55 protein-coding genes and 1 other RNA gene (1 of these 56 only partly in view) are annotated in these 57,671 nt (G+C 56.0%); 27 read left to right on the forward strand and 29 right to left on the reverse strand.

Features of this window, described 5'->3' with window-relative positions; all coding sequences use genetic code 11:
• The 3 genes from SPV1_RS14490 to SPV1_RS04985 all read right to left on the reverse strand — a co-directional run.
• Positions 1–665, reverse strand: a 665-nt coding sequence (locus SPV1_RS14490) for a hypothetical protein (RefSeq protein ID WP_009850030.1), incomplete at its 3' end; no start/stop codon positions are given.
• Positions 666–671: 6 nt separating this feature from the next.
• Complete coding sequence (hemB, locus tag SPV1_RS04980) at positions 672–1,655, reverse strand: porphobilinogen synthase (RefSeq protein WP_009850031.1); 984 nt, start codon at positions 1,653–1,655, stop codon at positions 672–674.
• Between the two features lie 12 nt (positions 1,656–1,667).
• Positions 1,668–2,459, reverse strand: coding sequence for a uroporphyrinogen-III synthase (locus SPV1_RS04985; RefSeq protein ID WP_009850032.1), 792 nt, complete (start codon positions 2,457–2,459; stop codon positions 1,668–1,670).
• A gap of 310 nt (positions 2,460–2,769) precedes the next feature.
• Between SPV1_RS04985 and SPV1_RS04990 the strand changes: the two genes are divergently transcribed.
• The 5 genes from SPV1_RS04990 (at position 2,770) to SPV1_RS05010 (ending at position 7,639) form a co-directional block, all read left to right on the forward strand.
• Positions 2,770–3,099: a hypothetical protein gene (locus SPV1_RS04990; RefSeq protein ID WP_009850033.1), complete on the forward strand. Its 330-nt coding sequence runs from the start codon at positions 2,770–2,772 to the stop codon at positions 3,097–3,099.
• A 275-nt stretch (positions 3,100–3,374) separates the two neighbouring features.
• Positions 3,375–5,540 (forward strand): ATP-binding protein, encoded by a 2,166-nt coding sequence (locus tag SPV1_RS04995; protein ID WP_009850034.1) that lies wholly within the window; start codon positions 3,375–3,377, stop codon positions 5,538–5,540.
• A 63-nt stretch (positions 5,541–5,603) separates the two neighbouring features.
• Positions 5,604–5,984: a response regulator transcription factor gene (locus SPV1_RS05000; RefSeq protein WP_009850035.1), complete on the forward strand. Its 381-nt coding sequence runs from the start codon at positions 5,604–5,606 to the stop codon at positions 5,982–5,984.
• A 220-nt stretch (positions 5,985–6,204) separates the two neighbouring features.
• A complete protein-coding gene (locus SPV1_RS14140) occupies positions 6,205–6,645 on the forward strand; it encodes a hypothetical protein (RefSeq protein WP_009850036.1) in 441 nt (146 codons plus the stop codon).
• A 223-nt stretch (positions 6,646–6,868) separates the two neighbouring features.
• Complete coding sequence (locus SPV1_RS05010) at positions 6,869–7,639, forward strand: cache domain-containing protein (RefSeq protein WP_040881488.1); 771 nt, start codon at positions 6,869–6,871, stop codon at positions 7,637–7,639.
• Between the two features lie 103 nt (positions 7,640–7,742).
• On the opposite strand, the gene SPV1_RS05015 is transcribed toward SPV1_RS05010, so the two are convergent.
• The 7 genes from SPV1_RS05015 to SPV1_RS05045 all read right to left on the reverse strand — a co-directional run bounded on the left by SPV1_RS05015 (position 7,743) and on the right by SPV1_RS05045 (position 15,004).
• The gene (locus tag SPV1_RS05015; RefSeq protein WP_040881490.1) at positions 7,743–8,567 is read right to left on the reverse strand and encodes a hypothetical protein; all 825 of its coding nucleotides are present in this window, start codon (positions 8,565–8,567) and stop codon (positions 7,743–7,745) included.
• Positions 8,568–8,690: 123 nt separating this feature from the next.
• Positions 8,691–9,425, reverse strand: coding sequence for an SIMPL domain-containing protein (locus tag SPV1_RS05020; protein WP_009850039.1), 735 nt, complete (start codon positions 9,423–9,425; stop codon positions 8,691–8,693).
• A gap of 80 nt (positions 9,426–9,505) precedes the next feature.
• Positions 9,506–9,802 (reverse strand): hypothetical protein, encoded by a 297-nt coding sequence (locus SPV1_RS05025; RefSeq protein WP_009850040.1) that lies wholly within the window; start codon positions 9,800–9,802, stop codon positions 9,506–9,508.
• A gap of 10 nt (positions 9,803–9,812) precedes the next feature.
• Positions 9,813–12,149 carry a nitric oxide reductase activation protein NorD gene (locus SPV1_RS05030; protein ID WP_009850041.1) on the reverse strand — a complete coding sequence of 779 codons (2,337 nt, stop codon included), beginning with the start codon at positions 12,147–12,149 and terminating at the stop codon, positions 9,813–9,815.
• A 9-nt stretch (positions 12,150–12,158) separates the two neighbouring features.
• A complete protein-coding gene (locus SPV1_RS05035; protein ID WP_009850042.1) occupies positions 12,159–12,971 on the reverse strand; it encodes a CbbQ/NirQ/NorQ/GpvN family protein in 813 nt (270 codons plus the stop codon).
• A gap of 130 nt (positions 12,972–13,101) precedes the next feature.
• Entirely contained in the window at positions 13,102–13,458 is a 357-nt protein-coding gene (locus SPV1_RS05040; protein ID WP_009850043.1) for a ribulose bisphosphate carboxylase small subunit, read from the reverse strand.
• 124 nt (positions 13,459–13,582) lie between these two features.
• Positions 13,583–15,004: a form I ribulose bisphosphate carboxylase large subunit gene (locus SPV1_RS05045; RefSeq protein ID WP_009850044.1), complete on the reverse strand. Its 1,422-nt coding sequence runs from the start codon at positions 15,002–15,004 to the stop codon at positions 13,583–13,585.
• A gap of 175 nt (positions 15,005–15,179) precedes the next feature.
• On the opposite strand from SPV1_RS05045, the gene SPV1_RS05050 reads away from it, so the two are divergent.
• The 5 genes from SPV1_RS05050 (at position 15,180) to SPV1_RS05070 (ending at position 18,449) form a co-directional block, all read left to right on the forward strand.
• Positions 15,180–16,091, forward strand: a complete 912-nt coding sequence (locus SPV1_RS05050; RefSeq protein ID WP_009850045.1) for a LysR family transcriptional regulator — start codon at positions 15,180–15,182, stop codon at positions 16,089–16,091.
• Positions 16,092–16,187: 96 nt separating this feature from the next.
• Positions 16,188–16,730 (forward strand): DUF4136 domain-containing protein, encoded by a 543-nt coding sequence (locus SPV1_RS05055; protein ID WP_009850046.1) that lies wholly within the window; start codon positions 16,188–16,190, stop codon positions 16,728–16,730.
• Positions 16,730–17,344 carry a DUF2238 domain-containing protein gene (locus SPV1_RS05060; RefSeq protein ID WP_009850047.1) on the forward strand — a complete coding sequence of 205 codons (615 nt, stop codon included), beginning with the start codon at positions 16,730–16,732 and terminating at the stop codon, positions 17,342–17,344. The genes SPV1_RS05055 and SPV1_RS05060 overlap by 1 nt, the downstream gene beginning before the upstream one ends.
• Before the next feature lie 96 nt (positions 17,345–17,440).
• Positions 17,441–17,773 carry a DUF190 domain-containing protein gene (locus tag SPV1_RS05065; protein WP_009850048.1) on the forward strand — a complete coding sequence of 111 codons (333 nt, stop codon included), beginning with the start codon at positions 17,441–17,443 and terminating at the stop codon, positions 17,771–17,773.
• A complete protein-coding gene (locus SPV1_RS05070; protein WP_009850049.1) occupies positions 17,766–18,449 on the forward strand; it encodes a Crp/Fnr family transcriptional regulator in 684 nt (227 codons plus the stop codon). Before SPV1_RS05065 ends, SPV1_RS05070 begins: the two co-directional genes overlap by 8 nt.
• Before the next feature lie 48 nt (positions 18,450–18,497).
• On the opposite strand, the gene SPV1_RS05075 is transcribed toward SPV1_RS05070, so the two are convergent.
• The 7 genes from SPV1_RS05075 to SPV1_RS05105 form a co-directional block, all read right to left on the reverse strand.
• Positions 18,498–19,343 carry a radical SAM protein gene (locus SPV1_RS05075; protein WP_009850050.1) on the reverse strand — a complete coding sequence of 282 codons (846 nt, stop codon included), beginning with the start codon at positions 19,341–19,343 and terminating at the stop codon, positions 18,498–18,500.
• 1 nt (position 19,344) lies between these two features.
• Complete coding sequence (locus tag SPV1_RS05080) at positions 19,345–19,644, reverse strand: hypothetical protein (protein ID WP_009850051.1); 300 nt, start codon at positions 19,642–19,644, stop codon at positions 19,345–19,347.
• 43 nt (positions 19,645–19,687) lie between these two features.
• A complete protein-coding gene (gene bioA / locus SPV1_RS05085; RefSeq protein WP_009850052.1) occupies positions 19,688–20,965 on the reverse strand; it encodes an adenosylmethionine--8-amino-7-oxononanoate transaminase in 1,278 nt (425 codons plus the stop codon).
• Complete coding sequence (gene holA, locus SPV1_RS05090) at positions 20,962–21,951, reverse strand: DNA polymerase III subunit delta (RefSeq protein ID WP_009850053.1); 990 nt, start codon at positions 21,949–21,951, stop codon at positions 20,962–20,964. The genes bioA and holA overlap by 4 nt, the downstream gene beginning before the upstream one ends.
• Positions 21,952–21,967: 16 nt before the next feature.
• The gene (locus SPV1_RS05095; RefSeq protein WP_009850054.1) at positions 21,968–22,471 is read right to left on the reverse strand and encodes an LPS-assembly lipoprotein LptE; all 504 of its coding nucleotides are present in this window, start codon (positions 22,469–22,471) and stop codon (positions 21,968–21,970) included.
• Positions 22,468–24,924 carry a leucine--tRNA ligase gene (gene leuS / locus SPV1_RS05100; RefSeq protein WP_009850055.1) on the reverse strand — a complete coding sequence of 819 codons (2,457 nt, stop codon included), beginning with the start codon at positions 24,922–24,924 and terminating at the stop codon, positions 22,468–22,470. The genes SPV1_RS05095 and leuS overlap by 4 nt, the downstream gene beginning before the upstream one ends.
• Before the next feature lie 145 nt (positions 24,925–25,069).
• Positions 25,070–27,889 carry a hypothetical protein gene (locus SPV1_RS05105; protein WP_040881493.1) on the reverse strand — a complete coding sequence of 940 codons (2,820 nt, stop codon included), beginning with the start codon at positions 27,887–27,889 and terminating at the stop codon, positions 25,070–25,072.
• A gap of 150 nt (positions 27,890–28,039) precedes the next feature.
• Between SPV1_RS05105 and SPV1_RS05110 the strand changes: the two genes are divergently transcribed.
• From SPV1_RS05110 to SPV1_RS05125, 4 genes are all read left to right on the forward strand, one after another.
• The gene (locus SPV1_RS05110; RefSeq protein ID WP_009850057.1) at positions 28,040–28,780 is read left to right on the forward strand and encodes a hypothetical protein; all 741 of its coding nucleotides are present in this window, start codon (positions 28,040–28,042) and stop codon (positions 28,778–28,780) included.
• 144 nt (positions 28,781–28,924) lie between these two features.
• Positions 28,925–29,164, forward strand: a complete 240-nt coding sequence (locus SPV1_RS05115; protein WP_009850058.1) for a GlsB/YeaQ/YmgE family stress response membrane protein — start codon at positions 28,925–28,927, stop codon at positions 29,162–29,164.
• A 112-nt stretch (positions 29,165–29,276) separates the two neighbouring features.
• Positions 29,277–29,870 (forward strand): hypothetical protein, encoded by a 594-nt coding sequence (locus SPV1_RS05120; protein WP_009850059.1) that lies wholly within the window; start codon positions 29,277–29,279, stop codon positions 29,868–29,870.
• A gap of 358 nt (positions 29,871–30,228) precedes the next feature.
• Positions 30,229–31,965 (forward strand): putative bifunctional diguanylate cyclase/phosphodiesterase, encoded by a 1,737-nt coding sequence (locus SPV1_RS05125; protein ID WP_009850060.1) that lies wholly within the window; start codon positions 30,229–30,231, stop codon positions 31,963–31,965.
• Between the two features lie 31 nt (positions 31,966–31,996).
• Here SPV1_RS05125 and SPV1_RS05130 read toward each other — a convergent pair whose 3' ends face one another.
• Entirely contained in the window at positions 31,997–32,998 is a 1,002-nt protein-coding gene (locus SPV1_RS05130; protein WP_009850061.1) for an alpha/beta hydrolase, read from the reverse strand.
• 196 nt (positions 32,999–33,194) lie between these two features.
• Between SPV1_RS05130 and SPV1_RS05135 the strand changes: the two genes are divergently transcribed.
• From SPV1_RS05135 to SPV1_RS05145, 3 genes are all read left to right on the forward strand, one after another.
• On the forward strand, positions 33,195–33,860 hold the full coding sequence (locus tag SPV1_RS05135; protein WP_009850062.1) for a nitroreductase: 666 nt from the start codon (positions 33,195–33,197) through the stop codon (positions 33,858–33,860).
• Positions 33,861–33,895: 35 nt separating this feature from the next.
• Positions 33,896–34,489: a phosphoribosylglycinamide formyltransferase gene (gene purN / locus SPV1_RS05140; RefSeq protein WP_009850063.1), complete on the forward strand. Its 594-nt coding sequence runs from the start codon at positions 33,896–33,898 to the stop codon at positions 34,487–34,489.
• Between the two features lie 124 nt (positions 34,490–34,613).
• Positions 34,614–35,417, forward strand: a complete 804-nt coding sequence (locus SPV1_RS05145) for a hypothetical protein (protein WP_040881494.1) — start codon at positions 34,614–34,616, stop codon at positions 35,415–35,417.
• Between the two features lie 24 nt (positions 35,418–35,441).
• Here the strand turns inward: SPV1_RS05145 and SPV1_RS05150 are convergent, their stop codons facing one another.
• Together SPV1_RS05150 and SPV1_RS05155 are read right to left on the reverse strand one after the other, a co-directional pair.
• Positions 35,442–36,905: a sensor histidine kinase gene (locus tag SPV1_RS05150; protein ID WP_231288290.1), complete on the reverse strand. Its 1,464-nt coding sequence runs from the start codon at positions 36,903–36,905 to the stop codon at positions 35,442–35,444.
• Positions 36,906–36,949: 44 nt separating this feature from the next.
• A complete protein-coding gene (locus SPV1_RS05155) occupies positions 36,950–37,633 on the reverse strand; it encodes a heavy metal response regulator transcription factor (RefSeq protein WP_009850066.1) in 684 nt (227 codons plus the stop codon).
• A gap of 62 nt (positions 37,634–37,695) precedes the next feature.
• On the opposite strand from SPV1_RS05155, the gene SPV1_RS05160 reads away from it, so the two are divergent.
• The gene (locus tag SPV1_RS05160; RefSeq protein WP_009850067.1) at positions 37,696–38,274 is read left to right on the forward strand and encodes an NUDIX domain-containing protein; all 579 of its coding nucleotides are present in this window, start codon (positions 37,696–37,698) and stop codon (positions 38,272–38,274) included.
• A 91-nt stretch (positions 38,275–38,365) separates the two neighbouring features.
• Positions 38,366–39,712: a methylenetetrahydrofolate--tRNA-(uracil(54)-C(5))-methyltransferase (FADH(2)-oxidizing) TrmFO gene (trmFO, locus tag SPV1_RS05165; protein WP_009850068.1), complete on the forward strand. Its 1,347-nt coding sequence runs from the start codon at positions 38,366–38,368 to the stop codon at positions 39,710–39,712.
• A 35-nt stretch (positions 39,713–39,747) separates the two neighbouring features.
• Here trmFO and SPV1_RS05170 read toward each other — a convergent pair whose 3' ends face one another.
• From SPV1_RS05170 to rnpB, 5 genes are all read right to left on the reverse strand, one after another.
• A complete protein-coding gene (locus tag SPV1_RS05170) occupies positions 39,748–40,467 on the reverse strand; it encodes a hypothetical protein (RefSeq protein WP_009850069.1) in 720 nt (239 codons plus the stop codon).
• Positions 40,467–41,033: a CDP-alcohol phosphatidyltransferase family protein gene (locus tag SPV1_RS05175; protein ID WP_009850070.1), complete on the reverse strand. Its 567-nt coding sequence runs from the start codon at positions 41,031–41,033 to the stop codon at positions 40,467–40,469. The genes SPV1_RS05170 and SPV1_RS05175 overlap by 1 nt, the downstream gene beginning before the upstream one ends.
• Positions 41,030–42,031 (reverse strand): hypothetical protein, encoded by a 1,002-nt coding sequence (locus SPV1_RS05180; protein WP_009850071.1) that lies wholly within the window; start codon positions 42,029–42,031, stop codon positions 41,030–41,032. The genes SPV1_RS05175 and SPV1_RS05180 overlap by 4 nt, the downstream gene beginning before the upstream one ends.
• Positions 42,031–42,546: a ClpXP protease specificity-enhancing factor SspB gene (locus tag SPV1_RS05185; RefSeq protein ID WP_009850072.1), complete on the reverse strand. Its 516-nt coding sequence runs from the start codon at positions 42,544–42,546 to the stop codon at positions 42,031–42,033. Before SPV1_RS05185 ends, SPV1_RS05180 begins: the two co-directional genes overlap by 1 nt.
• 108 nt (positions 42,547–42,654) lie before the next feature.
• Positions 42,655–43,014, reverse strand: an RNA gene (rnpB, locus tag SPV1_RS13925) — RNase P RNA component class A.
• Positions 43,015–43,158: 144 nt separating this feature from the next.
• Here rnpB and SPV1_RS05190 point away from each other — a divergent pair.
• The 6 genes from SPV1_RS05190 (at position 43,159) to SPV1_RS05210 (ending at position 51,133) form a co-directional block, all read left to right on the forward strand.
• Positions 43,159–45,225, forward strand: a complete 2,067-nt coding sequence (locus tag SPV1_RS05190) for a M3 family metallopeptidase (protein ID WP_009850073.1) — start codon at positions 43,159–43,161, stop codon at positions 45,223–45,225.
• Entirely contained in the window at positions 45,218–45,385 is a 168-nt protein-coding gene (locus SPV1_RS14495) for a hypothetical protein (RefSeq protein ID WP_009850074.1), read from the forward strand. The genes SPV1_RS05190 and SPV1_RS14495 overlap by 8 nt, the downstream gene beginning before the upstream one ends.
• 89 nt (positions 45,386–45,474) lie before the next feature.
• On the forward strand, positions 45,475–47,295 hold the full coding sequence (gene recQ / locus SPV1_RS05195) for a DNA helicase RecQ (protein ID WP_009850076.1): 1,821 nt from the start codon (positions 45,475–45,477) through the stop codon (positions 47,293–47,295).
• 352 nt (positions 47,296–47,647) lie between these two features.
• Positions 47,648–49,054, forward strand: coding sequence for a sodium:proton antiporter NhaD (nhaD, locus tag SPV1_RS05200; protein ID WP_018294971.1), 1,407 nt, complete (start codon positions 47,648–47,650; stop codon positions 49,052–49,054).
• 111 nt (positions 49,055–49,165) lie between these two features.
• Positions 49,166–49,966 carry an RMD1 family protein gene (locus tag SPV1_RS05205; protein WP_009850078.1) on the forward strand — a complete coding sequence of 267 codons (801 nt, stop codon included), beginning with the start codon at positions 49,166–49,168 and terminating at the stop codon, positions 49,964–49,966.
• A 69-nt stretch (positions 49,967–50,035) separates the two neighbouring features.
• Positions 50,036–51,133: a M14 family metallopeptidase gene (locus tag SPV1_RS05210; protein ID WP_009850079.1), complete on the forward strand. Its 1,098-nt coding sequence runs from the start codon at positions 50,036–50,038 to the stop codon at positions 51,131–51,133.
• Here SPV1_RS05210 and SPV1_RS05215 read toward each other — a convergent pair whose 3' ends face one another.
• The 4 genes from SPV1_RS05215 to lipB all read right to left on the reverse strand — a co-directional run bounded on the left by SPV1_RS05215 (position 51,134) and on the right by lipB (position 54,787).
• Positions 51,134–52,627 (reverse strand): RimK family protein, encoded by a 1,494-nt coding sequence (locus tag SPV1_RS05215; RefSeq protein ID WP_009850080.1) that lies wholly within the window; start codon positions 52,625–52,627, stop codon positions 51,134–51,136.
• Positions 52,627–53,724: a GNAT family N-acetyltransferase/peptidase C39 family protein gene (locus tag SPV1_RS05220; protein ID WP_009850081.1), complete on the reverse strand. Its 1,098-nt coding sequence runs from the start codon at positions 53,722–53,724 to the stop codon at positions 52,627–52,629. Before SPV1_RS05220 ends, SPV1_RS05215 begins: the two co-directional genes overlap by 1 nt.
• Positions 53,725–53,875: 151 nt before the next feature.
• Entirely contained in the window at positions 53,876–54,058 is a 183-nt protein-coding gene (locus SPV1_RS05225) for a hypothetical protein (RefSeq protein ID WP_009850082.1), read from the reverse strand.
• Between the two features lie 102 nt (positions 54,059–54,160).
• On the reverse strand, positions 54,161–54,787 hold the full coding sequence (gene lipB, locus SPV1_RS05230) for a lipoyl(octanoyl) transferase LipB (protein ID WP_009850083.1): 627 nt from the start codon (positions 54,785–54,787) through the stop codon (positions 54,161–54,163).
• Between the two features lie 348 nt (positions 54,788–55,135).
• Here lipB and SPV1_RS05235 point away from each other — a divergent pair, with 348 nt between their 5' ends.
• Together SPV1_RS05235 and SPV1_RS05240 are read left to right on the forward strand one after the other, a co-directional pair.
• Entirely contained in the window at positions 55,136–56,461 is a 1,326-nt protein-coding gene (locus tag SPV1_RS05235) for a M16 family metallopeptidase (RefSeq protein WP_009850084.1), read from the forward strand.
• A protein-coding gene (locus SPV1_RS05240) for a M16 family metallopeptidase (RefSeq protein WP_009850085.1) crosses the window boundary here: on the forward strand, positions 56,458–57,671 show its 5' portion. The gene runs 127 nt beyond the window's last position; the window shows 1,214 of its 1,341 coding nt (coding positions 1–1,214); it begins with the start codon at positions 56,458–56,460; its stop codon lies off the right edge, out of view. The genes SPV1_RS05235 and SPV1_RS05240 overlap by 4 nt, the downstream gene beginning before the upstream one ends.

Consider the following 57,671-nt stretch of genomic DNA (forward strand, 5'->3'; position numbering starts at 1 on the left):
TGTACCTGTTGCAGGCTGATAGCCGGATCAACCAGCCAGCCGGTACGCACCTGCAGATCCATCTGCTGCTGCTGCTCCCGGTTAGTTTTCAGCTCATTCTGCGCCTTGCGCATCAGCGCCAGCTCATTGCTGAGCGCATCAATGGTGGTCATCAGGCGATCGATTTCAGCCTTGCCTACACTGCTGCTTTCAACAGCAGGCGGCGGCGTCACTTCCGCAGCAGGTTCAACCGGTTGACTCTGCGCCTGCTCCACTTGCTGATCGGCAGCAGACTGATCCGAAGTTGAGCCATCGGAGGGGGTTACGGGCAACACAAAGGAACCGGACTCATGCGTGATTGCCGTTGCCGATTCATCCGGCACAACGGCAGACGATTCCGCCTGTGGCTCAGTAACAGAATGAGAATCAACCGATGCCGGATGCAAAGTGCTCAACGACGCCTTCACCTTATCAAACAGCGGTTGCAACTTGCCGCCCGCCGCCAGAGAAGCGAAGACCAGCGCAATCACAACAAACAGCAACACCAGTATGCGGGTGGCCAGGCCTGTTTTACGCTGCGCGCCCTCTTCAGCCTCAGGCTGCGGCTCATTCCCGCCAGCACTGTCGGCGATGACAGCCTCTATCGCTGCATCATTCGTTTCGGATACCGGTTTGTTCTCGCTCATGATTGCTTAACTATCGTTCAGCCAGCGTGCCACGTCCAGTGCGTGATATGAAAGAATCAGATCCGCACCTGCACGCTTGAAGCTGAGCATGGTTTCCAGCACCACGCGCTTTTCATCAATCCAGCCCTTTTCGGCAGCCGCCTTCACCATCGCATATTCACCCGACACATTATAGACAGCCATCGGCAACAGCGTGGCATCTTTCACTTCGCGGATAATATCCATATAGGCCAGCGCCGGCTTAACCATCAGGAAGTCGGCCCCCTCTTCGGCATCCAGGAGCGCCTCCTTGATCGCTTCGCGCCGGTTACCCGGGTCCATCTGATAGGTAGCACGATCGCCGAATGCGGGCGTGGAGTCGGCGGCATCACGGAACGGGCCGAAGTAACCGGAGGCATATTTCACGGCATAGGACATGATAGGTACATTGGTAAACCCGGCCTCATCCAGCGCCTGACGAATGGCAGCGATCATACCGTCCATCATGCCGGATGGGGCAATGATATCGATACCGGCTTCGGCGTAGGAGACCGCCTCCTTCTGCAGGTTGGCCAGCGTGGCATCATTATCCACATCCTGGCCGTGCAATACACCGCAGTGGCCGTGATCGGTATATTCACAGCAACAGGTATCGGCAATCACGCACATATCCGGGCAGGCCGCCTTGGCCGCGCGAATTGCCTGCTGCACGATGCCATTGGCATCCCAGCCCGATGAGCCGATCGCATCTTTTGTCGCCGGAATACCGAACAGGATCACACCCGGAATACCCAGCGCCTCAACCTCACGTACGGCATCGCCCACCATTGATACCGGAATGCGCGATACGCCCGGCATGCTGCCGACGGCGACCGGTGCATCGATGGTTTCATCGACAAACAGCGGGTAAATAAAATCCGAAGGCGACAGCGTGGTTTCACGCACCATCCGCCGTATCACCGGCGTACTGCGCAAGCGGCGAGGGCGGATAATCAGATCGGGCAAGGACATGGGTTTCTCCTGTCATTCATGGGTATAAGATGATCTATCTGTAGCAAAATGGTCGCTCAAAACATCGAGCATTGCCTCAAAACTAGCGCTTTTGGCAACAAGCTGCACGTGCAGCCCTCCGCACATCGCCGCCGCCGCCATTTTCTGGCTGATGGCAACACTCACCGGGCGCGCCGCAAGTGTTGCATCGCCGACACGCTGAAGATAGTGCAGGCAGGCTCTGGCACTGCCGAGCAATACGGCATCCACCTCTCCGTCGCGCAGCATGGCAATCACATCCGAGGCATCGTCATGCGGACAGATCGTACGGTAGGCAGCCACCGTCTCCACCTCAATACCGCGCTCCGTCAGCGCCTCTGCCAATGCCTCGCGTCCCTCTTCGGCGCGAAAGAACAGCAGCCTCTCGGGCAAACCCGATTGCAGATATGCATCCACAAGCCCGTCCTGCGAGGCCGTTTCCGGTACGATATCCGTGCGGATGCCATGCTGGTTCAGGCAGTCGGCTGTTTGGTTCCCCACCGCCGCCACGCGCATCGGTGCAAACAATGCTGCTGCATCCATGCCGTGGCTCCCCAGTGCATCCACCACGCTGCTGACGCCATTACAGCTGGTAAACAGCACATCGCTAAAGCGCTCCAGCTTCGCGATCGCCTGCATAATCGTATCCGGCATCGATTCAACCGCCAGACAGGGGAAAGCTACGGGAACCGCACCGCGACGACGCACCATTTCGGCAAGCGCCGGAAGCTGGGCGGCCGCGCGCGTGAGCAGGATACGCCGACCGGCGAGTGGCTGTGAAGACATGAGCCAATCATGCAACAAGAGGCAATAAACAGCCAGATCCCGATATGCAAACGCAGGAACGACCCGCACCCATCTGACCCACAGTCAGGCGGCTGGCCAGAGTCAAAAAGCCTCTCATTTCAACGCCTACTATCGGTCATGGGCCTAAAGCTGTAGCATGTCCGGAATTAGTGACTCACGTTCCTTGTTTTTCCTTTCTGATATCCAACACCATTTTTAATAAATGCACGCGGGTATTTGCAGAAACGCTATCAATCGAAAAGCAGAGCACGCGCAGCCGGGTTAGCCGTTGGCACTCAAGGAGCGACAAATGCAACAAACTGTATATTCAAAAGATCTGCTTGTATTAAGGGATGGTCAGGCGCTATCCGGCAAGGTGATTAAAAACGAGTTTAAAATGAGGACGGCATTTGGCGATGTCACTGTAAAAAAAGATAATATCATCCACATCCACTTCATGCGTCCCGACGGCACAGGCTTCCCGCCTACCGATGAAATCCGAACCAATACCGGCGACGACATAAGAGGCCAGTTGATACAGGCACAAACCATCTCATTTGTATTAGCCGAGGATAATCAGACAGAACGGGTTCCCAAAGACAACATCAACACCCTGCTGTTTCTGGGCTCCCAGGACTAAAACAACGCCCCGCCACCACCGGCCGGTAAATACCGCTTGCGCCGGCGGCAACAGGCTCAGCCTACCCACTCTGTCAAAGCCCTCTGCGAAAGCAGGGGGCTTTTTCTTTTTTCATCATGGTTGTAAGCTGTGTAGGTCAATTCCGGTAAGGATCTGTGACGCATGAAGGTGGATTCCCGGAGGGAAGTCGATAAAGTCCTGTCTCTGACGCTCTTCGGAGGGCATACCATGGCACAGATTGAAATCGCTACCTCGCATAGCCCCGTGGCCGTTCCGTGAGCATACCGGAGACAGGGTTAATCAGACGTTTTGCCCTGATTTACCTCGGCTGTGCAATCGTGCTGAGTGTCATCCTGTTCACCGTTGCCCGATACGATGATCATGCACGCCTGGCACAGCTTGCGGCAAGCGAATTGCGTTATGTCGGTGTGGCCCGCGTGCGAGCTGAAAAGGACTTCGAGCCGGCCGAGGGCGATATTCACATCATCGCGAATATGGACGATCTGCGTCAATATGTGGAAAACGGCGATCCGCTACACCGGGAGAAGGTGGAGCAGTATTTCATGCTGCTTGCCCAGGGCAGGCAGCACTACTATCAGATACGTTATCTCGATGCCGACGGGCGGGAAAAGATCCGCATCAATTTCAAGGATGGCAAAGGCGTTGTTGTCCCGCGCGAAGAGTTGCAGGACAAGTCGGCATACTACTATTTTCATGATGCGAAGCAGCTTGTGCGCAACAAAATCTATGTTTCCCCGCTGGATCTGAATGTCGAGCATGATCGGGTGGAGATTCCCTACAGGCCGGTAGTCCGCTTTGCAGCCCCGGTGTTCGACAGTGCGGGCCACAAGCGAGGCCTGGTGGTGCTGAATTATATCGCCGATGAAATGTTGAAACATTTCCACGAGGCAATGCTGAGCAGTGAAGCCGGAAGCGGCATGCTGCTCAATAGCGAGGGCTACTGGCTGAGCAGTCCGAATCCCCGGGATGAATGGGGCTTTATGCTCGGCAAGCCGGATCGGACCTTCGGGCATGATTATCCCGAGGCGTGGCGCCGTATCTCAACGACCGATACGGGCACGCTGCTGACCGCCAGAGGCCTGTTTACATTCGCCACTGCTCACCCCTTGCTGGATGATGCCCATGCATTCCCGGGCTCTCCGGGATGGACCGTGACCGGAGGAGAGTCTCACAGCGGGCTCGGATACAACTGGAAGATCGTATCGTTTATACCCACGGCTGCGCTCTCGGCCGGGGCTTTCTACAACAAACCCGTTGGCAGGGTGCTGATCGTCTCCGCCTATCTGCTGCTGGCTCTGGTCATCCTGGGCATCGTGCTTGTCGCAGCAAAACAAAAAAAGGCCGAAGAAGCGATCAGGCTGATGGCCTTGTTGCTGGAGTTGGCTCCCGGACCTGTGATGCGGATTGATCGCAGTGGAACCATTTGCCTGGCGAACACGGCAAGCAAACACCTTTATGGCATCGATGAGGTTGAGGGGATGTCCATCTTCTCGGCCATTCCCGCTCTGGCGCGCGAGGAGTTCGAAGATATGTTTGGCGCCGCCGAGAAGATCGTCCAGGTGGAGGAAAAACTGGGCGATGCAAACTACTTCTTTGTGCTGAAAAGCGGCCCAAAGCGGAAATATGTGTTCGCCTACGGGACGGATATCTCACTGATCAAGCTGCTTGAGGAGCAGGTGCGGCATGCCCAGAAGATGGAGGTGGTGGGACAGCTTGCCAGCGGTGTCGCACATGATTTTAACACCCTGCTCGGCGTGATTCTGGGGTATAGCGAAATGCTCAGGGAGACGTTGCCGGAAGACAGTGTCAACCGCGCCAATATCGAGGCGATCATGAATGCCGGCGGACGTGCCAAGGCCCTGGTGATCCAGTTGATGGATTTCAGCAGGCTGGGTACGACCGAGCAGGAGACGATATCACTTGCATCGCTGCTACAAGATAGCATCAGTCTGCTCAAACCCTCCCTGCCGGAATGGATCTCCATCCGGCAGGATATCCAGGAAAATACCGGCATGATTGAGGCTAATGCCATGCAAATCGGCCAGGTCATCATGAATCTTTGCATGAACGCTGCCGACGCCATCGGCGATACTGCGGGCGAGCTGCGGATCAGTTTGATGGAGACCGAGGTGGATGACAGCATGGCATCTGCCCATATGGTCGAACCGGGCACCTACCTGCAGTTAAGCATCGCGGATAATGGCAGCGGGATGGATGAGGCAACGATGCAACACCTGTTCGAGCCCTTTTTCACCACCAAGGATATCGGCAGCGGGACAGGTTTGGGCCTTGCAGTGGTCCACGGTATCATCAAGAGTCACGGCGGGTTTGTCACCGTGGAAAGCGAGCCGGGAACAGGTAGCAGCTTTCATGTTTACCTGCCGAAGGTGATGGAATCACAGGTAAGAAACGGGGATTAGTAGTTGTATGATGTTTTGCCGTTTCTGCCGATCAATATATCAAGATTGAACGGGGCGAATTGAATGGCACGCATACTGATCATTGATGACGAAGCACTGTTCCGAAAAATGCTGCGACAGATGCTGGAAATGGCCGGCTATGAGGTATTGGAGGCGGCCAATGGTGAGCATGGAATAGCCATGTTCACGGCACAGCCGACGGATCTGGTCATTACTGATATTTTTATGCCGGAGAAAGAGGGTATTTCGACCATTCAGGATCTAAGGCGGGATTACCCGAACCTGAAAATCATGGCTGTCACCGGCGGCGGCTACAAGCGCCGCGGTTTCGAATACCTGCAGTTCGCGGACAAGGTCGGTGCCGATTGCGTCCTCAGAAAACCCTTCGAGCGTCAGGAGTTGCTCGACGCAGTTCAGCAGCTACTAACACCAGGAGCCCATTAAGCAGCATAGAAATGCGGTCATCAGGGCCTGCAGAGCTACAGTCACACCCACCGGATACTGATACAAGCCTTCACAGATCGCCTGCCTGGTGCGATAGCGCACAGACTTAGATGGGGTGAGTCACTAACATAGAGCGGGTCAAAGCGAGTCCTCACGTCACGCCGTCGTATTCAAGCGCGGTCACAGCAATCAGGGCTCCGGGCAAAAGGATGGTTCAAACATGAAACGATTTCTTATCGCATCGGCTCTCGCCGTTGCAACCGCAGCCACTCCGGCACTGGCTGCCGACGTCGGCGTCTCGGTCAGTATCGGCCAGCCCGGCTTCTATGGCCAACTCGATATAGGCGGTTTTCCGCCGCCACGCGTGATCTATCGTCAACCGATCATTGTCGAGCGGGCTCCCGCAAACCGCCCTCCCGTCTATCTGCGCGTACCTCGGAATCAAATCAAACATTGGAGCAAGTACTGCCACAGATACAACGCCTGCGGCGAACGGGTCTATTTTGTGCACGACGACTGGTACGAGCGCGACTATGTCCCGCGCTATCAGGAAAAGCACCACAGGAAAGAGAGAGACCATGACAATCGCCGGGATGATCGCCGCGGCGATCATGACAACGGCCACCATGACAAGGACCGTGGCCACGGCCGCGATCACTAAGAGCAAGGTTAGCCTGCCAGCAACCTGCTCTCACAGAAGAAGCCGCCTCTAACCGGGGCGACTTTTTTAATGTGAAACATGGACCCGCTTTGGCAGCCACTCCCGTGGTTTTCGGCTCAGCTATCTGGCAGTTCAATGGAAATTCAACTATAAACATCTACCCATGCAATGAGCTTCCCAGGGGCATGATGAGTTTGAGGCTGATCGGGAAAAGGAGCGCACAATGTTCAGAACATATATATTCGGCTTTATCGCTTCACTCATGCTCCTCGCTCCCCAAATGAGCATGGCCGAGATCGCCGATGCACACAGTCCGGCTGAGGAAAACGCGCAAAGCCTGTTGGCCGCCTTTGCATCCTACACAGACTTGCGCCTGCTCTCGATCCGGCAAAGTCTGGAGATTCTGGCATCCACAACCGAGGCGAAATCGTTAAAGTGGAAAACAATGGAGCCGCTGTTGCGCGGATATCAAGAATCGGATGATGGCCTGATTGTCTGGTTTGTCCGCCCCGACGGCACATACTTCACCGTCGATAAGGGAAAGGTTGCGAAGACGCTGAGCGACCGCAGCTATTTCCCTCCCCTCATGTCCGGACAGATAATTGACGGAGAACTGGTTGTCAGCAAAAGCACCGGGAAACGCTCCACCGTAATCGCGGTACCTGTGATGAAAGGAGGCAAGGTAGTCGGTGCGATCGGCGCTTCGGTTTTCCTCGAAAAGCTTGCCGATCAAGTGAGTACCACGCTGGCGTTGCCGGCTAACATCTCCTTTTTTGCCCTCGCCCCGAGTGGCCTGACCGCCCTGCACAAAAAGACCAACCGGGAATTTCTCGATCCGCGCGATCTGGGAAGCCCAACGCTCAAGAAGGCCGCGAGCGAGATGCTGACGCATCAAGCAGGCGTCACCTCCTACATGTTTGACAATGTCACCAAGAAAGCAGTTTACCGGAGTTCTCCGCTGACCCAATGGAAGTTTGCCATCGTCTTCCAGTAAATATAGGGGGCTCCTCTGGAGGTCTTGGAAAACTAAAAAGTATAGGCATGAGACCCTATTGGTGCATTTCTAGAATTGGCTCCGAACATACAAACTAGTACTGTCAAAATATAGTCCTCTTCTTTGCGCTCTCAGTTGCCCCCATCGACCCATTCCCATAACAGATTATGCTTGAACCAGTTGGCTGCTCTGGCCAACATTCTGGGGGCAATTTCTTTAAATCTAGTGGTAATTCGACAACGTCATCAATTGATGCATTTCTATATCGAGAGAGCTTCTGCAAATTTGGGAATGTATAATTAATGGGATTGTCCCAGACGACAAAGAAGGCAATTGGATAGAATTTCATAAGCCAAAAATATGCCTGTCCCTCACAACCTAAATCTTTCAGTACAGCATCACGAATTAATATCTGCCTTTTATAGGGGTAGACCCAATAATAAATATTTATGAATGAAGGTAGGTTGAGTTTTGGGTCAAGAATATAGCTCTTAATTTCTTCTGTATGCGGGCCTTTTTGATATCGATTTACCCCTACGCTGCATAGGTGGCCAATTATTGCCCGCATGACTCGTTGTGGTTTAACGGCGATGCTAAGGGTTGATGGAAGGGCAAGTAGAGTAAGGCTATTTAGGATTTTGTGAGTTTGATCTGTAAACTTTTTAAAGTCCTTGTCATAACTTTCTCCAAGAACCCTGCCATTACAGCGTTTACAAATAGTCCTGTACTTAACTCCGCCCTGAGATGAGCGCCCCCTTTGTTTCTTTTGAGGGTGCTCTACAGCCAGCAAGTCAATTAAGTTAAACATATCAACCTGTTTAATCCTTACAGAGCCTTTAGGTGGAATATGGTCTTGCGTTAATTCACCAATTTCACCACAAATATTGCACTGCCCATGACGGTTTCCATATGTTCGAATCAATCCCATGTAAAATCACCTTACTCTAATCTGCACCTAGAAGAATAGAGAACGTGGAAGCAATTAAGTCTAAGCGAGTTTGGTCGAATCGCGTCACTAACTGCAAAATTAGTGCAGCGGTTGCGCAGGCTACTACTGCGCAGGGTAATCAATGAACGGGACCTCGATTTCACCGCTGACGATGACGGTGATTTTGTTCTCGCCGGCGGAGAGGGCCGGCTGCGCGTTATCGGCCGAGGCCTTGGCCATCATCGCCATTTCGGCGCGGTAGATACGCGGTTGCGGAGCCTGGCCGCTGGTATTGAGACGGATGATACGGAAACTCTCCGCGTCCAGCCCTTTGGCCATACCGGCTGCCTTGCTGCGGAAGTTGGCAATGGCCTGTCGGCGCAGTGACTCCATCGCCTGTTTGGATATGGCATCGCTGACACGGAAGTTGAGGTTTGAGAGGTGCGCGCCGGCAGATTCAATCGCATCCAACCACTTCGGCACCGCTTTCAGGTTCGTCGTGCTGATCTGACCGCTCTGGGTCATCTGCCAGCCGACACGTACGCGCGGACTGTTCTTCACATACTTCCAGACCGGCTGCATGTTGCGGCTCAGCGTTTTCAGCTTCACATCTGTTTCCTGCTTCAAACGCTGTTCGATCGCACCACTGACCTTGTTGACGTAGCTGCGCACAGCATCCGCATCCTTGCCCTGCTTCTCCACCCTGAAAGAAACAATCACTTCATCATTGGGCAGCACCATCTCCGCGCTGGCCGAGAGATTGATACGCGTACCTTCCGGAAAATATTCAGCATCATCCTGAGCCCGTGCCAACATAGGCGTTAACAGCAGGAGAACGGACATCAATAAATAACGCATGACGCCATTATGGATGTGATTGTGCCGGCCCGCAAGTTGGCGGTCAGATCACTGCTGTCGATAATATGATTAAGAGAGGCTCAGCAGTCGGCTTCCCAGCCGGCTGCCTTTGCCTTCTCCACAGCCTCGCCGTGAATGCGCATGAAGCGCTGGCGGATATCCTCCGGCAGATTGCCGACAAGAAAGCCGTATTTTTCCCACTCGGCATCCACCTTAATCCAAAGGCTTTCGATTCCCTGTCCCAGCCAGCCTTCGCAGGTTTCGCTCTCGGGGATCAGGCCGAATACGCGGGCATCGCGGATAATCTTGCCGATATCCGTCATGCCGCCATTTAGATCATTATCCATACCGACGTACTTTTTCGATGGTTCTGACATCCCTATCTCCTTAGCTCGTCAGACTGGCGAACAGAGTCGGCAGCTTTTCGGGCAAGCGGTCGACATGGTCGACAACCGTGTAATTGTTGGCACCGAAGATACGTTTCACGTAGGCATCGGCATTCGCATCCAGCGTGAGACAGTAGCTCATCACCCCTCTGGTGTGCAGCTCCTCGACAGCCTTGCGCGTATCATGGCGCAGATGTTGCGGATCACGCTCATCAATATCCGCAGGTTCACCGTCGGTAACGATCAGCAGCAGCTTGCGCCGCTCAGGCTGCCTGAGCAGATGCTCGCCTGCATGGCGCATCGCTGCTCCCATGCGGGTGGAGAGTCCGCCCTTCATGCCGGCTAACCGCGCTTTTGCCTCATCGCCGAAGGTCTGGTTAAAGTCCTTGAAGCGGAAATACTGAACATCATGACGCCCATCGGAGGCAAAGCCGTGGATAGCAAACGGATCACCAATACCGTTGATCGCTGTAGCGACCAGCGTGGCTGCCTCTCTGGTCAACTCCAGCACGGTTTTCTCGGAGCCCTCCACCATCTCATTGGTGGACTCCGACAAATCAAGCAGCACCGTGACCGCCAGATCGCGGTTTTTGATCACATTGCGCATCGTGATGCGCGGGTTGGGCTGCTCACCCATGCGGATGGCGATCATCGCATCGACTGCTGCATTCAGATCAATCTCGTCGCCGTCTTCCATATTGCGTACCCGCTGCACACCCTCGGGTGAGAGCAGATCGATAATCTGCTTGATGCGGTGCGCTACAGGCTTGTATTCGACAAGGATCTTCTCCACCGTTTCCGGGTCACCCTTGGTCGGTCGACGCTCATATACCGTGGCCCAGTCGGGGCGAAACAGCTGCACCTGATAGTCCCACTCCTGATAATGGAACGGATCGGAGACAGGCTCCCTGCCCCACATCCGGTTAAAACTGGTAGTTGCCTCACCGGCATCCTCGTAAGGGAAGAACTCGGTCGCGCAGATCCACACCTCCTGGGCATCGTCGCCGGCCAACTCGCAATCGACCTCATTGGCCATCTCGACGGCCGAAACATAGCGACGCACCTGACGTTGACTGGCCGGAATATACTCCAGCCCGTGCTCGGCAAAATTAAATGCCTCAAACTCCCAGACAAAACGGTTATCGTCACGGTAGGGAATGCGGATCGACTGCAGTATGCGCAGGCTCGGCACCTGTTTGCGCTGCACAAACAGATGGTAGAGATCCATGCCCAGGTGCCAGGAAAAACTATTATCGAGTTTTTTCAGCTCGATACCATCATGAAATTTTGAAGCCAGAAACTCCAGCTCCTCGTCGTCGCAACTGATGCTGCTGTCGAGCAGCATGTGGGCAAAGTGCTCCAGAGTCACAATACTCTCATGCTCCACCGCAGCACTGTATTCAGCGGCAAACAGGCGGCCCCATAACTGTTTCAGGCCGGGAAAGTCCTGCATGGCGCAATACTCGACGCGTGCATCCTCAATCAGGGCGATAAAAAACATCTGCGCCTGTGAGAGCTCCTCTGCGGAGATTGCCGAACGGGTATAGTGCATATGTGCGGCCAGATGTGCCGCCTGAGCACGATAAAGCTCCACGCCGGAAACATCACCAACATCATCCAGCGCATCGGGCAGGTGCATGACATGGTGTTCGATATAGGGTTTGAAACCTTCATGATCGGCAGCTGCAGGACGCAGAAAGAAGTCACGTCCCCACAGCGCACGCAGGTAGAAATTCAGCTTGCGCTGGGTATCGATAAACAGCGTGCCGCGCCGCTCCTGTTGCAGCATCTTTTTACTGTCGGATGTCTCCAGCGCGAAATATTTCACCAGGTTCTGCAGATCGCGCCGGTAGGCCTCGGCGCCGAAGTTGGCCCAGCGCCTGAGACCGGAAAGCGTCAGCTTGGAGAGCAGCTCATCAATATTGGCCAGCATCGGGCGCAGACCGCGCGATGCCTTGGCCGAGATCTGATGCACCAGCGTCAGATAGCCGCGCAACAATTCCGGATCCCCGAGGCGTCTGGCGGCAGCAGGCAGAGAGGAGAACATCAGTGAGATCACCTCACCCGATGTCATTGAGGAGAGCTTCATCGCTGCATGGATACAGTCGCCAATCACATCCTCGCCGCACTCCTTCACAACCTGCGGCATCTCCTGCAGATAGGAGGCAACCAGATCCGTACCACGGCCGAGCTTGTATAGCCCGCTACCGCCTTCCAGATACTCCTGCAGGCCGGCCGGCGACATGATGCGCGCCGCATCCTGAAGGCTCGATTCGAGTACCTCCTTCAGCTGCGGTGAGGCTTCGGCAAACTGCTCTCTGTAATCATCCAGATTCATGACAGATGCTTATTCAACAAAAAATGTCTGCACTGCAGCTTCAAGTGTCTCGTACATATCCGGATCGTCGGTCAGCGGCGTCACCAGCGTCATCATGCAGGCAGCCATCGGTTCAACGCCTTCGGCGATCATATTGCCCGCATAGACCAGCAGACGGGTGGAGATACCCTCGTCCAGACCGTGTCCCTTGAGATTTCTGGCGCGTTGGGCGATCTGCACCAGCTTGACCGCAATTTCACTCTCCACGCCGGCTTCTCTGGCGACAATATCGGCCTCTGTCTCCGCTTGCGGGTAATCGAAATTGAGCGCACCGAAGCGCTGCTTGGTGGACTGCTTCAGATCCTTCATCAGGCTCTGATAACCGGGATTATAGGAGATCACCAACTGGAAATCGGGATGCGCTTCAATCAGCTCGCCCTTCTTGTCCAAAGGCAATGTGCGACGATGATCGGTCAGAGGATGAATCACCACGGTCGTGTCCTGACGCGCCTCAACCACCTCATCGAGGTAGCAGATCGCACCGATACGGGCCGCCGTGGTCAGCGGGCCGTCCTGCCATTTGGTACCATCCTTATCGAGCAGGAAACGCCCGACAAGGTCGGAGGCGGTCATATCTTCATTACAGGCTACGGTAATCAGCGGCCGGCCGAGCTTCCAGGCCATGTACTCTACAAAACGGGACTTACCGCAACCGGTCGGCCCCTTGAGCATCATAGGCAGACGACGGGCGTATGCCGCATTATAGAGTTCCACCTCATTGCCAACCGGCCGGTAGAAAGGCTCGGCTTTTACCCTGTATTGATCGGTATTCATCTCGCTCATCTCATCTTTCCTCTGCTGTTCGCATTGTGGTCATATTAATTACTTCTCACTCCGGCCAGGGGCCGCAGCGATAGCAGCGGAGCGGGCACCAGAAACCGTGTTCTGCCACCCGCTCCTGCCACCTTGTGTGTTACACCGGCTTGCCGCGGAAAATGACCATCTCGGCCCCTTTCGACTGGGCAAAGTTGTCGTAGCCAACCAGACGCACATGGTTGTTCGGATGCGCCTTATGGCAGGCCTCGGCTTCGCCGAGAATCCGATCCACGTCGGTCTCACCGAATAACGGCAGCTTCCACATATACCAGTAGTGGTCGAAGGCGCTTTCCGGTTCGGTGTGCTCGACAGCCGGGTTCCAGCCGCGGCTGACGATATACTCCACCTGCTTACGAATGCGATCGGCATCCATCTCCGGCAGGTAGGAGAAGGTTTCGAATTTACGGCTTGAGACATCGCTCAGGCTGGATGGGTAATCTTGCATTTCACTCATGATTCAGTTCCTCATCTTGGGTATTGGTTTTTTGTTCACTATTCAATAAATCGCAAAACAGGGGCAGGACCATATCGGCCTTGGAGGGGCGCCCTACAGTCCCGCCCCATTCGCGACAAAGGGGTTACTTGTGGGCCACGTCGAGCTTGTCCACGGTGTCGAATTCGAACTTGATCTCTTTCCATGTTTCCATCGCAATCTTCAGCTCCGGACTGCTCTCGGCGGCTGTGGTCAGAATATCCTTGCCCTCTTTTTCCAGAGCACGGCCCTGATTTCGCGCTTCCACACATGCCTCAACCGCTACACGGTTGGCTGCAGCACCTGCAGCATTGCCCCATGGGTGACCCAGAGTACCGCCGCCGAACTGAAGGACAGAATCATCGCCGAAAATGTTGACCAGTGCCGGCATATGCCAAACATGGATACCACCGGAAGCCACCGGCAATACGCCTGGCATCGAGCCCCAATCCTGATCAAACATGATACCGCGTGAGCGATCTTCCTTAACGAAGGAGTCGCGCATCAGGTCGATCCAGCCCAGTGTTGCATCGCGATCGCCCTCAAGCTTGCCCACCACAGTACCGGAGTGCAGGTGGTCGCCGCCGGAGAGGCGCAGCATCTTGGTCAACACGCGGAAGTGAATACCATGGCGCGGGTTGCGGTCGAGTACGGCATGCATGGCACGGTGAATATGCAGCAACATACCATTATCACGACACCACTGAGCCAGGCCGGTATTCGCCGTGAAGCCGCCGGTCAGATAATCGTGCATGATAATCGGTGCGCCCAGTTCCTTGGCGTATTCCGCACGCTTGTACATCTCTTCCGGAGTCGGAGCGGTCACGTTCAGGTAGTGCCCCTTGCGCTCGCCGGTCTCAGCTTCCGCCTTGTGGATAGCCTCCATTACAAAGTCGAAACGCTGACGCCAGCGCATGAACGGCTGTGAGTTGACGTTTTCGTCATCCTTGGTGAAGTCCAGACCGCCGCGCAGACCTTCATAACAGGCACGGCCATAGTTTTTCGCCGAGAGGCCCAACTTGGGCTTGATGGTACAGCCAAGCAGCGGCCGTCCGTATTTGTTCATCTTGTCGCGCTCAACCTGGATACCGTGTGGCGGGCCATTACATGTCATAACATAGGCCAGCGGAATACGGACATCTTCCAGTCGCAGCGCACGTACAGCCTTAAAGCCGAACACGTTACCGACCAGCGAAGTAAGCACGTTTACCACCGAGCCCTCTTCAAACAGGTCGATCGGGTAAGCGATAAAGGCATAGAATGCTTCATCATCGCCAGGCACGTCCTCAATGGCATAGGCACGACCCTTGTAGTAATCCAGATCTGTCAACAGATCAGTCCATACAGTCGTCCATGTGCCGGTAGAAGATTCGGCTGCCACAGCTGCCGCCGCCTCCTCTCGCGGCACACCCGCCTGCGGGGTAATCTTGAAGCAGGCGAGAAAATCGGTATCTTTGAGCTTGTACTCAGGCATCCAGTATGTTTCGCGATAATCCTTCACACCCGCCTGATAAGTTTTTACTGCCATAATTTATCTCCTGTTGGGATAGTAACCCGGTGGGGGTTGGCCTGATTCCGCTCATCTCCGCCGCATTACCTTGATGGGTGAATTCTAGGTCGCACTTGATATAAATAATAATTAATAGATATAATGATATCCATTTACTATTGTTAATGCATAAAAACACGACAGGATGTGACATATGATTAAAGCCACCCTGCAACAACTGCGTCTGTTTGAAGCTGTCGCCCGTTTCGGCAGCTTCACCCGCGCTGCCGAAGCCATTCACCTGACCCAGCCGGCGATCTCCATCCAGGTTAAAAGACTGGAGGAGACACTCGGAGCGCCCCTGTTCGAGCAGATGGGCAAGAAGATCTATCTCACCGCCGCCGGCAAGGAGCTTTATGCAACATGTCGGCATGTATTCGACAGTCTGGGTACATTCGAGGGTAAACTGGATGAACTGCGTGGCGAAGTTGCCGGTCCGCTCAATCTGGCTGCTGTAACCACCGCCAAATATTTTCTACCCCACTATCTGGGCGCCTTCCTGCGCCGCTACCCGAAAGTACTGCCTCAACTCAAGGTGAGTAACCGGGCACGCATTACCGAACGGATGGAAGCAAATGAGGATGATATCTATATCCTGGCCACACTGCCGGAACGCATTGATATTGAAGTCCACCCCTTCCTCAAGGATGAACTGGTTGTCTTTGCCCATCCGAAACACCCGCTGGCGAATAAAAAGAAGATCCCGCCGGAGCTGTTACTCGGTGAGCGTATTATTTCACGGGAAGCCGGCTCGGGTATCCGCATGACGTTTGAACGACTACTGGCTGAGAGGGGTGTAACGCTGGAGCCCTATATGGAGCTGGGCAGCGGTGAGGCCATCAAACAGGCAGTGATGTCCGGCATCGGCATTGCCACACTCTCCACATTCAGCCTGAAACTGGAGCTGGAAACCGGACGTCTGGTGGTGCTGGATGTGGAGGGCATGCCGATCAGACGCAACTGGTACGCGGTACACAGGCGCGGCAAGCACCTGACCCCCTCGGCTTTGAAATTTATCGAGTTTTTGCAAACTGCGGACATATCCGTGCTGAGCGAACATCTGTGATACAGCGCCGGCCCACAACGTGGGGCCTGCCTTTTCAGCATGATTTCATCTTGATGATGAGAATAAACCACGCTGTATAACGATGGAGAGGTAAACATGAGAAAGCTATCAACATATATCGGCATATTGATGATCATGAGCCTTGCCAGCGGCTGCGCACCGAAGGTACGCAGCGAATTTGACAAGACATTTAATTTTGCCGGATTGAAACACTACGCCCTGATGCCAAGCGTTTCCTCGCAAACAGGCAAGCTGCCGACCGGTCCGAAAGTCGATCAGCGCATGCAGCAGATCCTGCATGATACTCTGGCGGCAAAAGGCTACAGCCGGTCAGACACGCCGGATTTTTATCTGCGTTACCGACTGATCTCAAAACTGCGGATCAGCCGTGGTCCCGGTTTCAACCTGGGCTACCTCGGCGGTAATATGGGAATGGGCATGTACCGCAGCCGGTTCCCGGAAAAATATGAAACGGCCGGCCTGACGATCAGCATCTATGATGACAAGGATAATCTGCTATGGCGCGGCGCTGCTGAAAAAGAGTGGAATACGCATAACAAGGACCCCCTCTATACCGACGGGTTGATGGTAAAGCTGGTGACGGCAGTGTTGGATAAATTTCCGCCGAAAAACAAATAATGCGCTACCCCAGCACACATCAAACCATCTACCCGCAACTGCTGGGCGGAATATTTGTCCTGTTTTTCATCTGGATGGCCATCGCACCGGTTTCCCGCGATGTATGGCTGGCTGAAGCGATACCGGTCATGCTCGTCTTTGCAGCCTTAACCGCAGGCTTTCGCAGCTTCCGTTTCAGCTCCACAGCCTACACGCTGATGGCCGTATGGCTGTTCTGGCACACCGTTGGCGGCCACTATACGTTTGCCCATGTTCCCTTCGGCTGGGTTACCGACCATTTCGGTTTCCAGCGCAATAATTTTGATCGCATCGGTCACTTCAGCGTCGGCTTCTATGCCTATGCCATGGCCGAGTGGTTGCTGAGAAAGCGTTATTGCGGTCCGGTTCTGGCCACGATTTTCAGTATCCTGCTCATCATGAGTGTGGCGGCCGGCTATGAAATCGTCGAGTGGTGGTATGCCGTAGCCGATGGCGGCGATGCCGGTATCGAATTTCTCGGCTCGCAAGGCGACATCTGGGATGCACAGAAGGATATGCTCGCCGATACGCTGGGGGCGATCACAGCCATGCTGCTGTTCTGGATCGTCCGGCCACACCTGCACAGGCAGGCTTAGTATCCCTTCGCACAGCAGGGCCTGTTGCTTGCATGCTGCGACTGCGACGGTAAGCTAAGCGGGCGTCATTCTTATGGCCAACCGGAGGGCAAGCACATGATCGAAGGCTCCTGCCTGCGCATATATCTGACCGAATCGAGTAAAATCGACGGCAAACCGGCGATGGAAGCGATTCTGATCCTCTGTCGTGAAGCAGGGCTGGCCGGTGTCTCGGTCATACGCGGCATCGAAGGAGTGGGCGAAGGCGGCATTCACTCCGCCTCTTTTCTGGCTCTCTCCAACGACCTGCCACTGCTGGTTGAAGCGATCGACACGACCGCACGTATTGAGCAGGCGCTGGAGATGATGCGCCCCCATCTGGCCCACTGCCTGGTCGCTTACTGGCCGGTATCCCTGATGCGTACGGAGTATTTACATAGACATGATTGAACTACTGCGAAAAGTCCCCCTGTTTTCCGAACTCAATGAAGGCGAGCTTGCCTCCATTGCCAAGCTGGCGTCGAGCATTGACGTGCAGAAGAAGAATATCGTCGTGCAGGAGTTCGCCCCGGGCGATTCGATGTATGTCATACTCAGTGGTGAAGTCAAAATATCCACCTACTCGGTTGACGGGCGGGAAGTGGTACTGGCCCTGCTCGGCAAAGGCTCATTCTTCGGTGAAATGTCTCTGCTGGATGAACAACCCCGCTCGGCTACCGTAACCACCATGACCGACGCGAAGCTCGCCCATATCCGCAGACGTGATCTGGTACCGCTGCTGATGGAGCGCCCTGCCATCACACTGAAACTGCTGTCGGAAATCACCTCGCGACTGCGCCGCACCAGTCGCGTGCTCGAGCGCATCAGCAGCATGGATGTGCCACACCGGCTCTATGCCTATATCGTGGACCACTGCCACCGCTTCGGACAGCCGAAAAGCGATGGCCGCTACAGCACCGTACTGCCAACGCACCAGCTGCTGGCAGATCAACTCTCGACCAGCCGTGAAACCATTTCACGCGCCATCAGCACACTGAAAAAAGAGGGTATCCTGCTGCAGGGAGACGGCCGCGGTAAGATGAGCGTGGATGTTGATGCCCTGGAAGAGCGCATCGACGATTTTTAAATCGTCAGGGGCCTGCTCACACTGGTGATGGTGTCGATTCGTTACAGTTTAAAACGAGATCTGCACCGCGTAACCGGTTTGATCGATACGCGCGGCCAGCCGCTCCATCCACTCCTGATCCAGCGCTGAGAGGTGCACCGCCTCCGGCTGCATCGAGGCTCTGGCCAACCCGTAAAGCAACACCCCCTGCACAGGCACGCCGACTATTTTCAGCGCGCGCAGGAAATCAAGATACGCCACCACCTCATGCTCGGATGGTGGCATACCGTCCCAGGCAGCCATACAGGTCTGAATCCAGCTCGGACAGAGCCGGGCCGTTGTTTCCACCTGATGAAACAGTCGCTCAGGCGTCAGCGATACTCCGTTGATACGCTTGATACCGGCAGCGGTGGCACTGTCCACCTTGACCCACACCTCGCCATGATGCGCGGCCATCTGCAACAACCCCTGCTGTACACCCGGCTTGTCGGCATAGGAGCCATTGCTGATCAGTCGCAGCGGTATATCCAGATCCTGCGCCTGCATCATTGCCACAACCACATCAACAACGGCGGCAAAGTCGCGACAGCCGGTCGGCTCGCCATTACCGGATATCGCAATATCGCATAACCGGCGACAATCGGCAGGTACACGCTGCTGCATAAATTCACCGTGCATGACCTCTTTCAGCATCGCTTCGAGTTCCGTTTGCAACAGCGCCAGATCAATGGCGGGCGCCGCACCGCGCACCAGATCCGGCACCTGACAATAAGCGCAGTGCCAGTCACAGGCATTGTTCGGATTCAGGTTAATGCCGATGGATACGCCGCCGGCCCGACGCGAAACGACAGGGTACACATAGGTCATACCGGCAGCATTCCGATCATGGTTGGATGTATTGAGTTGCTGCGTCATCTCAGACAAACAGATCGATCGCGCGACCACCTGTGGCAAGTGCAGATGAGGCATTCTGGCCGCGATGCGTATAGGTCAGAGGAGGCTCTTTCGCCGAATCCTGATAGGCCGCACTACTACTGCGCAACTCATTGCGCAGCCCGGCACCGCCGCCGGCTTCGGAGGACCTACTCACCGGCGTGATATCAATGACCGGATTCGTAAATTGCGTAACGACCTGCTGCGGTGATATCAGCGGCGGTACAGCTACCGCAGGAGGGTAGCTGTCGAAGCGCATGACAAAACCCAACGTTACAGACATTGATCCAATTTAACCGAGAGCGCCTTTTTGTTCAATTCAGTCATCACTGTGCCACGCTGCACATGGCTGAGGTCACCTGCCGCAAATCTGCTTCGGAGATGACAAACGGCGGCATCGTATAGAGCAGGCGCCCGAAAGGCCTGAGCCACACCCCGCGCGCAATCAGCGCCTCCTGCACGCGTCCCATATCCATCGGCTCGCGCATCTCAATCACGCCGATCGCGCCTTTCACGCGCACATCGGCCACGCGAGTGCTCTCCCGACAGGGAGCCAGCTCAAGTTGCAACTGCTGCTCGATCTTTGCCACCCGTTGCTGCCACGGCGTGGCCAGCAACAGATCGAGGCTGGCCAGTGCCACGGCACAGGCCAGCGGATTAGCCATAAAGGTAGGCCCGTGCATCAGCACACCGCTGCCGTCGGCATGAATCCCCTCGCACACCGCTGCCGTGCACAACACCGCCGCCAGTGTCATATAGCCGCCGGTCAGCGCCTTGCCGACGCACATGATATCCGGCGTGACCTGCGCCTGTTCACAGGCAAACATCGTACCGGTACGGCCGAAACCGGTGGCAATCTCATCGACAATCAGCAGTACATTACAGGCATCGCACAAACGGCGCACCTGACGCAGAAACTCCGGCGCATAAAAACGCATGCCGCCGGCCCCCTGCACGATGGGCTCAAGAATCACCGCCGCTATTTCGTTATGGTGTGCCTCAATCAATGAACGAAACGACGCGATCTGCTGCTCATCCCATGCTTCATCGGAGGCCGCACCCGGTGCATCGGCAAAAAAGTGTTGGGGCAGCTGATCGGCAAAGAGATGATGCATGCCGGACACCGGGTCGCAGACAGCCATCGCTCCGAATGTATCACCATGATAGCCGTGCCGTATGGTCAACAGCCTGGATTTACCGCTTCGCCCCTGTGCCTGCCAGTACTGCAGCGCCATCTTGATTGCCACTTCAACCGATACCGAACCGGAATCGGCGAAGAAGACGTGCTGCATGCCGGGCGGTGCAATGCCCAGCAACCGCTCGGCCAGCAGTGCCGCCGGTGCATGCGTCAGGCCACCGAACATCACGTGCGCCATGCTGCCCAGTTGCTGCCCGATCGCGGCATTGAGCTCCGGTACATTGTAGCCGTGAATCGCACACCACCATGAAGCCATGCCATCAATCACCCGGCGTCCGTCCTCGAATGTCAGGCGCACGCCCTCAGCGCTTTTAACCGCATAGACCGGCGCAGGATCAAGCATCGAAGCATAGGGGTGCCAGACATGCGCCTGCTCAAACGCCTGCCAGTCCGGTTGCGTCGTCATACGCCCAGCCTCTTTGCGCCCACCAGATCCAGCGTCAGTCGCTCCATCACCACCGACTTATCTTCCAGCGATGCACCCTTGATCAACTTCTCCGCATCGCTGATGCGCCTGACCGCCGCCGATAACTCCGCCCCGCGCCAGCAGCGGACCTCGCCACCGACTCTGTTGCGCGCATCGCCAAACACCTTGGCCGCCTGCAGCGGATTACGATCATGCTGCGACTGATACCAGCGATACATCAGCAACTGCTGCATACGCGTGCCCAGCCATGATAGCATCTGAACTTCAGCCACCTGCTGCTCGGCAAGCAGCCTGCGAGCCAGGCTCAACGCATGTGGCTCACGCATGGCAACAGCATGACACCACTCCTCCAGCGCACCGGGCGCACGCTCACCCAGCAGCTCGCCGACCACGTCCATGCCCAACAGTGCGCCCTCGCCGCCATCGTAGCAGCCCAGCCGCGCAATCAGCTGGCGCGCCGCCTGACGCATGCCGCACAGTCGCTCGCCCATCCACTGCACCGTCTCCGGTGCCAGTTGCAGGCCCGCCCTGCTCACCTCTTCGCCCAGCCAGCGAGTGAACCCGGCCACATCCGGCAGTGCGAACTCGCACTGGGGCAGTACCGTTTCCGCTTTCATTTTTTTATGCAGTGCCTTGCGCCATTCGATCCCCGGCGCACAGATAATCAGCCGGTTGCCGGGCGCCACCGAGCGGCTCATCTTCAGCAGATGCTCTGTCTGTTTCGGATTGGCCGACTGGGCGTTGCGCACCAGCGCATAGCAGTACGTGGGACCAAACAGGCCTCTGTTGCGCGAGGCAGTTTCAATACGCGCCAGCTCGGTTACATCGACACGCAGGCGTGTAGCTTCCGGATCGCCATCGGCAAGCAGCAACTCGGCCGCTTCCACCAGCGCATCCTGATCTTCGCCATGCAGATAATAACACGAGTGTTCTGCCGGCAGCAGACGTGCCGGATTCAACCGCATGCGGAGTTATCCCGCATCAGAAGCCGGAACGGACGCGCCCCACCGCATCCGACACCCACTGCTTCTGCAAATCATTCAGCAACCGCGTACGCGACGCATCAATACTGGCAGGCCCGCCGGAGATATAGATATCGCCCTGACGCTGAATCAAGCCGCTCTGCCACAACATTTTACCGTCCACCTCAAGCATCAGTGCTCCGGAGAAGGTCATGCGGTACTGTGTGGCAATACCCGTCACGTCATAGGCCAGAGGCACGAAGGCGACCGGCGAAATCCGCACATGCAGTAGCGCATGATGCGCCGCATCATGCACCTGCCCGGCAGCCACCAACTCGTAACGCTCCGATCTCAGCCGCTGACGCAACATGTCGAGCTGCAATTGATCGGCATTGCCGACAATGGAAAGCGTTCGCACATCGGCAGGGATTGCGCCTGTGCCGCCGCCATGACCGACCAGATGATAACCGCAGGAGGTCAGCATCAGCAGTACCGCCATAGTGGCAAAGCCGCGAGCGATCATGCCGGTTTGACCACAATATTCAGCAAACGACCGGGCACCAGAATCACCTTGACGATCTGCATACCGTCCAGCCACTTATGGATCGCAAAATCGGCCTGTGCCGCCGCCAGCGCTTCATCCTGACCTGCATCCTTGGCAATCGTGATCTCTCCACGTTTTTTACCCTGAACCTGCACCACCAGCGTAATCTCATCCTGCTCAAGCGCCGCCTGATCGGCTACCGGCCAGTCAGCCAGCACGGCCACCTGTTTCATGCCCAACATCTCACCCATTTCACAGGCGAAATGGGGTACGAATGGCGCCAGCATGATGGCCAGCACTTCCACACCCTCGCGATAGGCCGCCTTGCCGCCCGGTCCAGCAGGTTTAAAATCCTGCAATGCATTGGCCAGCTCCATCTGGGCCGCAATCGCCACATTAAAGGCAAAACCATGCTCAAAGGCATGCGTCACGCGCTCAATGGTCGTATGTATTGTGCGGCGCATCAGCTTCACGGCTGCCGCATCCTCATCCCCGTCAGCCGCCGCATCGACCCTTTCCAGCAAACGCCAGACGCGCTTGAGAAAACGATGCCCGCCCTCAACGCCGGCATCATGCCACTCCAGCTCTTTCTCGGGTGGCGCAGCAAACAGCGTGAACAAACGGGCGGTATCGGCGCCGAAGCGTTCGATGATCGCCTTTGGATCAACCGTATTGCCCTTGGATTTGGACATTTTGGTACCGTCCTTGAGCACCATGCCTTGCGTCAGCAGATTTTTAAACGGCTCGTCCCCTCCCTGCCCGGAAGTGAACAGGCCGGCATCGCGCATCAACTTGTGATAAAAGCGTGCATAAAGCAGGTGCAGCACGGCATGTTCAACGCCGCCGATATACTGATCCACCGGTGCCCAGCGCTGCATGGCTGCGGCATCCACCATCGCCTCTCCGTTGCGCGGACTGGTGTAGCGGTTCATGTACCACGATGACTCCATGAAGGTATCGAACGTATCGAGCTCACGCACCGCCGCTTTACCGCACTGCGGGCAGTCGGCATGTTTGAAGCTCTCGCATTCAGTCAGCGGCGAAGCCCCGCCTGTCGGCTGCAGGTCGGTCGGTAGCACAACCGGCAACTGATCATCCGGCACCGGCACCGCACCGCAATCTGCGCAGTGAATCACCGGAATCGGCGCGCCCCAGTAGCGCTGGCGGGAGACCAGCCAGTCGCGCAAACGGTATTGCACCCGCTCGGCTCCCTTACCATTCTCGGCCAGCCACTCAATGATCGCCGTTTTTGCATCGGCTGAGGCCATGCCGTCAAACTGGCCGGAGTTGATCAACACACCCGCCTCGGTAAAGGCCGCTGTCTCTATATCCCAGTCACCGTCAACCGGGGCAATCACCTGTCTGATCGAAAGGCCATATTTGCGGGCAAAATCGTAGTCGCGCACGTCATGCGCCGGCACGCTCATCACCGCGCCCGTGCCGTATCCCATCAGTACGAAATTGGCCACCCAGACAGGCACAGACTCACCGCTAATCGGGTGGATGGCATGAAAGCCGGTCGCCATGCCCTTCTTTTCCATCGTTTCGACATCGGCTTCCTTGGTCGATATTTTACTGCACTCATCCAGAAACAGTGCCAGTTCCGGGTTGCTTTCAGCCGCCTGCTTCGCCAGCGGATGACCGGCCGCCACAGCCATATAGGTCACACCCATCAGCGTATCGGGACGTGTGGTAAAGATATCCAGCGTATCGCCCGAGCCTTCTATACCGAAGGAGACTTCGGCACCCGTTGATTTGCCGATCCAGTTGCGCTGCATACCCACCACTTTCTCGGGCCAGCCGGACAGGCTATCGAGGTCTGCCAGCAGCTCTTCGGCATAGTCGGTAATGCGGATAAACCACTGTTTCAGATTCTTGCGGATCACCGGCGTATCGCAGCGCCAGCAGACGCCATCCACCACCTGCTCGTTAGCCAGCACCGTGTGACACGGATCGCACCAGTTCACTTCGGCATCCTGCTGATAGGCCAGGCCTTTCTGCATCAACCGGGTAAACATCCACTGCTCCCAGCGATAGTAATCGGGATGGCAGGTCGCAATTTCACGCGACCAGTCATAGGAGAGCCCCAGGCGCTTGAGCTGAACGCGCATCTGGTCGATATTGGCATAGGTCCACTCGGCCGGCGGACGATTGTGCTTGATGGCGGCATTTTCTGCCGGCAGACCGAAGGCATCCCAGCCAATCGGGTGCAGCACATTATAGCCCTTCATGCGCTTATAACGCGCCACAGCATCACCCAGGCAGTAGTTACGCACATGACCCATATGCAGATTTCCCGATGGGTAAGGAAACATCACCAGACAGTAATAGGGTTCCCTCGAATCATCATTGAGGGCTGAATCCATATCGGATTCGGCCCATCGCTGCTGCCATTTGGCTTCAATGTTCTGTGCTTCATAACGTCCGGACACTGGCTAAAACTCCTCATTGCAAGCGTGTCCGTTCATGCAATTTATCAAAACCAAATGCTTTCTTAGTCGACAAATGCCTTACGGACACTTAAGCGCCGGATGATGAGGCCATCCCGAGCGAAAGAAAAGGCCTTACGCCTGTTAGTCAGCGCCTGCGAATCACAATCAGCTCAACAATATGTGCCTGTTGATGATTCCATACAGCAAGGCTTTGCGGATTACCCAACGGATTGATCATGATCTCCAGCTGCCGCAGACACTGGAATTCATGTCGACGGGGAAACAGGCGCATGACCACATTCGGCTTCAATACATCGGCAACAATAGCCGTATCAACACGAAAACCAATCCAGATCAATCCTTGCTGCAACAGGGCGGAAAACAGGTTGGCAGCATCCATATCTGTTGCGTGCTCCGGACAGGGCAGTACATCCAGCGCCATCGGCACGCCTGCATCCAATTCGCCTCTCATCAGACTGTCGAGCAGATAGCGCAGAGAGCGATGCATGTCATATACTTCCGGAGACGAGGATGTATACATCAGGTAGGATGTATGCGCAGCATAGGTGCCATAGAACTCCATCGGCACCACTACATTCACATCCATATCCAGCTGAAAACGATCCAGCTCCTTCTGCAGCATACGCGCCTGATTACGCGTATCGACAATGGCAAACATCTCCGGCCGGCATCCCTCCTCTTCAGCCAGAGAAAAGGTATGTGACAACACCGAGGCCACCATGGCATGCGGTTTTTTCACGACATGAGCAGGTCGGGATACAATCACCTTGTCTGCACTGCGTACATGCTCGCGCAGTGACTCCATACGTGAAAAGTCCCAACGCCTGATATCGACGGATATCCGCTGCTCCGCCCCCTCCATATCACTGATACGGCCCTGTACATAATCCCTGGTATCGAGGTGTTCTTCCTTGCTCATGTCATCAAGCAGGGTCACATGGATCGTTTCAAATGAGCCTAACAGGCGCTTGAGCATCAGCGGCAGCGCGCCAACCCAGCCAACAGCCAGCAGGCGCAGATTCCGCCGCCGCGGCAACAGTGCCGGAACAGAGCCTGCATCAGGCACGGCCGGCCGTTCGACATTATCCATGTTCAGGCAGTATTCGAACTCACCATAGAGGGTGGCATGATCCACCGCCACGCCCAGCACTGACGTCACCCGCACATCCGAGCTCAATGCCGTCAGTGGATGCACCTGCAGATCAATATCCGCCACGGCAATCAGAACAACCCCTCGCTCAAAGCAGCGGCGCATCATCTCGGTAACCCTGATTGCTTGCGCGTTATCGATAAAAAACCACTCTCCCGACCTTTGGGCGATGCACCCTTTCCACTCCACCACATGCATGCCCGATTCATCTTCGCGTTCGGGAATCATCAGGCGGGAAAGCACCTGATCAACATCCTGATATAGCAGTACATTGCGAATCAGGTTGGCACGCATATCCGGTTCGGAAATCAGCACGGTCGGCTTATTATAATAGCCTGCCTTGTCCCAGCCGACCTGCAACATATGACCGTAGGATTTTAGCCGCGGCTGCACCATGCCCATCACCGTATAGGAAACCGCTATATCGGGATTGGCCTGACGGATTGCCAGCAACGAAAACAAATTTTGCGACAACTCTTCAGCAGCACTGAGCGTGTCGTCCGTACAGACCAGCGCCTGCCTGGCCGAGCCCAGATTCACCCGCTCCATGGAGTCCGCATCTTCGGTATCACCCCAGCGAAATGTTACCCAGCTTTCCAGCTCTTCGGGTCGTTTGTTTGTTTCTCCGAGGAACACCAGCTTCAGGCTGGTAAAGCGCTGATCAGACAGCAGCTTCAGCTTTTCAATGATAAACGGCGAAGCACTGTTCCAGCCGATCATTACCAGATGGTTGGCGATCATCAGCCTTTCATTCCGCAGTTTGGCCATCAGGCCGGAAATAATACTGGAGCCAATACCGATAAAGAAAGATAGTATAAACATACCCAGCACTACACTAAACACCGAAAACAGCGCCAGATTGCCATCACCCAGCGGGTCACTCACCAGATTGCCTGCCGCCATCAGCGTGCGAAAGGAAAACCATATCTGCACAAACAGATTATCATCCATCGCCGAGCGCAAGCCATCCTGTGAAAAGTCGAAACCGGTCATCGTGTAATGGCCCACCACCCCGCCTGTAATCGACAGCATGGCCAGCAACAGAATCACCAGTACAATCTCCTGAGTGTAATCACCTTCCCGGAATACCTTGCCCAGATTGCGCAGGATCACCATCCATGGTCTGAGCAGCCGCACCAGCCTGACCCCTCGGAGTGCATTTCCGTACGGGATTGAAGTCAGGCCCGGCACCATCACGATGGTTGCCAGCACATCGACCCCCCAGAATCCCCACTCGACGAGGCGATCCCGCCGGGTTGCAAATGTCATATTTCTGAGCAGAACAAGGCGGATGATCACTTCCACGGAAAAATAGATGACAATCCCCCACAGCATCTGCCCTTCAACAAAGAAGGAAAGCATCACTACCAGTGAGATAAACATGCCATAACCGGGCGAAAACATCAGGCTTTGCATGTCGATATAACGGAATAGTCGCAGCACGCGCAGTAGGTATAGTGCCCTAAGGAAGCGTGCAGCAGCCCCCTCCTCACCCAATATCATTTGCACATCGAATGCCGTCGCCAGAATTGACAGCAACGCAAGCATGTCAAAAAACAGGAACAGCATGTCAAGTTTCAGGTCCAGCGATGACTTATACGGGTTGGTTTTGCGTTTAAAGCGCATCAGGCCGGCACGCAATACCAGCTCGCCGATAAACAAAATACTCAAGACAATGGCGATCGCCTGATTACGGGTAAAGGAGAGCAGAATCAACAACAGCATCAACAACCCATAGCGATGATGCGACATCACCCATTCGGCATAATAATAGAAGCCTGTTCTTTTGCTCATATCCCCCTCCGGCAAAGCCACAGGCAGCGCGAGCAAGCTCCGCGCCAATGCGTCCGGTTATACCTCCGCTTCAAATCCAGTTTTTCGAGCTGGCCCGATCATTGCTTTCACATTTTCGCATGCTGTATATAACTGCAACGGAGTGATGCCATGAAACAACTCAACCGATACCGACGCGTATTGCTGCCGTCGTTGCTACTCATCCTGAGCGGCTGCGTCACAGCTCAGGACGCCATGGACTCCGACCCGACCGGTGTACTAAAGGCTTTTGCCACAAAAGCGACGGCTACACCGGCAGATCTGATGAATGACCGCATGCTGCACGCAGATCAGGCCAGTGACCGAATAAAGGCCAGAAACAGCCTGATCAGTGAATTCATTGAAGACTCAAACCTGGTATGCAACCACCGACTTGCCGGCCTGTCCAAACAGATTAAACGCTGGTCGCTGGAATCACACCACCGGGACAAGCTGGCGGCCTTATTGACTGACGGCATGGCACGAAGAACATTGGACTACATCAATCCCGATATGGTTCTTGATCAACCCGCTATTGCCGCAGAGCCGAAACAACAACTGGTTGAAGCCATGATCGCCGTCATCACAAAACAGCGTGAGGCCATTCGAACCACAATGCTGGCGCGCGAAGAGATGGATATTCATCGTTATACACTTAAACAGGCTCTGCAAGATGTGTACACTTACCATCTGACATGTTCAGCCGAACTCGGGCTCTCCGGTGTGATCCATAATGCTTCACCGCACATGACACCTGAAGCAAAAAAAGCAACAATCGATTCCCTGATCCAATTGCGTCAAACCCTGATCCAGCAAGGAATCAGCACACGCGCAGTACAGAAAAAAATCGATGCCGTGATCATGGCGGATTAATCGACGAGGGCAGGTACGCAACAGCACGTACGCATAGTCCGTGTGGATATCGCTCTCCCCGTTTCAATTGACCCTGAACGATGATTGGCTGAATCGTAGTTGGCACGCTATGCTGGCTGATATTCTAAGCTCGGGGAGGATTCTATGAACCTGGTTATTTTTCTTCTGATAGGTGCGGTTGCCGGCTGGATTGCAGGCAACCTGACCAAAGGTGGCGGCTTCGGCCTGATCGGTAATATGGCTATCGGTGTCATCGGCGCCTTTATAGGCAAATTCGTGTTCGGGTTTCTCGGGTTTTCCTTTGCCGGAGCCGTCGGCACCCTGATGGCGGCGATACTCGGAGCTGTCATCCTGATATTTATCGTCGGACTGATTAAACGTTAGCTGATACTATGCAAGAGCGAACTCCTTGTCATAACCTACAACAGAACATGATCGGAATGATGCGTGAACCCCTGTCATACATCAGACATCAACACATTCTGCAGGAAACGCGATGAATGCACGCATCACACAGTTAATTGATCAAATCAAACAACTGGAAGAGGAACTAACCAACGAGGTCCAGCAACATGAGGATACGCTGCTGTTTCAACTCAAGGGCAAGAGGGTGGAGTTTGAGAAAAGTATCAGGCAGGCCCATCGCCGGTTAAAAACCAATGTCTGGGTCTGGTTGGTGGGCGTTCGCCCCATCAATATTATTACCGCTCCGATTATCTACAGCATGATTATACCATTACTGATCGTGGATCTGACCATAAGCTTCTATCAGATCAGCTGTTTCCCCATCTACAAAATCACCCGGGTCCGACGTAGCGATTATATCGTATTCGACCGCCAGCACCTGGCCTACCTGAATATTTTTGAAAAATTTCATTGTCTTTACTGCAGCTATGCCAACGGACTGGTTGCCTATGTTCAGGAGATTCTGGCCAGAACCGAGCTCTATTTTTGCCCGATCAAACACGCACATAAATTGCTCGCGACCCACAGGCACTATCGCCGCTTCATGAGCTATGGCGATGCTGATAACTACCCCGACAGACTCGAAGCCTTGCGCAAAAGTCTGGATGAAAAAGCTGACAGGTAGAGCCGCGGGTAAGACACAACAAGCCTCGGGATTGAACGGTATATCTGCTGACAAACAGAGGCAGGTATTTCCACTCGTTCATCGGTCACCGATAAGCCGGTAGCCAGCCTGTTTTCCTTCACAAGCAACTCCGGAAACCGATCGTTTACGGCAAGATAAACATCCTCATCGACATCGTCACAGTATGCGAAAAAGCCGGACATGACGGGTCCGACTGACTTGCAGCCCGTAGACATGGCATCGGATGTGCTAGCACTGCGGAGCAACCCCGGCTGATGCCATATACGTACTGCGCCACACCGATACGCAGTACATCAGGCGTCGGATAAAACCGGATGCAGGGAAGGGAACACGATCAATGACGACAGAACATATCGCCGATCTCTGCGTGCAGGAGCAAACGCAGGACATTATCGTCTACCACAAGATCGTGCATCTGGCGCAGCAGCTTGGCATGCCCGAACAGCGAGCCGAACAGCTTGCTGCTTCCGTATCAATTCACAACCGACAGCATCCGGCTGCATCAATAGCTTGTGACATCGAGAGCGGGCCAGACGGGTACAGGCTGGTCATTTCATCCGGAACATGGCGGGAGCTGGCAAGTCTGCCTGCAGCCCCCGATGCAGCACTCATCAGGGAGGAGCAGGCATCACTACCGGATATGTCTCTCTCCACCTTATTACAACTGATGCAGACCAGGCACGACGACCTGCAACGGCAGCGTAATTCACTGATACAGGAAGTAGATCGTCTGTCGGCCAAGCTACAGCACAATTGCAGAGAGATGGAATACCAGTCCAGACACGACACCCTGACAGGACTGGCCAACAGACCGATGCTGGCAGAGCGGGCCATGCATGCTTTCCAGATTGCCCGCCGTCAGGCCTTCAAGTGTTGTTTGGTGTTGATGGACCTGAAAAAATTCAAACAAATCAACGATGCTCTGGGGCAGCAGGTCGGTGACCTGCTGCTGCAGGCAGTGGCCAGTCGCTTCAAGCAGGCCGTGCGCTCCTCCGATACGCTGGCCAGGGTCGGCGGCAATGAATTTGCCGTGCTGCTGCTCAATAACGACATTGAGCAGGCGGAAATCGTCGCCGAAAAACTGCATCATGCGCTGAATCCATCATTTGAGATGCAGGGGCATATATTGAACATCGACGTCAGTATCGGCATCGCTGAATTTCCGACTCACGGCGAGGACATCGCGGATCTGATGCAGCGCGCCAACGCGGCAATGCATCATGCAAAAAACAACAAGATGGACACAATGGTTTATCAGTCACTGCTGGATGAACACAGCCTGGAGCGGCTCTCTCTGTTCAACGAACTGAATGAGGCCATTACGACCGGAACACTGGAGCTCTATTATCAGCCGCAGGTAGTGACCCATGGTGAAGGCATCCCGTCGCTGGAGGCTCTGATTCGCTGGCCGCATCCGGTCAAAGGCATGGTCTTTCCCGACAGGTTTATTCCGATGGCCGAGGATTCCGGACTGATTATCCCGATGACATGGTGGGTGCTTGAGTCTGCCATGGAACAGTGTGCCGCATGGCATCGGGCCGGCTTGCCTGTAACGGTGGCTGTCAACTTCTCCGCCCACTGTCTGCAAGAGGACGATATCGTGCAGCGTATTGCCGACTGCATCAAACGACACAACCTGCCGGATCATTCACTGGTACTGGAAATCACCGAAAGCATGATTATGGCCGACCCCCATCAGGCCTCCACGGTACTGCTGGAGATCGACAAGTTGAAGGTCGATGTATCCATTGATGATTTCGGCACAGGTCACTCATCACTGGCCTACCTCAAGCACCTGCTGGTGGATGAATTGAAAATCGACCGCTCCTTTGTCATGGGCATGCACGAACATAAAAATGATGAGGTGATTGTACGCACAGTCATCAGCATGGCCCACAATATGGGCCTGCGCGTTGTCGCCGAAGGCGTGGAAACCCGACGGGACTGGGATGCGCTGACAGCCATGAACTGTGATCGTATTCAGGGCTATTTTATCAGCCGGCCGCTGCCGGTAGAGCAAATCACCCGCTGGCTGGAAGCCTTTGTCCGGGACGGGTTGCAACCGGATGAATAGCATACAATAGTGGATGCATGGCAGAGGCCATTCACTTATCACCCTGAAATAACCGGCTCAAACCCTCTGATTGAGAAGGCAGGGGAGCCTCCCGATCCAACATCCATACCAGAACATCGCGCCAAACCACTTCCGCCTGCAGATCGCGCAGCAGCATGTGGTAACCGTTGCTGTAGAACTGCAAGCGTACTGCCCTGCCCGCACCGACCACCGGAGCAAAGGCATCCAGCACGGCCGCCCGGGGAATCACCTGATCCTTTTCGCCGTACAGGATCAGTGCCGGCGAGGTCAGCTTCGGCACGACTTCCGAGGCCTCCTGCATCAGGTTGACCAACCCGTAAATCGTATCGACACGCGTCTCCTTGATCACCAACGGGTCGCGGCCCAGAGCGATCAGCATCGCCCGGTTATCGGATGCAACCACGCCGAGGGATGAGCCGGTAAAGCGTTTCCACGGAATCGTGTATGCGGCCAGCCTCAGTCCCCACTGCTGCCAGATCGGCATGGCGTGCCAGCCCCACACGGCCGGTGCAGAGAGAATCACACCATCCACACGCACCGATGTCTCAGCCAACGCCTCAAGAACAACTGCCGCCCCCATGCTCTCTCCCAGCAGATAGACAGGCACTCCCGCATGCCTCTGCCGGATCAGAGCGACAAAGGCGTTCAGATCCAGGGCAAAAGCCTGCCTGCCCGGCCAGTAACCATGATTCAGCGAGGCCCCGAATCCGCGTTGATCATAGGCATACACAGCTATGCCGCGCCTCGACCACCAGGTTGCTGCAGGCTCGATAAAGTGCGAATAATCATTGAACCCGTGCAGGGCAATGATCACCGCCCGGGGTGCACCTGTCGGTAACCAGCGCTGCACAGGCAGCCGGGTGCCGTCAAAGGAGACAAACTGCCCGGCGATCAGACTCGGCGTAACATGCAGTTTCTCCGGCGGGATAAACTTCGGTGCACAGCCACACAGCACCCCCAGCAGCAGCAAGGCAGAACATAGCGACAAGGTACGCGACAACAGCAGCTTCATGCCCCGCAATCTATGGGTCGCCAGCGCCCCTGCCAACTTCACCCATAGGCAACGCAACAATGTCTGCTATGCTCGCGCTTTCCCACTCTCGGACTTGTGGTGATCGCAGCAAGCAGACACAGCTTGCCGGGTAGCACTGGTCCGACAGACTCCCGGGAGGAGAGAACCATGCCAAACAGTGTTGGAGCAAAACGAAATGCATGTCCGTGATGCACTGCAACAACGACAATCCACCCGCGCCTTTCTGGACAAGCCGGTTGATCAGACCCTGATCGAGCAGCTGCTGAATATGGCACGCCATGCCCCGTCCGGTGCCAATACCCAGCCGTGGCAGGTAGCCGTCGTAACCGGCGAAACGAAGCGCGCACTGCAAGAGCAAATCCTTCAGCGCTTTCACAGTGGCGAACAGGCCCACATGGATTACCACTACTACCCCCGACAATGGCAGCAACCGTATCAGGCACGTCGGCGGGAGTGTGGACTGCAGCTGTACAACGCGCTGGATATTGACCGGGAGGACAAACAGCGGCGGCTGGATCAATGGGCCGCTAACTACCGAGCCTTTGATGCGCCCGTCTGCCTGTTCTTCTTTCTCGATGCCTCCATGGAAGCCGGTGCATGGCTGGACGCCGGCATGTTTATCCAGTCACTGATGCTTGCCGCCACTGAGGAGGGGGTAGCCAGCTGTGCGCAGGCGGCACTGGCCGAATATCCGGACATCGTCAAAACTGCGCTCGGCTATCCTGATGACAGCATCCTGCTCTGCGGCATGGCGCTGGGTTATGCCGATACGGACGCACCGGCAAACAATTATCGCACCCCGCGTGCAGATATGCATACTTTCGCCCACTTTTTTAATTGAAGGATGTGCGAATGAGTCACCGATCTATCGTAGTTATGGCCTCCGGTCGCGGTAGCAATCTGGCTGTTATCCTGGATGCTATCGCATCCGGAGTCTGCCCGGCTGATATACGAATGGTCATATCCGATAAGGCAGGTGCAGGTGCATTGACTATCGCACGCCAGGCCGGCATCAATGAAGTGCTGCATATCAATCCGAAAGATTATGCTGATCGGGCGGCCTATGACAGCGCCTGTGGCGATGCCATTGAACGGAGCGGATCTCACTGGATTGTTCTGGCCGGATATATGCGCATCCTCTCCGCAGCCTTTGTGCAACGCTTTGCCGGTCGCATTATCAATATCCATCCTGCCCTGCTGCCATCCTTTGCCGGTGCTGACGGCGTAGGTGATGCGCTTGCTTATGGCGTCAAAGTCAGCGGTTGCACCGTTCACCTGGTAAATGAGGTCGTCGATGGCGGAGCGATTCTGGCCCAGTCCGTCGTACCGGTACTGGATGATGATGACCGGGAGAGCCTGCATGCCCGCATCCAGCAGGAGGAACACCGTCTCTATCCGGCGACGCTGAAACGTATCGTCGAAGAGGGTTTCCGGCTCGATGGCCGGCGGGTGATCTGGCACAAACCCTGAATCCGTCACATACCCGACCTGCTATTGTGCGTCAGGTCACATCGGCCGGCCCCCTGATACATAGCTTCCACCCCATAAAAACAGGGAACGGGCCGGAGGTTTAACCGGCTTCAGGGAGCTTTAAATGCGGTATTGGTACGATAGAGAGTGGTTCACCGGCAAGATGATCATGCGACTTGCAGCAGGTCTGCTGCTCATGATGCAGGGCGCCTGTGCCACCCACACCTCCCATCTGACGATGGATCGCAACACGCAAAAATCGGTCAGGGTGATCGGCTTGCCGCAGATCCAGGTCAACAAGCAAATTGATATCCGCCAGGAAAACCCTGTTTACGCCATTATCGGTATCAGTGCAAAAATGGTGCAGCAACTCGCCCGCCAGGCCAAACGCATCCAGTATCAGGATGAAAACCCTGCCCTGTTGCAGCAGTGCCTGAACCAGATGCGTGCGGGGATAAAACAACGACTGCGCAAGCAGGGCTATATCGTCAAAGACCTGGATATGACCTACTGGCAGGCGCTCTCCGGTTACCGCAAAAACGACAAGCGCGTTGAGGGCGTGGATGCACTGCTGAGAATTGATATCAAACAGTTCGGCTATTTTTCCGGCTCGCCCTTCAAGCCCTACCGTCCGGGCATGGTGATGGTCGCCGACCTGGTCTCGACCGATGACCGAAAGACTCTGGCATCAAATGTATATAACGTTGGCTTTGACCGCGAGGATGTCTCACTGTTGTCATTCCGCGTGGATTATGCGACCAGTGTATATGTAGCTGATGATCAATATTTTTATAAGAATTTCGACACTCTGCTGTCAAAAGCCAAACAGAGCGCCGGAGGCCTGAAGTTCGTGGCGCGGGTCGCCGCAGAGAGCGTAGCCGGCGACCTGAAGAAAAGAGATAACGGTTACCTGATGGTTAAACGCTGATCAGCACCTGTATCAGCTGCACATTCACGCTTTTGCAGCATCCATCACATCACTGACCCGCTGCTGGTGGGCCGTTTCAGCCCTATGCAGCGGCAGGCGAACAAAAAAGGATGAGCCCTCCCCCTGCTTGCTCTGCACCCAGATATCACCTTCATGGGCATCAACAATTCGCTTGCAGATTGCCAGACCCAGCCCGGCTCCCTCACCGTCTTTCCGGCAACGGGCATCATCGGCACGGAAAAAACGGTCGAACAGCGCCCCTTGTTGCTCCTCGGCAATACCCGGTCCTTCATCACGCACGCAGATAATGACTGACTCTTTCACGGCTGTCGCCGACAGATAGATGGCTGAGTGCTCCGGTGCATGTTTAAATGCATTGGAGAGGAGATTCATCATTGTGCGTTCAATCTGGGTGGCATCGCCCATGATCTCCAGGTCATCCTCGATATCCATCTCCAGCGCGACATGCTGACTATCAAACAGAATCAGATGTTGCTGACCAACCTCCTGCAACAATAGCGACAGATCGACCGGCGTCTGGACCAGTTCAAGTTGCCCCGCATCGGCACGCGCCAGCGTCAGCAGATCGTTCACAATACGCTGGATGCGGTCGATCGTACCCAGCTGCTGGCGCAGGATTTGCTGATATTCGCCTTCGCTGCGCGGGTGTCTCAGGGCCACCTCGATCTCGCCCTTGAGGATGGTAAGCGGCAAGCGCAACTCATGCGATGCATCGGCAGTAAAGCGCTTTTGTGCCATAAAGCTTGTTTCCAGGTCGGCAAACATCTTGTTAAGCACCCGTACCAGCAAACCAATCTCTTTCTCCTGGGCGCGTGAAGTCAGACGTCGCGACAGGTCGCCGGCAGCCACTGCACGGGCAATACGGGTAATTTCCTGAATCGGATCAAGTGCCCGCTTGGCCATATAATAACCGGCTCCGGCACTGATCAGGATAGAGATCGCGCCGAGTATGCCGCCGATCAGATACATCAGATTGAATACCGAGCGGATATCGGACGTGCTGTGACCGAGCAGCAGCGATGCAATAATGCGGTTATCCCGGTAGATCGGAAACGCAATGACACGGACATTGGCTTTGTTCAGCAGCGATTCGGTTGAGGCAAATGCCGGTCTACCGCTGCGAAAGGAGATACCCAGCGCCCGGCTGATATCATTGCCGCCGCGATCAATCAGGGAGCGATCGGAGCGAAACAGCTCCAGGCCGTTGGCGCTGATCAGCTGGATCGCGCCGGCATAATGATCGGCGAAGTTGCTCATATGAGCCGACCAGAAATAGCTGGATGTATCTTCCAGGCTACTGGCCAGCGAGGTGGCCTGATTGGTCAGCTCCTCATCCACCTCGTTGTACACGCGATTGGAGAGTGCTGTATAGAGCAGCAGACCGGCAAACAACAGAATGCCCAGCTCCAGCGACACATACATCAGCGCCAACCGTCCGCGGAAGGTGCGAAACATGTTGGATCGCACCCTGTTAAGGATGCCTAAAGGATTAATACTCAGTGCCAATCGGCTCAAGCTGGCGGCGTATCGTCTGTCAGCAGATAGCCCTGCCCGCGCAGTGTGTGCAACAGCGACACATCAAACCCCTTGTCGATCTTTGAGCGCAAATGGCTGATATAGACATCAATCACATTGCTCTCCGGGTCAAAGTTCATATCCCAGACATGCTCGCCGATCAGGGTGCGTGAAAGTACCTTGCCGGGATTGCGCATCAGGTACTCAAGCAGGGCGTACTCCTTGGTCGTCAGGCGAATGGAGCTGCCCTGACGACTGACACGGCGACTGATCGGGTCCAGCTCCAGATCTGCCACTTTCAGAACCGGCGACTTACTCTCCGACTTGCGGCGCAACAGTGCCCGCACGCGAGCCAGCAGCTCCTCAAATGCAAACGGCTTGGCCAGATAATCATCGGCTCCGGCATCCAGTCCGCGCACCTTGTCTTCCACCGAATCACGGGCCGTTAACATCAGCACCGGCGTGGATACGCCACTGGCACGCAACTCGCGACAAACCACCAGACCATTCTTCTTGGGCAGCATCAAATCGAGAATAATCAGGTCATAATCATTGACCTCAGCCAAAAATTCGCCGTCTTCGCCGTCATAGGATATATCGACAGCATGGCCCTCTTCCTTCAGCCCTTTCTGAATAAAATGCGCAACACGCTCTTCGTCTTCAACCACCAGAATCTTCATGCGGCTTAGTGTAGCATTCGACATGCCGTTTCGTGAAGCGGGAATATCAGGCAGGGGGTGGAATGATGGATTACAGCATAGTCAGCAAGAAGCCGTTATACCGCGGTTTTTTCTCCATGGACGAGTGGGAGGTTACACATGAGCGCTTCGATGGCGGCCAACAAACCGTACTACGCGAGAATATGGAGCGCGGCGATGCAGCGGCCATGCTGCTCTATGATCCGCACACCGATCAGGTACTGCTGCTGGAGCAGTTTCGTATCGGCCCTGTGGCTCGGCGGGATAACCCGTGGCTGATCGAGATCGTCGCCGGCATCGTCGATGATGGCGAAAGCGTTGAGCAGGCCATCATCCGGGAAGCGCACGAAGAGGCGGGATTTGCGCCTTACCAGACAACCTGGCTGGGCCGTTACTATACAACCCCGGGCGCCTGCTCCGAGCGCATTGACCTCTATCTCGGACTGGTGGACAGTCAGGCGCCGGTCGGTGAGGGCGGCGGCATCGCCGATGAACATGAGGATATCCGCAGCTTCTGGGTATCAAAAGATGAGGCGCTGCAGATGCTGGCCGACGGGCGCATCGCTTCCGGCGCGCCGATGCTGGCACTGATGCTCGCCTTCGGTTGGAAAGGCGTGGTGTAAAACAGATTTTTCGTCATTACCGTACAATGCTTTATTATATAAGACGCGCTTTTGACTTGGTCTGCACAGGCTGCGCGATTAGCGTGCCGCGATGACTGACACATCCACTCCCACCATCACTATTATCGGTGCAGGTCTGGCCGGCTCGGAAGCTGCCTGGCAGCTGGCCCGGCGCGGCATTCGCGTGCGCCTGCATGAGATGCGCCCGACCACGATGACCCCGGCACATAAAACAGGAAACTGCGCGGAGCTGGTATGTTCCAATACATTCCGCGCCGATCATCTGGAAAACGCCGTCGGCCTGCTGCACGAAGAGATGCGTCGCATGGATTCGCTGATTATGCGCTGCGGCGACGAGGCACGCATCCCGGCCGGTACGGCGCTGGCGGTGGATCGCGAGCAGTTTTCCGCACTGGTCACTGCCGCACTGACGGCCGAGCCGCTGATCGAAATCGTCCCCGGCGAAGTCACCGATATCCCACCCGAAGGCCTGGTACTCATCGCCTCAGGCCCGCTGACATCCGACACGCTCTATGACCGGATTCAGAATCTCACCGGTGAGGACCGGCTCTGCTTTTTCGATGCCATTGCACCTGTCGTTGATGCCGAATCGGTCAATATGAAGATCGCCTACTGGAAAAACCGCTACGATAAAAATGTGGCGGAGGGCGAGGCCGGTGATTACCTCAACTGCCCGATGAACGAGGCCCAGTACAAAGCATTTGTTGCCGAACTGGTCTCAGCCGAAAAAGTCGCATTCAAGGGCTTTGAAGACATCCCGTTTTTCGAAGGCTGTATGCCGATTGAGGAGATGGCCGAGCGCGGGGAAGACACGCCCCGCTTCGGACCGATGAAGCCGGTCGGGCTCGATCACCCGGTCAGCGGCGAAAAGGCCTATGCCGTGGTGCAGCTGCGCCGCGACAACCGCATGGGCAGCCTGCTCAATATGGTCGGTTTCCAGACCAAGATGACTTATGGCGAGCAGAAGCGTGTATTCACCATGATCCCGGGACTGGAGCAGGCCGAGTTTTTCCGCCTCGGCTCACTACATCGCAACACCTTTATCAAGTCACCCGCCCTGCTGGATAACACACTGCGGCTGAAAAAAGAGCCGCGGATTCTGTTCGCCGGCCAGATTACCGGCGTGGAAGGCTATGTGGAATCTGCCAGCATGGGATTGATGGCCGGTCGTTTCCTGGCAGCCATGGCGCATGGCGAAGAGCCGGAAGCACCACCTGCCGACACCGCTCACGGTGCACTGCTGGCGCATATCTCACAGACGCGGGTTGAGGATTTTCAACCGATGAATATCAATTTCGGCCTGCTGCCGCCGGGCAAAAAACGCGACGGCAAACGCCGCTTTTCACGCGCGGAGCGTCGCCGTTCAGTTTCCGACAAAGCACTGGCGGTACTGGATGTGTGGCTGAAAAAGTCATAACTCGCCGGTGAAGCAATCGCCGGTTCTTGCCGATTTCAGATCAGGCGGGGATGCAACTCTGAGGCTATATCGGTCAGCTGCTGCTTGAGCCAGGCCGGACCGGGCCGGTGATGCTGCTCAAACGAGCGTCTCTCCAGCTCTCTTAAGACCGGAATCAGTACATCCAACTGGCGCGGCAGATAGGTCAGCATCGCCTGCAATACCTGCTGCCGGATCTCCCACTGCAGCCGGCCGGCACTGCTATGCAGGATATTGAGCAGTGCATCATCATCCGAGGGCGGGGCCAGCACACACTGCTCCATGGCCAGCAAGCGTGAAGAGAGCTCCGGCGGCAGTGCCGTCACATCACCGCGCCATGCCAGCGTCACAGCCCGTTGCTGATCGCGCCCCCGTTCCAGGCAGTGAAACAGGGCCTGGGCAACAGGCACGGCAAGCACTCCGGGCTGCACATCCAGCATCCACATCGAGCTGCCCTCCAGCTCACGCATCCACTGCTCAACCAGTTGCCATGCCGGCAGATCCGACAGGGCCGATACCTCCAGCAGCGCGATATTATCGCTTTCACGTGCCAGCGTGCGCAGCAGATGTGTTTTGCCGGCCGGATCCAGTGAGCGCAACCACAATGAACCGCCATGCACACACCATAAAGCCATACGATCACAGGCTTCATCAACGCCGTCATGACGAATCCAGTCGCCGTAGTCATAACGCTCCGGCAGGCTCAAAGCCAGCCGCATCTGGGACTGTACCGGCATCAGCGGTTTTCCGCGTGAACGGCTTTGCGCATCCACAGCACCATATACTGGATACCGGAGATGCAAGTGAAGGCAAACGTCAACCAGACAACTGTCTGCAGGATCATCGCCCCGGGCGTCTGCCAGGCCATATTGGCCAGCACGCACAGCACCAGCATAATTTGCAGGAATGTAGTGATTTTTGAGGTAAACAACGGCGTCATTTCCAGCTTATGCGTTACCATTTCATAGGCCGTCGCACCAAGCACGATGACCATATCGCGAAAGACCACTGCCAGAAACAGATAGGTCGGTATATGCGCCAGAAAATAGAGTGCGACGATGGTGCTGATCAGCATCAGCTTGTCGGCCAGCGGATCCATAAAAGCGCCGACCGTGCTGCGCTGGTTGAACATGCGCGCAATCGCGCCATCAAGCATGTCGGTGATACCCGCAACCCCCATCAACAACAGCGCAAAGGCAGGTTCCCCCTCCAGCATCGCATAAACAATGAATGGCGTGATAATGATACGCGCCAGCGTCAGAATATTGGGAATATTGAGTATGCGATCCTGCTTCTGCTTCACCGGGCAGGCATCTCCCGGGCAACCCAGCCCTCAATCGTCGGCGTCAGTGTCATGCCGCGATGGGCAAACCAGTCACGCAACCAAAGATCGTCCGCCCCCTTCAGATGCAAACGATATTGCTGCCCGTCGCGATTCACCTGCCGGAGAGAGAGATCAAGGATGCGCGGATTCTGGCGCAGATCCTGCTCAAACAGAATCTGTTCAGGCAGGGATGCATGGCGCTCCACTTTCAACAGCAGGTAACCCTCCGCAACCGGTGGCCTCGCGCTCGCTGCGACTTCGCCACCTGTCTCTACATGCTGTTGCGGAAGCGTGACAGCAGGCGCGGCAGCTTCTGTCTGTTCCACATAGGCATCACGCGCCTTAAGCAGTACTTCCTCCAGCCACGGCCGCAACTGCAGGACCGGATCACCGGAAGCCAGACGTCGCGTTTCGGCATATTCGCCCAGACGAGTGCCACCACGCACGCTCAGACTGACCTGACTACTATCCAGCCAGCGCCAGTCCAGCACCAACGCCGGAGCGGCGCTGTTGACGACATAACCCAGCTGAGCCGACTCTCCCTGAACCATGTCGTGCAGCCGGGCCGCCGACTCGGGCATGCTCCGGCCTGCTGCATTCTGCAGGTTGATTGTCACGTTCCATGCAGGAGGCTCGGCAATATAGGGAATATGATGATCTTTCAGCCAGGAGAATACGCGCCGGGGCTGAAAAATTATCATAATGCCGGCATCACCCGGCGTTGCACGTTGCAGAAAACGCAGACCCTTTACAGTCGGAATATCACGCTGCGCCTGTTTCGGCACAATACGAGCCCATAGACGGGGCAGTGCCATATCCGCAGCCTGTGCGATATTCGATCGCAGAAAATCCAGCGTAATACCCTTCGCCTCATCAGGCGCTACCAGAATCTGCATCCGCGCATCAGTTGCCGCCAGCGCCGGTTGTACCAGTAGCAACAGCGCTGCAAAACACGCTCCGGATATCAGGCGATACATTATTTCACCACACGCAGATGACTGACTTTTCGTTCACGCGGCTCATCATCTGTATCAGTACCGGCACCACCATCGATCACCGTCATCGGCGATGCTGTAGCTTCGTTGTTATTTGCCTCTGTCTGCCCGACCAGCTCCTCGCTCTCACCATCCGCCATACCGCGTGCAGCCTCCACCATGCTTTTGATCATTTCCGGCACACTGTCTTCCCAGATGATTCCCTGCTCCAACTCGCCTTCCGGCTGATAGGCAGCCCAAATCGTATGCATCGGGATTCGGCAGGGGAAAACCTGGCCGGAAAACGAAAAGTCTGAATCCAGACGGTCATCCCTGATATGGATTTGCTGCGGCATGCGCAGACTCAGTACCAAACGCAGCGCGGGATCACCTTTCAGGTTATCCGGCACAATCACATCGTCGCCGGTAGCATCCACGACAACGTAAATGCGTCCGTAGCGGTTGAAGTACTCTCGCAGTTCCCTGGCCTTAGCCGCATCAGCAAAGCTCAGACTCATGACATGACCTGCTCATCATATTTGTGGTGGTATCGCCCAAATGTATCAATATGCAAGATAAGACCCCCGGTGCAGCCCAAGGCTAACGGCAAAGGGCAGGAAGATAAAATGCGGAGTGGCTCTGTAAGCCGGGTTCTGTCTCCCGCCGGAGCGGGGAGATGGTCATTCATCTGGGCCTGCCATTACTGACAGGCTCGAGCAGCCTACCCGGAAGCAAACGCGGGCCACGTTTGGCGCTTCCCTATTTGGCCTTGCTGCGAGCGGGGTTTACCGTGCCCCGGTCCGTTACCGCACCGGGCGGTGCGCTCTTACCGCACCGTTTCACCCTTACCGCGGCATGCCGCGGCGGTCTGTTTTCTGTGGCACTTTCCCGGGGTCACCCCCACCGGACGTTATCCGGCGCTCTGCCCTGTGCAGCCCGGACTTTCCTCGACAGGTTAAACCTGCCGCGACCATCCGAGCCACTCCGCACTGCGCAGTGTAGGAACTTTCTTGCATAAACGCACTGTACTTGTTTTTGGCCGGACTTTATCCGCCTTCGCGCGGGCGCAATCGCGCCGAATACTGACTATTCCGCTTGCGTCACTGTCAGCGTGATCTAGCCTCTGGCCTATGACAACTCTCTCCCCACCCGACAACCCGCTTATCCAGAGCATCAGCACTGAACTACCGCTGTTTGACAAAATCAAGCCGGAACATGTGCTACCGGCGCTGGCACATGCACTGAGCGAAGCACGTCAACAGGTGGTAACCCTGACGACACAGACAGATCCGACATGGACGAACCTGATGCAGCCGCTGGAGGCCATGGATGAGATGCTCGGGCGGGTATGGGGGCCGGTCACCCATCTTAATGCCGTCTGTGATTCGGACGAGATGCGATCCGTTTATCAGCAGGGCGTGGCGCAAATGTCGGAATGGCATACGGAGCTGGCCCAGAATGAGCTGCTCTACGCAGCCATGCGCAAGATCCATGAGCGCCCTGATTTCGCCATGCTCAGCCGCGAACGCCAGCAGGTCCTGGAGCATGCATTGCGCGACTTCCGCCTCTCCGGTGCAGAGCTGGAAGGCGAGTCCAGAACACGTTTCAAGAGCATCATGCTGCGCCTCTCCGAGCTCTCCACCACATTCAGTCAGCATGTGATGGATGCAACCCAGGCTTTCGAGTTGCATCTCACCGACACAGCCGATATCGCAGGCCTGCCGGAATCGGTAGCTGCAGCGGCGGCTCAGCGTGCCGAACAGCAAGGCAAGGATGGCTGGTTAATCACGCTGGATGCGCCCTCCTACATTCCGTTCATGCAATATGCCGAGAACAGCGGCTTGCGCCAACAGATCTATACCGCATATGTAACCCGCGCATCGGCAGGTGAATTAGATAACGGCCCGCTCATCCGTGAAACGCTGTCGCTCAAGGCGGAGGCTGCGACGCTGCTCGGATTCAATAACTACGGGGAATACTCACTGGCCACAAAAATGGCTGGCAGCGTGAAGGAGGTCACTGCATTCCTGCGCGAACTGGCGGAAAAATCTAAAGCCTTCGCCAGACAGGATCTGGAAGCCCTGCAGGATTTTGCCGAGGATGAACTCGGCCTGAGCGAGCTCAAGGCGTGGGATATTGCATTTGTCTCCGAGCGGCTGCGCCTGAAGACGTTTGCCGTATCACAGGAGGAGCTGAAGCCCTACTTTCCCGAGCAGAGTGTGATCAACGGCATGTTCGGCCTGGTTGAGAGGCTCTACGGCATTGCCATTCGCCCCAATGAGTCGGTGCCACGCTGGCATGCGAATGTACACTACTATGAGCTGTTCGACACCGACAATCAGCAGATCGCCGCCTTCTATCTCGATCCCTATGCGCGAGCGCACAAACGCGGCGGCGCATGGATGGATGAGTGTGTCACCCGCTGGCAGCGACCGGATGGGCAACTACAACTGCCGGTAGCTTATCTCGTATGCAACTTCGATGCCCCGGTCGGCGATAAACCGGCATTGTGGACGCATGATGAGGTAACCACGCTGTTCCACGAATTCGGCCACGGCCTGCATCATATGCTGACGAAGGTTTCGGAGCTGGGCGTATCGGGCATCCGCGGCGTCCCGTGGGATGCGGTCGAGTTGCCCAGCCAGTTTATGGAGAACTTCTGCTGGGAAAAAGAGGTGGTTGACCTCTTCGCCCGTCACTATGAAACAGGGGAAACGATGCCGGATGCGCTGTTTAACCGCATGCTGGCAGCTAAAAACTTCCAGAGCGGCATGCAGATGCTCAGGCAGGTGGAGTTTTCCCTGTTCGACATGCTGCTGCACAGCGACTTTGACCCGACAGGCGAGGAATCCGTGCATGATCTGATCGATCAGGTACGCGATGAGGTGGCAGTACTGAAACCTCCTGCATTCAACCGCTTTGAAAACAGCTTCTCACATATCTTTGCCGGCGGCTATGCGGCGGGTTACTACTCCTACAAGTGGGCCGAACTGCTCTCCGCCGACGCATTTGCCGCCTTCGAGGAAGAGGGCATCCTCAACACCGCTACCGCCGCGCGCTTTCGCGGACATATCCTCTCTATCGGCGGCAGCAGCAACATCATGGACGCATTTACCGCATTCCGCGGTCGCAAACCAACGGTCGAAGCGCTGCTGCGCCACTCCGGCCTGACTGCACAAGGAGATTCACATGGATAATCACGTCACCATCACCGATATCAGAATGCCGTTCCTGTCTATGGTGTTCTTCATGGTCAAGTGGGCTATCGCCTCGATCCCCGCCTTTTTCATTCTGTGGATCATCGGCTCTGTTCTGTTTGCCCTGCTCGGCCACTTGTTCACCCCGCAGCCGTTCTAAATAGCCTCACAGAACCAAATACAGCTGACAGCGCCGGCACGGCAGCGTTTCTGTAGCGGCATCTGCATCAGTGTGGATAATCCGCTTTTATGCAAACCTCTACAGATCAGGCGCGTCACATCCTGAAAGCAACATTCGGCTATGATGACTTCAGACATCATCAGGCGGACATTATCGATGCGCTGATAAACGGGCAGGATGTACTGACATTGATGCCGACCGGTGGCGGCAAGTCTATCTGTTACCAGATTCCTGCGCTGATCCGCAGCGGCACGGCCATTGTAATATCGCCGCTGATTGCACTGATGCAGGATCAGGTGGACGCACTCAAACAGCTCGGTGTCAGCGCCGCCTTTCTCAACTCCACCCTCAATGCCGGTGAGCAGCGCGAGGTTGAGGATAAGCTGCGCAGCGGTCAGCTGGATCTGCTCTATATGGCGCCGGAGCGCCTGCTGAACCATCAGATGTTAAACATGCTCGATCGCTGCAAGATCTCCCTGTTTGCCATTGATGAGGCGCACTGCGTATCCCAATGGGGGCACGATTTCCGCAAGGAGTATCAGCAGCTCTCGATGCTGCATGAGCGCTACCCCGAGGTGCCGCGCATTGCCCTCACCGCCACCGCCGACGCACGCACCCGCGGCGAGATTATCCATCAGCTGGCACTGCATCAGGCCGGGATATTCGTAAACAGCTTTGATCGCCCCAATATCCATTATGCCATCAGCGAGGCCGGTAACGGGCGCGATGCGCTGTGGCATTTTCTGAGTGATAACCATGCCAATGATGCCGGCATCGTCTACTGTCTGAGCCGCAAAAATGTCGAGGCCACGGCGGAGTGGCTGAATGAAAAGGGGCGTACGGCGCTCCCCTACCACGCCGGCCTGGCTCAGGAGGTGCGTAGCCGCCATCAGCAGCGCTTCCTGCGCGAAGACGGCCTGATTATTGTCGCCACCATCGCCTTCGGCATGGGCATCGACAAGCCGGATGTGCGTTTTGTCGCACATATGAACCTGCCGAAAAATATCGAATCCTATTATCAGGAGACCGGCCGTGCCGGGCGCGACGGCCTCCCCTCCGATGCATGGATGAGCTACGGCCTGCAGGACGTGATCAACCTGCGTCTGTTCATCGAGAAGAGCGATGCCGATGAGCAGTTCAAGCGCGTGATGCTGCAGAAAACCGATGCCATGCTGGGCCTGTGTGAGCTGACAGGGTGCAGGCGACAGGCGTTGCTGGCCTATTTCGATGAAACACTGGCAGAACCATGCGGCAACTGTGACAACTGTTTGAGTCCGCCGGAAACATGGGATGCCACCATCGCCGCTCAGAAAGTACTCTCCTGCGTCTACCGCACAGGCGAGCGCTTCGGCGCGCAATATGTCATTGATGTGCTGACCGGCAAAAGCAGTGAGCGCATCAAACACAACGATCACGACAAGCTCTCCACCTTTGCCATTGGCGGTGAGCACAGCGGTGCGGAGTGGCGAGGCATCTTCCGTCAACTGATAGCGCACGGCTATCTGGTGGCCGATGCAGAAGGATACGGGGTGCTCAAGCTGACGCAAAAAGCGTGGCCGCTGCTCAAGCGCGACTGCGCGGAGAGTGTCCGCCTGCGTCGTTTAAGCAAACCCGCATCAACTCGAACGAAGAAAACAAAGTTCACCGCCGCATCAAACCTCACGGGCGAGGAACAAACGCTGTTCGAAGCGCTGCGCGCCCTGAGAGCACGCCTGGCCAAAGAGCAGAACGTGCCGCCATACGTTATTTTTCCAGATAAAACACTGAGCCAAATGGCCAGCGCCCAACCGCAAACACCGAGCCAGTTGCTGGACATCTCCGGCGTTGGTGAAGCGAAACTGGCCCGCTACGGCGAAACATTCCTGAACGAAATCCGCAACTCAGCCTGACTCTGCGCTCCGGTAACTGAGGCTCACACGACTAAAGGATGGCCCCTCATTTTTTCTACGCAAAAAGGATAGCGCTCCCCCTTCCCTTGCTTACGAGCCTCTCCTGTGAATGCGTTTTCTTAACGCCCCTTTCTCTTCCCGTTTCGGAATAGACACCCCGGCCCGCTTCCGCAAATCGCTTATGTCAGTTTTTTCGACCGACTGAATTTGATATGCAGGACAACGGAGGTGCCTGCCATCGTCATGGCCACAGCATTACTGTGACCCTGCGGGCATGATACTTGCTTGTAATATTGTTCTTTTCACTACACCATTGTTCTCTGATATTGCAAAAGGGATGAATATGCACCGAATGATACTGTTACTTACCGCTCTGCTGCTGCCCTCTGCGGCACTTGCATCTGCGGATGCCGTCCCCTCGACTGTGGACTTCACAACAACCTGGTTTGGCATATCAGCGCTGATTCTGTTTGTCTTTGCCTATGCTCTGGTGATTGGTGAAGAGGCGCTGAACCTGCGCAAGTCAAAGCCGGTCATGGTAGCCGCTGGCATCATCTGGGTGCTGGTTGCTCTCGCCTTTAATGCTCACGGTGATGTAACCAGTGCTCATTCGCTGGTTCAGCACAATATTCTGGAATATGCCGAACTATTGCTGTTCCTGCTTTCCGCCATGACCTATGTAAATACGATGGAAGAGCGCAATGTATTTGCTGCACTCAGGGGCTACCTGGTCTCAAAGGGACTCTCGCTGAAGGCGATTTTCTGGCTGACAGGCATGCTGGCCTTCCTGATCTCTCCGATTGCCGACAATCTGACTACGGCACTGGTGATGGCTGCCGTTGTCATGGCCGTTGCCAGAGACAATACGAAATTCGTGACGCTTGGCTGTATCAACATTGTCGTTGCCGCCAATGCGGGCGGCGCGTTCAGTCCGTTTGGTGATATTACCACGCTGATGGTCTGGCAAAACGGCGCTGTTCAGTTTCAGGAATTTTTTGCGCTGTTTCTGCCATCACTGGTCAACTGGCTTGTACCTGCAGCCATCATGGTGATGTTCCTGCCTGACGCCATACCGGCCAGCGTCAGTGAAAAGGTGTTTGTGAAACGAGGCGGCTTCATCATTATAGTCATGTTCCTGGCCACCATTGTTCTGGCGGTTCTGTTTCACAGCCTGCTCCATCTGCCGTCAATGCTCGGCATGATGACCGGCCTCGGCTTTTTAAAGCTGTATGGCTACAAACTGAAGAGAGCCAGCATCGCCGAATACGATGACTCTTTTTCAGGAAAAACCCAGTTGGACGGATCACCCGCGGCCGCACCATTTGACATCTACCACCAATTGCAACGTTCCGAATGGGATACGCTGATGTTTTTCTATGGCGTCATTCTCTGCGTGGGCGGGCTCGGTGCACTGGGTTACCTGAATCTCACCTCGCACCTGATGTATGATCAACTCGGCGCGAGCTGGGCGAATATCCTGGTCGGCATCATGTCAGCCATCGTTGACAATATTCCGGTCATGTTTGCGGTGCTGAGTATGTCGCCGGATATGAGCGTGAACCAGTGGCTGCTGGTAACGCTGACAGCGGGTGTCGGCGGCTCTCTGCTCTCCATCGGCTCTGCTGCCGGTGTTGCCCTGATGGGGCAGGCGCGCGGCACCTATACCTTCTTTGAGCACCTGAAATGGAGCTGGGCCGTACTGCTCGGTTATATCTCCTCTATCGCAACCCATTACTGGCTGACCGGGATGGAATTTTAAGGCGCCCATTGGTAAATGGCCTCTGCCGCCGCCAGGCAGGGCTTCCTTAACAAACCCGCCCGAGTGTATGATCTGCCGTACTACTGATCAGCTTTGCACAGGGGATTACAGATGCCATTAGGCAATCCACAGAAACTCATCGGCCGCGCACTCTACATCGGACAACGACTGGACCTTAAGGCCCTGGAGCAGGCCCGACAGGTGGAAACCAGCCCGCTGATTGTCAGCGCAGGCAGCCACGGAGCAGCGGTGCTGTTCCGTTACGGCGTAGTCGTGCTATTCGGCATGAGCGCTATTGAGGAGATGTCCTTTCTCAAAGCCATGGAGCACTGCGTCACCGCCCCCTTTGAACATTACGAAGCTGAAGAGATCACCCTCTGCCTGACTTCCAGCATGCAGGAACATGCTGGCAATGACTGTATAACACTGGACGAATTCAACCTGCCTCGCCTGCAGATTGTGGCCAGCGTGCTGGCCAAGAGCGTGATCATGGCGCACTACGAGGCGGAGGTATCCAAGAGCTTCGACCGCATCGAGCCATTGGCTCACGATCTGCAGCATGGTGGCAGGTTTATGCACAAGGGACGCGAGCTGCTGGCCCATATCGGCGATGTACTGATGATTCAGGGACGCATGGTCGGACGCGTGGAGATCAGTGAAAAGCCTGAGCTGTTGTGGGATGAGCCCCAGTACGAACGGCTCTATCTGCGCATGGCCGAGGAGTATGAGCTGGCGGAGCGGCACAGGGCGCTGGAACGGAAGCTTGATCTGGTCTCCAAAACCGCCGAGACACTACTGGACCTGTTACAGAACAGACGCTCCCACCGCGTCGAATGGTATATCGTCATCCTGATTGTTGTAGAGATTATGCTCACCGTTTACGAACTGTGGGTACGCCATATGCTAACATAGGCTGGTTGCCCGCCTGATGCAGGTTGCCTGCGGACGAGTCTTGATCCAGCATCTTTCGGGGTGAATAAAATGGCATCTGTAACCACATCGGATTTGAGTGCCTTTGCTGTGGATTACCGGCAGGCACGTGCGGCATTTTTAACTGCGGCAAAGCAGGCCGGCGCACACATCACCACCCATGATCACCCGCTGACAGGGCCGGAAGGTGAGGCGCTGGCGACGGATCTGGCATGGCTGGGAGATTCCGACGCCGAAACGGTGCTGGTACTGCTCTCAGCCACCCACGGCGTCGAAGGCTTTTGCGGCTCGGCCGCCCAGATCGATTTTCTCTCTCATCATCTGTTGCCGGATAACGTCGCGGTATTGCTCGTGCATGCGATCAATCCGCACGGCTTTGCCTGGCTCAGGCGCGTCACTGAAGAGGGTGTCGACCTCAATCGCAACTACATCGATTTCTCTCACCTGTTGCCGGTCAATGAAGGTTACGATGAACTGGCAGATGCCATTGTACCTGCCTCGCTCGGTACAGCGACCATACAGCAATGCGATCTGCGCCTGTCGACCTGGCGTGAAGCCCATGGCAAGCAGGCCTATGAGAGGGCACTCTCCGGCGGCCAGTATGACTATCCGCACGGCCTCTTTTACGGCGGCACCAAGCCCTGCTGGTCACGCATCACCAGTGAACGGATTATTGCCGACTTCCGGTTGAGCCGGCGCAAGCGCGTGGCACTGCTCGATTTTCATACCGGCATCGGCCCGTTCGGATATGGCGAGCCGATCTGCGATCATCCACCCGCTTCAACCGGTGTACGCCTGGCCAGAAACTGGTATGGCGATTCAGTCACGGAGCCGGCGCTCGGCACCTCAGTCTCGGTCGCCAAGCACGGTTTATCGGACTACGGCTGGATGCATCTTATCGGCGAACCGCTGGTATTTATCGCTCTGGAATTCGGCACGTTCCCGTTCGAGCAGATGATGCAGGCACTGCGCGCCGATCACTGGCTGCATGCACAGCCCGACGTGGAGTGGCATGCCCCCCGCACCCGCGACATCAAGCAGGCCATTCGCAACCACTTCTACCCTGCCACACAAAAGTGGCAACGGATGGTGCTGGCGCGCAGTCGCGAATGTATAGAGCAGGCCCTTGCCGGGCTTGCCTGTAAATAATCACCCCGTGCGTATGGCCTCGATGCGGCGGATAAACTCGTTGATAATGGTGTCATAAAGCTCGCCCTTGAGTACTTTATCCTCAACACCGTGATCCAGGTTGGGGTTATCATTGATCTCGATAACGAATACGCCCCGCTCATTCTGCTTCAGATCAACGCCGTATAGCCCGTTACCGATCAGGGCGGCAGCCTTGAGTGCAAGATCAACCACCTCGGCCGGCGCATCCTCGACGCGCATCGTGGTGAAGCCGCCGGCAATCGTCGAGCCGTCCGCCTTATGATTGACGATCTGCCAGTGGCCGCGCGACTGTTTATACTGGCAGGCAAAGATGGGCTTGCCGGCCAGGATACCAATGCGCCAGTCATACGAGGTGTACATAAACTCCTGGGCCAGAATGATGCGCGAGCGCGCGAACAGCGCTTTGGCCGCCTCCATCACCTTGCCGCGGTTGTCAGCTTTGAACATACCGCGTGAAAAAGAGCCGTCCGGTATTTTCAGGATCATCGGATAGCCCAGCTGCTCTTCAAGTTGGCGCACAACCTGCTCATCAAAGCGCAGTCGATTGAGCGGGATGGTTTTGGGGGTCGGCAGATCTTTCGCCGACAAGCGCTCCCACATATAGACCTTGTTGGTACAGCGGATGATCGACTTCGGGTCATCCATGACCGGCATCCCTTCTGCCTCGGCCTTGCGGGCAAAACGGAATGTGTGATTATCAATGGCCGTGGTTTCGCGCAACAGCAATGCATCGAATTCGGTCAAACGGCTGAAATCCTTTTTCTGAATCAGTTCAACATCCACACGCAGGCCCTTGCCCGCCCGGATAAAGCGTTCCAGTGCCTCCATATCCGATGGCGGCAGCTGCTCGTTCGGGTTATAGAGGATGGCCAGATCATAAATCGCCGGCTTGCGACCGCCACTGCGTTTGCGTCGCGGTACCCGCGCATAACTGCGCAGACTGGCCTCGAAAAAATCGCCCAGAGTGGCCGTAACCTGATGCAAGCCCATAGGCCTGATCGAGCGGATCATCCGCCCCCTCTTCCCATGCCCCACGCTTAATTTCAACAGTGGGTACCGGAAGAGATCGAACACTTCGGCAGCCAGCCTGCGAAAGCGCGGATCATCGCAGTGACCGAAAAAGATATACAGCTCGAATGACCCCTCCGGCGGCACGGCCAGACGTCTGATGATCTGCTCGAGCACGCGCTCCAGATCGGGCAGGGAGAAGGCATAGAGACTGCGGCGAGACAGGTCGACAATATCGGCGACAGTCGGCATCGGAATGTCATTGCGGGCCTCCGCCAACAACGAGCAGTAGTAGCCTCCACTCAGATATGTGTAGTGACGGCACAGGTTAATAATGCGCATCGGTCGCTTTTGCACGACTGACTGGCGGGTCAGGTAGTCATTGGCAGAAATGAGCTCCAGGCCTTCGATATCCCATTTCCAGTCTTTCAGGCGATCGACCACTACAGTATGACGGACTGACATTATGGCTCTCCTTTCGACAGCAGCAGTGTGGCATATTGACGGCGGGAGCCGTAGAAGCGCATGCGCTCAAATTCCTTGTGAGCAACCGGGATACCGAAGCATGTCGTTTCGGACTGCCCCTCCGCCGTATCCACATAGGGCTCGTGAATATAGATAAATCGCCTGTCGAAACCGCTGACTACCACCCAATGTGGTGACTTGTCGCCGGTAAGCCGGTAAGCGCTGATCAGCACCACCGGGATTGCGCCGCGCCGGAACTGCTGCTCCATCTCCGGCAGGGAGAGATGACGCTCATGCATCGGCACGCCGAGGCGGTGGATCTCCTGCAGAAAATCTTCCTGCACAATGCGAATTACCTCGCGCTTCTCTTCATTACGTACCGAATCAATAAACATGACCGCATCACAGGGAGCAAACAGTTCGGCGTGCAGGCCGCGATGAAATGCCGACAACGCCAGACCATAAGGGCTACAACCGCCATGACCGGAGGTCATAAAGATACTGGTAGCCTCACGCCATATTCTCAGCTCCAGACGTCGGGAAAGCTCCAACTGCGGATGCAGCGACTTCATGGCCATCATCAGGCTGGCCGGGCCGCAGGTAAACTCGAGCGTCTGGCCATAATAGGGCACAGGACTCAGATCCGGCGCCAGATTGGGCGCCAGCGGTTTTTCCATACGCAGCGCCGCCGCATGATCTTCATAATAGTCCGGAAACACATCAAAATCGCGATAGCCCAATCGATGATAGAGATCAATTGCGCCAGCATTATTGATGTGCACTTCCAGACGCATCGACACCACGCCGTGCTCCAGCGCATCCTGCTCGCATGCAGCAATCAGCGCGGCACCTGTGCCCTTGCCCCGGCCTTCGGGAGCCACAGCCAGCGAATAGAGTCGCGCCATAGAAGTATTCTGATGGAACAGCACCAGCACATAACCCTGCAGCTCGGCTTGCATATCAAATACAAATAGCGAGGCATGGCCTCGTGTCAGCAGATGACGAAAGCTGCGGGCGGAGAGACGATCGGTCGCAAAACAGCGTTGTTCAAGCGATACCAGCGCCGGAATATCGGCCAGCGTGGCAGCCCGGATCATGGCAGGAGATCGCTTATACATTGCATTGCCAGCAGGCTGAAACTGCGCAGCTCAGCCGTCAATCAGCAGTCGATGAGCCCCGGTATTGCGACCGGGCGCAGATGTAAGAATATGTGTGAAGTAATGATCTTCTTTCGGGCGGGATGTCCGATTAACAGAGGGCTGCTTCCCGCTCCTGTGTACTGCTGATCGACGGCTCCGCCTCATCGTGCTGATCTTCGAAAGCAGAGATCCCCATCAGGAATGCCAGATCGGACATTGGAATGTGTGCGTTACGCTCACTAATCCACTTCATCAGCTCAAAGCGCTCTGTCTTGGTCTCCAGTGTTGTCATTGTCTGCTCCTTAGCGACGGCTATCCGTCGCATCAGGCAACCTATATCCAAATGCGTCAGTCACATGTCAGCTCAATGACATCTCTGTGACAGACTCTCTTCTCAGGTGCGGCCGAGAGGGTCAAACAGGGTGTTGCAGTGGCCGATCAGCGTCGATTCCAACGCTTCCCGCGACACATCCAGCCCCAACTTCTGCATGGAGGTCACCGGCTGATCCTGCATGCCGCAGGGCACAATGCCGGAAAAGTGCTTCAGATTCGGCCTGTGATTCAGGGCGATACCATGAAAGCTGATCCACTTGCGGCAGCGCACGCCAGCGGCAGCGATCTTCAGGCCGTTCACCCATACGCCGATGCCGCGCGCATCCCGCTCCGCCTGCACGCCGAAATCCGCCAGCGTGCGGATCACCATCTCCTCCAGCCGCCAGACATGCCTGTGCAGGTCCGGCTCACGCCTTAAATCAGCAATAACATAACAGAGCAGCTGGCCCGGGCCATGATAGGTCACCTCACCGCCGCGACCGGTGGGATGCACGGCAATCTGATCCCCGTCCACATGCCGCATCAATATATCAGTTTCGCTGCCTGAGGTGCCGATGGTATAGACCGGCGGATGCTCGGTCAGAATCAGGCTCGGCGGCACAGCTCCGGAGAGCACGGCAGCAACCAGTTGCTCCTGTTCGGCCACCGATTCCGGATACTCCTGTTGCTGATGACGAATCACATGCATCGCCACACTCTATGCGGATCGTCTGGCCTGTGCATCCATACCGACCACAGCCTTCTGCAAAAAGCAGCTCAGGGCTGGAATAACGGTCTGTTTAGAACAATATCGTGACATATATAAAAGCAAGGCAGGCAGCCTGTATGTCGCCAGAGAGAACGGAAGAACCAACTACCGTTTCTGCTCCTGACGGCGGCCATATTCTGCCCAGCCCGCATGCATGGCCACATGCGTGTGCAGATAACCACATTAACGCACTCGCACAAGGGGTAAAACCTGCATGACAGCGGGGTTTGCCAGTCGCCGTGCATTGCCGCATCATCCCGGCCGAATCCTGTTTTACCGGAGTTGTGCATGTCCATGAGAGTATTCACCCTGCTGATGTTACTCATCAGCATCCCGGTAGCGGCCACTGCTACCGAACTGCAGGAAGCTACATTTAAGAACGGCGTCAAATTGATTGTAGAGGAAGACCACTCGGCACCTGTGGCGATGGTGCAGGTCTGGCTGAAGGTCGGCGGACGCGATGAAGTGCCCGGCAAGACAGGGCTGGCGCATGTGTTCGAACATATGATGTTCAAGGGCTCGAAAAAGCTGGCGGCGGGCGAATATTCCAAACGTATCGCCGCCATGGGCGGTAATGATAATGCCTTCACCACCACCGATTATACCGCCTACTTTGAAACCGTACCCGCAGCCCGGGTCAATGAAGTGCTGGGTATGGAATCCGAGCGTTTCGCCAACCTGGCGCTGCGCGACAAGGACTTTCAGAAAGAGATTCGCGTTATTATGGAAGAGCGGCGCATGCGCACCGACGATGATCCGAACAGCCATATGTTCGAAGAGCTCTCGGCCGTATCCCTGCGCCTGCACCCTTATCGCAACCCGGTCATCGGCTGGATGCAGGATTTAAAGAAGCTGACCATCCAGGATGTGCGCGCTTTTTATAAAAAACACTATGTGCCCGGCAACGCCACCGTCGTCGTCGTAGGCGATGTCGATTTTGATCAGGTCAAAAAAACCGTAGCCGCAACATTCGGTCGCATCAAGGCCCGTCCGGTCGGCACCCGCTTTAATCCGGTAGAGCCTGAACCGTACGGCCCCAAACGCATTGTGGTAAAACTGCCCGCACAGCTGCCTATGCTGGCGGTCACCATTCCGGTACCGGTCTGGCAGCCGGGCAAGAATGACAAGAGCGTGGCGGCTCTGGCTGTTGCCACCCAGATTCTGTCAGGCGGGCGCAGTGCACGGCTGCAGCGTGAACTGGTTGACGAACAGCGCCGGGCCTTCTCGGCCGGAGCCGGCTATGACCCGTTCGGCATGGGGCTGGATTTGTGGTATGTCTACGGCATGCTCGGTCCGAAACAGACCACCGCCGCCTTTGAGAAATCGCTCTGGGCTCTGCTCGGCGATATGGCAACGCACCCTGTTGCCGCAGCTCCGCTTGCCGCAGCCAAACGCAATATGATTGCCTCAGAGGTATTCGCCCAGGATTCACTCTACCTGCGGGCCAAGGAGATCGGACGCATGGAGGTTTCCGGTATCGGAGCCGAGCATCGTGACGACTGGCTCAAGGCGATCAGCAATGTCACTGCGGCTGATGTGCAGGCCGCGGTAGCACGCTGGCTGAAACGGGATCGCTCCACCACGGGCATTCTGGTTCCGGAGGTGAAATCATGAAGCGCTATCTGATCCTGCCACTGTTACTCATACTCTCTTTCGTCCGTACTGCCGATGCCGTCCCACCCATTCAGGAGGCGCGCATGGACAACGGGCTGCGCGTGCTGCTGATGGAGGCGCACAACGTACCGATGGTTTCAATGCAGCTCTCTGTTGTGGCCGGTAGCCGCTTCGATGCACCGGGCAAGGCCGGCACGGCTTCCCTGCTGGCAGATATGCTGGGCGATCACACAGCCCGCCACAATCATCGGGCATGGGCCGATCTGCTTGATGCCGATGCCATCCATCTCGGCGCCGGTGCCGACCGTGATGGCTTGAGCCTCTCCCTGACCACGCTAAAAGAGGCTCTGAAGCCGGGGCTCGATGCCTTCGCCGAAGCACTGCTTATGCCCGGCTGGGATAAAAAACGATTCACTATCATACAGCAGGATTCCATCGCCGCAGCCCGCAAGGATCTTGAAGATCCGGGCGCACAGGCAGCCACGGCTGCGGCAACCCTGCTCTTCGGCAATCACCCCTACGGTCATCGCACCGGCGGCACCGCCACCTCACTGGCCGCCATCAGCATCCCCGACCTGAAAACCCTGTACCGGCAACAGATCAAGCCGGAAGGCGCCGTGCTGGCAGTCAGTGGCGACATCACCATGGCCGAGCTACTACCGCTGCTCAAAGCCCGACTGTCCGGCTGGCGTGGTAAGCCCGAGCACAGCCTGATGGATATTGCCACAGCACCTCCGGTGGCGGGAAAAAGTGTTGATGTGCAACTGCCGACCAGCCAGACACTGGTGCAATTGCTGCGTCAGGGTCCTGCCCGAAGCGATGCGCACTTTTTCCCCGACTTTGTGCTCAATCATATTCTCGGCGGTGGCGGTTTTGCCTCACGCCTGATGGAAGAGGTGCGTGAAAAGCGCGGGTTGGTCTACGGCGTCTACTCCTACTTTATCCCGCTGGCGGCACCGGGTCCGTTTATTATCAGCCTGCAGACAAAAGGCGATCAGGCGGCGCAGGCCGAAGCAGTGGTACGCAAGGTCATGCAGGAGATGGCTTCAGGCGGTATCACCAAAGCACAACTACAGGCCAGCAAAGACAACCTCAGCGGCAGCTTCGCCCAGCGTATGGATTCCAATCGTGAGCGCGTAGGGCTGATTTCAATGATCGGCCTCTATAATCTACCGCTGGATTATCTGGCCACATGGACCGCGCATGTAAA

It is taken from the genome of Mariprofundus ferrooxydans PV-1, from assembly GCF_000153765.1.
Classification (GTDB): domain Bacteria; phylum Pseudomonadota; class Zetaproteobacteria; order Mariprofundales; family Mariprofundaceae; genus Mariprofundus; species Mariprofundus ferrooxydans.

Bases quoted from the DNA above. Each gene is read 5' to 3' on its own strand.
- nhaD (WP_018294971.1), top strand. From the start codon at position 47,648: ATGATACTGTTACTTACCGCTCTGCTGCTGCCCTCTGCGGCACTTGCA.
- SPV1_RS05015 (WP_040881490.1), bottom strand. From the start codon at position 8,567: ATGGGATTGATTCGAACATATGGAAACCGTCATGGGCAGTGCAATATT.
- purN (WP_009850063.1), top strand. From the start codon at position 33,896: ATGGCCTCCGGTCGCGGTAGCAATCTGGCTGTTATCCTGGATGCTATC.
- SPV1_RS05010 (WP_040881488.1), top strand. From the start codon at position 6,869: ATGTTCAGAACATATATATTCGGCTTTATCGCTTCACTCATGCTCCTC.
- SPV1_RS05170 (WP_009850069.1), bottom strand. From the start codon at position 40,467: ATGCCGGTACAGTCCCAGATGCGGCTGGCTTTGAGCCTGCCGGAGCGT.
- SPV1_RS05025 (WP_009850040.1), bottom strand. From the start codon at position 9,802: ATGTCAGAACCATCGAAAAAGTACGTCGGTATGGATAATGATCTAAAT.
- SPV1_RS14495 (WP_009850074.1), top strand. From the start codon at position 45,218: ATGGATAATCACGTCACCATCACCGATATCAGAATGCCGTTCCTGTCT.
- SPV1_RS05050 (WP_009850045.1), top strand. From the start codon at position 15,180: ATGATTAAAGCCACCCTGCAACAACTGCGTCTGTTTGAAGCTGTCGCC.
- SPV1_RS05225 (WP_009850082.1), bottom strand. From the start codon at position 54,058: ATGACAACACTGGAGACCAAGACAGAGCGCTTTGAGCTGATGAAGTGG.
- SPV1_RS05160 (WP_009850067.1), top strand. From the start codon at position 37,696: ATGATGGATTACAGCATAGTCAGCAAGAAGCCGTTATACCGCGGTTTT.
- SPV1_RS05125 (WP_009850060.1), top strand. From the start codon at position 30,229: ATGACGACAGAACATATCGCCGATCTCTGCGTGCAGGAGCAAACGCAG.
- SPV1_RS05145 (WP_040881494.1), top strand. From the start codon at position 34,614: ATGCGGTATTGGTACGATAGAGAGTGGTTCACCGGCAAGATGATCATG.
- holA (WP_009850053.1), bottom strand. From the start codon at position 21,951: ATGCGGTTGAATCCGGCACGTCTGCTGCCGGCAGAACACTCGTGTTAT.
- SPV1_RS05115 (WP_009850058.1), top strand. From the start codon at position 28,925: ATGAACCTGGTTATTTTTCTTCTGATAGGTGCGGTTGCCGGCTGGATT.
- recQ (WP_009850076.1), top strand. From the start codon at position 45,475: ATGCAAACCTCTACAGATCAGGCGCGTCACATCCTGAAAGCAACATTC.
- SPV1_RS05110 (WP_009850057.1), top strand. From the start codon at position 28,040: ATGAAACAACTCAACCGATACCGACGCGTATTGCTGCCGTCGTTGCTA.
- SPV1_RS05120 (WP_009850059.1), top strand. From the start codon at position 29,277: ATGAATGCACGCATCACACAGTTAATTGATCAAATCAAACAACTGGAA.
- trmFO (WP_009850068.1), top strand. From the start codon at position 38,366: ATGACTGACACATCCACTCCCACCATCACTATTATCGGTGCAGGTCTG.
- SPV1_RS05055 (WP_009850046.1), top strand. From the start codon at position 16,188: ATGAGAAAGCTATCAACATATATCGGCATATTGATGATCATGAGCCTT.
- SPV1_RS05080 (WP_009850051.1), bottom strand. From the start codon at position 19,644: ATGTCTGTAACGTTGGGTTTTGTCATGCGCTTCGACAGCTACCCTCCT.
- SPV1_RS05030 (WP_009850041.1), bottom strand. From the start codon at position 12,149: ATGAATCTGGATGATTACAGAGAGCAGTTTGCCGAAGCCTCACCGCAG.
- SPV1_RS05000 (WP_009850035.1), top strand. From the start codon at position 5,604: ATGGCACGCATACTGATCATTGATGACGAAGCACTGTTCCGAAAAATG.
- SPV1_RS05075 (WP_009850050.1), bottom strand. From the start codon at position 19,343: ATGACGCAGCAACTCAATACATCCAACCATGATCGGAATGCTGCCGGT.
- SPV1_RS05215 (WP_009850080.1), bottom strand. From the start codon at position 52,627: ATGTCAGTCCGTCATACTGTAGTGGTCGATCGCCTGAAAGACTGGAAA.
- bioA (WP_009850052.1), bottom strand. From the start codon at position 20,965: ATGACGACGCAACCGGACTGGCAGGCGTTTGAGCAGGCGCATGTCTGG.
- SPV1_RS05180 (WP_009850071.1), bottom strand. From the start codon at position 42,031: ATGTATCGCCTGATATCCGGAGCGTGTTTTGCAGCGCTGTTGCTACTG.
- SPV1_RS05155 (WP_009850066.1), bottom strand. From the start codon at position 37,633: ATGAAGATTCTGGTGGTTGAAGACGAAGAGCGTGTTGCGCATTTTATT.
- SPV1_RS14140 (WP_009850036.1), top strand. From the start codon at position 6,205: ATGAAACGATTTCTTATCGCATCGGCTCTCGCCGTTGCAACCGCAGCC.
- SPV1_RS05205 (WP_009850078.1), top strand. From the start codon at position 49,166: ATGCCATTAGGCAATCCACAGAAACTCATCGGCCGCGCACTCTACATC.
- SPV1_RS05185 (WP_009850072.1), bottom strand. From the start codon at position 42,546: ATGAGTCTGAGCTTTGCTGATGCGGCTAAGGCCAGGGAACTGCGAGAG.
- SPV1_RS05060 (WP_009850047.1), top strand. From the start codon at position 16,730: ATGCGCTACCCCAGCACACATCAAACCATCTACCCGCAACTGCTGGGC.
- SPV1_RS05070 (WP_009850049.1), top strand. From the start codon at position 17,766: ATGATTGAACTACTGCGAAAAGTCCCCCTGTTTTCCGAACTCAATGAA.
- SPV1_RS05035 (WP_009850042.1), bottom strand. From the start codon at position 12,971: ATGAGCGAGATGAATACCGATCAATACAGGGTAAAAGCCGAGCCTTTC.
- SPV1_RS05020 (WP_009850039.1), bottom strand. From the start codon at position 9,425: ATGCGTTATTTATTGATGTCCGTTCTCCTGCTGTTAACGCCTATGTTG.
- SPV1_RS05135 (WP_009850062.1), top strand. From the start codon at position 33,195: ATGCATGTCCGTGATGCACTGCAACAACGACAATCCACCCGCGCCTTT.
- SPV1_RS05235 (WP_009850084.1), top strand. From the start codon at position 55,136: ATGTCCATGAGAGTATTCACCCTGCTGATGTTACTCATCAGCATCCCG.
- SPV1_RS05105 (WP_040881493.1), bottom strand. From the start codon at position 27,889: ATGAGCAAAAGAACAGGCTTCTATTATTATGCCGAATGGGTGATGTCG.
- lipB (WP_009850083.1), bottom strand. From the start codon at position 54,787: ATGCATGTGATTCGTCATCAGCAACAGGAGTATCCGGAATCGGTGGCC.
- SPV1_RS05210 (WP_009850079.1), top strand. From the start codon at position 50,036: ATGGCATCTGTAACCACATCGGATTTGAGTGCCTTTGCTGTGGATTAC.
- SPV1_RS04985 (WP_009850032.1), bottom strand. From the start codon at position 2,459: ATGTCTTCACAGCCACTCGCCGGTCGGCGTATCCTGCTCACGCGCGCG.
- SPV1_RS04990 (WP_009850033.1), top strand. From the start codon at position 2,770: ATGCAACAAACTGTATATTCAAAAGATCTGCTTGTATTAAGGGATGGT.
- SPV1_RS05045 (WP_009850044.1), bottom strand. From the start codon at position 15,004: ATGGCAGTAAAAACTTATCAGGCGGGTGTGAAGGATTATCGCGAAACA.
- SPV1_RS05130 (WP_009850061.1), bottom strand. From the start codon at position 32,998: ATGAAGCTGCTGTTGTCGCGTACCTTGTCGCTATGTTCTGCCTTGCTG.
- hemB (WP_009850031.1), bottom strand. From the start codon at position 1,655: ATGTCCTTGCCCGATCTGATTATCCGCCCTCGCCGCTTGCGCAGTACG.
- SPV1_RS05190 (WP_009850073.1), top strand. From the start codon at position 43,159: ATGACAACTCTCTCCCCACCCGACAACCCGCTTATCCAGAGCATCAGC.
- SPV1_RS05095 (WP_009850054.1), bottom strand. From the start codon at position 22,471: ATGATCGCTCGCGGCTTTGCCACTATGGCGGTACTGCTGATGCTGACC.
- SPV1_RS05220 (WP_009850081.1), bottom strand. From the start codon at position 53,724: ATGATCCGGGCTGCCACGCTGGCCGATATTCCGGCGCTGGTATCGCTT.
- SPV1_RS05040 (WP_009850043.1), bottom strand. From the start codon at position 13,458: ATGAGTGAAATGCAAGATTACCCATCCAGCCTGAGCGATGTCTCAAGC.
- SPV1_RS05065 (WP_009850048.1), top strand. From the start codon at position 17,441: ATGATCGAAGGCTCCTGCCTGCGCATATATCTGACCGAATCGAGTAAA.